Consider the following 57,671-nt stretch of genomic DNA (forward strand, 5'->3'; position numbering starts at 1 on the left):
CTCCAGCGCCCAGGCCCAGCGGGCCCGGGACGCGGCCGCCGATGCCCGGCGGCACGCGGCCGAGGCCACCCGCGCCGCCAACAAGGCCGTCGCCCTGGCGGGCAAGGCCGCCCGGGCCGCTCGCGAGGCCCGGGACGCCGCCAACTCCGCGGCGGTCCACGCCCGCAACGCGGGCGCTGCCGCCGAGAAGGCGGCCGACCACGCCGGTGACGCCGCCCTGGCGGCTACCGAGTCCACCAAGCACGCGGCCGAGGCCAAGAAGGCCGCCGACGCCGCGACCGCGGCCGTAGTCCAGGCAAAGAGCACCTACGACCTGGCTCGCGAGGTCGAGGCCGAGGAACTCGCCGACCGCCGTTACACCGAGGTCGAGCAGGCCAAGGCCCTGAAGGCCGAGTACGACGCGCACACAGCGCGCGAGCGGACGGCCGCCGCGGAGGCCCGTGCGGCGGACGAGGAGGCGCTGCGCCTGGAAGCCGAGGTGAACGAGCCGGACGCGGACCTGCAGGAAATCGCCGCCAAGGCCCGCAAGATCGCGCTGCATGTCGCCAAGACCCGCGGTCCGTGGAGCGTCACCACGGCCGAGGCCGCCCTGGCGGGTTCGGACGCGCTGGTCGTCGAATACATCCGGACCGGCCTGAAGGAGGCCGCCCGGCGCGACGAGTACGCACGCACGGTCAACCTGGCGTGGGACTCCGAGTACGAGAACGTCCGTACGGCCGCCAAGGCAGCGCTGACCGGCGACGCGGCGCGGATCAGCTCCTTCATCGCGACCGGCCAGCACGAGGCTGCCGCCAACGACTACCGCGTCCGCGTCACCCAGTTGATGAACAACGGCGGACGGGCGGTGACGACGGCGGGTCGCGAGGCACTGGAATCCGGCTCGACCGAGGCGATGCGCCAGTTCGTCCATTCCGGGTACTACACGGCCCGTACGAGTGACGAGCGCGTCCGCGCCGTCCAACTGCGCAGCTTCGGAGGGCCGGAGCTCAAGGCCGCGGCCGACGTGGCGCTGGCCGGACCGCCTCAGGTGCTGCACAGGTTCATCGAGGTGGAGCAGTACAGCGCGGCGCGGCAGGACAAACTCACCGCGACGCACGTGTCCCGGATGCAGGGGCTGATCGCCGGGGCAGCCCGGGTGGCCGCGACGGCGCAGCAGAACGCCGCACTCGCCGCCAAGGTGGCGGCCGAGGCGCGCAAGGCGGCCGCCGAGGCGGCCGAGTACGCCAAGCAGGCGCAGGCGTCCGCGGTTCAGGCGGGGGAGCATGCCGAGGAGGCCGACGCCCACGCCGACGCCGCGGAGACGTCCGCCGCCGAAGCCGCCGCCTCGGCCCGGACGGCCCGCGCCGCCGAAGCCGACGCCAAGAACGCCGTGCGCAGGGCCGACCTGTCGGCGAACCAGGCCCAGGCGTCCGCCGCGGCGGCGCAGGCTTCCGCGAGTGACGCCTGGGCGGCGGCCGACGCCGCGTACGCCTCTTCGGTCGCCGCCGGCAAGGACGCCGACGCGGCGAGCCGGGCGTCGACCGCCGCCGGCCTGGTGGCGTTCCAGAAGCTGCAGGAGGAGATCCGGCAGCACTTCGCGGATCTCGCCGCCGAGGCCGAGGAGCGCAGCCTGCGGGCGGAGGACGAGGAGTTCGCGGAGTACATGGCCAAGCTGGAGGAGATCGACTGGGGGAAGGTGCTCTCAGAGGGCGGCCACTTCACCCTCGATGTCCTCGGCCTGATCCCGGGCTTCGGCGAGGCCGCAGACGGCATCAACTGCGCCTGGTACTTCGGCGAGGGCGAAGTGGTCGACGCGGGACTGTCGTGCGCCGGCATGGTGCCGTTCGCCGGATGGGGCGCCGCGGGCGCCAAGTTCGGCAAGTGGGGCACCAAGGCGGACGACTTCTTCCGCAAGTTGTTCGGCAAGAACCCGGCGTTCGCGCTGTGCGCACGGTCGCTGGCGCGGTCGATGTCGCTTGCGGCGGCGAGCTCGGTCAGCTGCCCGGTGGGCTTCCAGAACCTGGGCAACGACATCTTCCAGTCACCGGGCGGCCTGGTCTACATGAGGGAAAACGCCAACAGGCACCGCATCGACCACATCATGGACCACACGAGGCCCAACCCGGACAAGCCGCTGCACGGCGTCTTCAACGAGAAGGACCAGGGCGAGCTCCTGTCACTGATCGACGACGCCTGGAGCAGGCGCGGCAGCGACCCGATCGTCAACCGGGGCAACAAGGTCTTCCCCGTCGAGTACGAGAACCCCATCGGCGAGGGCGGCGAAAGGTTCATGTGCATCGTCACCCGGTACAAGAGCAAGAAGTACCGGGTCATCACCGCGTACCCGTCCGCGTCGAGGGACTGCCCGACGGCGTGACGGGACGAGGACGACCCCGAGGGCCGGCGGACCGGGCTTCCCGGCCGCCGGCCCTCACCCACAGCCACAGCCACAGCCACAGCCACAGCCACAGCCACAGCCACGAACGACGGACTCCGCAGAAGGACACCGCCATGCTCTCCCCCGACCGCGCCCGGGAGCTCCTGCACGAGCTGGACGACCCCGGACACCTGGAGCTCCCCGAGCACCACGACCTACCCGCCGCCCGGCAGCGCTTCGCACGGCTCGCCGACGCCCTGGAACGGCGGTTCGGGCCGTCCGTGACGGCCGGCACGGTGCAGGACGCGAGCTTCCACGGCTACGTCTCGGTCCCGGCTCCGGCCGCAGGAACGGAGAGGCCCCTGTGGGTGCTGCTGAGCAACTTCGGCCCCTTCGTCACCGTCGGAACGGGCCGGGACTGGGGCCTGCCCGGCTGTGAAGAGGGCCTGAGCGACACCTTCGTGACCTGGCTCGACGAGCTCTGTACGGAGCTGGGATGCGTCTACGTACCCGTCGATCTGCTCCTGGAGCCGTACGACGGACCGAGCCCCATCGGGGAGGAGGACTTCCCCGAGGAGGTGCTGGCGACACTGGCGGCCCAGGACGGCGATGAGCCCGAGGAAGAGGCCGAGGATCCGCCGCCGGCCTGGTGGGACCGGTACTTCCAGTACATGTGAGCCTGCCCGCCCACCGCCCGCCCCGCCCCACCGCACCGCACTCGGTGCCCAAGCCAACCGGCTCGACCGGCACCGCAAGACGGGACGTCGCCGACCCCTACGGCACTGTCGCGTGCCTTGTCCGGCACCACGACCGACGGCCGCGAAGTCGACGGGGCGGGGTCGACGGGAGCAGGGTCGACGGGGCGGGGTCGACGGGGGCGGGATCGACGGCCGTGAAGTCGACGGCCCGTACGCGTGGCTGAGCAACGGCGCCGACGCCGGCGCGCCGAGCGGCCGCTGGAGCGGCCCGATCCGGTGATCGATCGGCTCACCCGCGCGGCTGAGCCGATCGGCGCTGAAACGCCCCGGCGTAGGCACGGCGTAGCGTGAACCCTGCCACCCGATACGCCCACCGTGCACCCGAATAGGGGGCATTCACTCCCACTTGTCCGGCCTCATGAAGGTTGCGAGGTGTGTGCCGGTAGGCGAACATCGAGAGCAGAGTGTGCGCACGTCCGGGCGCACGCCGGGCGCGTGACGAGGCGTCACCCGGATGGACCACCTGGATGCGATCACATCTCATATGTGAGATAGCCTCCTGGGCATGGCAGACGACTACCTCGTACGTATCGGCAAGCTCATCCGTGACGCCCGTCAGCATCGCGGCTGGACACAGACACAGCTCGCCGAAGCGCTGGGCACGAGCCAGAGCGCGGTCAACCGCATCGAGCGCGGCAATCAGAACATCAGTCTTGAGATGATCGCTCGGATCGGTGAGGCGCTCGACAGCGAAATCGTCTCTCTCGGCTACTCCGGCCCCATGCATCTGCGGGTCGTCGGCGGCCGCCGGCTCTCCGGCTCCATCGACGTCAAGACGAGCAAGAACGCGTGCGTGGCGCTGCTCTGCGGCTCGCTCCTCAACAAGGGGCGTACGGTACTGCGCCGCGTCGCCCGTATCGAAGAGGTCTACCGACTGCTGGAGGTCCTCGGCTCCATCGGCGTCCGTACCCGCTGGATCAACGACGGCCGCGACCTCGAGATCGTGCCGCCGGCCGGGCTGGACATGGATTCGATGGACGTCGAGGCCGCCCGCCGGACCCGTTCCATCATCATGTTCCTCGGCCCGCTGCTGCACCGGATGGACAACTTCCGGCTGCCGTACGCCGGAGGATGCGACCTCGGGACGCGCACCATCGAACCGCACATGATCGCGCTGCGCCGCTTCGGCCTGGACATCACGGCGACGGAGGGCATCTACCACGCCGTGGTGGACCGTTCGGTGTCCCCCGGGCGCCCGATCGTGCTGACCGAGCGCGGTGACACCGTGACGGAGAACGCGCTGCTGGCCGCCGCCCGGTACGACGGCGTCACCGTCATCCGCAACGCGTCCTCCAACTACATGGTCCAGGACCTGTGCTTCTTCCTGGAGGCGCTCGGCGTCAAGGTGGAAGGCGTCGGGACGACGACGCTGACCGTGCACGGCGTCCCTGACATCGACGTCGACGTCGACTACTCCCCCTCGGAGGACCCGGTCGAGGCGATGAGCCTGCTGGCCGCCGCCGTCGTCACCGAGTCGGAACTGACGATCCGCCGGGTGCCGATCGAGTTCCTCGAGATCGAGCTCTCGGTGCTCGAGGAGATGGGCCTGGACCACGACCGCACCTCCGAGTACGCGGCGGACAACGGTCGGACCCGGCTGGTGGACCTGACGGTGCGCCCCTCCAAGCTGGAGGCGCCCATCGACAAGGTCCACCCGATGCCGTTCCCCGGCCTGAACATCGACAACGTGCCGTTCTTCGCGGCGATCGCCGCCGTCGCCCAGGGCCAGACCCTGATCCACGACTGGGTCTACGACAACCGCGCGATCTACCTGACCGACCTCAATCGCCTCGGCGGCCGTCTCCAGCTCCTCGACCCGCACCGCGTCCTCGTCGAGGGCCCGACCCGCTGGCGCGCCGCCGAGATGATGTGCCCGCCGGCCCTGCGCCCGGCGGTGGTCGTCCTGCTGGCGATGATGGCGGCGGAAGGCACGTCGGTGCTGCGCAACGTGTACGTGATCAACCGCGGCTACGAGGAACTCGCGGAGCGGCTGAACTCGGTGGGGGCGCAGATCGAGATCTTCCGGGACATCTGAGGGTCTTCGGAAAATGCGCCATCATACCCCTTCTGCCCTGCGTGAACGCGAGGCAGGAAGGGGCACGGCGGCGCTTCTGGGACTTTTGGCCGGAGCCGAAGGCGTCGTCTTGTGGGCCCGGAGTGAGTTCGGGAGAAGGGCCAGGTCAGGACCTTTTCCCGGCTCACTGCCCCGCGTGCGGGCGCCCAGAGCGTCAGAGGAGCGTCATGACCGACAGCCCATGCCTCTGCTCGGGGCAGAACACTCTGCCACAGCCATGCTCACCCGGCACGGCCCACGCTGCTTGCGCCAGCCACCGGCTCGCCCATCATGGCCCGCACCACATCCCGACCGTCAAACAGCTCGCGTCCCACACCGGGGCGGCCGCGTGACGGACATGCCGAGCTGCACGCGCGGCTCCTGGCAGATGTGATCGCCCTCGGCTCCGGGTTCCACGTCCGGCTCACCCACGCCACCGACACCGTGCGCGTCGCGGTCACCGACACCCGGACGGAACGCGTCCCCGTCCTCTCCGACGCGGACCTGCCCGGCGACGCGGAGTCCGGCATGCCCACGGGGTCTGGCCGAGGCGGTTGACGACGGCTGTGTCGGCGCCGCGCTCCAGCAGGAGCCGTACCAGGCCCGGCCGCTGGGAGCGTACGGTCGCGTGCAGCGGGGCGTCGCCGCGGGCGTCGACCGCGTCGATCGGGGCGCCGTGGTCGAGCAGGAACGTGTACAGCGGCACGGCCACGGTGCTGTGGTGGGCCGGAGAACTCTTGGTGGTGTTGCCACTCGGGCCGTCCAGTCGGGCACCGTGCTCCACGAGCAGCGCGAGCACCTGCAACGAGCGTTCCACCCACGCCGCCGGATCGGAGTCGTTCAAGGCCACGGCCCACACGGCAGGGGTGACGCCGTTGTTGTCGACGGCGTGCACATCCGCGTCGCACTCCAGCAGCGCCCGTATCACCTCAAGGGACGGCAGCGGGTCGTCCGCGCTGTACGGGGCCTTCACCGCCCGGTGCAGCGCGGTGGCCCCACTCTCGTCGCGCGCCGAGACGTCCGCGCCATCGGCGATCAGGCGGCGAACCAGTTCGGCACGCGCGGCGGGGTCACCGCCGCGCACAGGGTCGGCAGCGCTGAAAAGGGATTCGCTCATGACTTCGCTCACCGTGAGAACTCTGGGGCGGCCCGCTGACAACGGACCCTGGCAGGCTGGACGCCGAACCAGAAACGCAACGTAGAACAGACAATCCGGGCCGCAGGCCGTCAGCAGGCGGGTGCCGGCGGTTTCCGTGGCCGCTTCCGTAGTTCTACTGACCACCCGCGCCGGTCGACACGCACAGTCCAGGGGCGGCGGCATACTCAGCAGGGTCGCCTCGTCCAGGCAGCACGGCCCCGCTCGAGCCCCTCGGTCAGATGGGCCGGATTGACCCGCGCCCGCGTGGAATACACCCTTCCGCGCTGCTCCTCGATCCACACCACGTCACCGGCCATGCGTGTTTCCCCCCGTCGATACAGAGTTCATGCGCACGGGACGCGCAGCCCCGTGCGCCGGGTGTATGCCGGGCACAGGAACCAGTTCAGGGTTGTGACGTCGCCCCACGGCGCGTGTCGACGTCCCAGTTCGCCCATGCTTCCCCGGGCCTTGGGTGTGGCGGGCCCGCGACGTTCTGTGCGGCACGCGCTGCGCTGGGCGCGGTACGCGTCGCGGGCCTCGCCGCACACCGCACCCCGCACACCGCACACCGCACCCCGCACACCGCACGACAACCGGTCACGGAGGCGTCTCGCGCCCCGTACCGCCGTGGCGGGCCATCAACGTGGCCAGCGCCGCACGGGAGGGCACACCCGTCTTGCGGTACACGCGGGCGACGTGGCTCTCGACCGTGCGCGGGCTGAGGCAGAGCCGGGAGGCCACAGCCTGGTTGGTGAGGCCCTCGGCGACCAGTTCGGCGATCTCCCGCTCGCGCGAGGTCAGCAGGGACAGTTTGCCGGCCGGCCGGTCCGGTGCTGCTGTCGCGTCCCCGTGCCCGTGCACCGCCTGGCCCGTCCGATCGGCCAGGGCGACCAGCAGCAGCGCCCCGCCCTCCTCGGCCAGGCGGCGCCCGCGACGCCACATCTCGGCGGCACGGGCCCCGTCACCGGCGGCCTTCGCCGAGGGTGCGCCGAGCAGCAGGCTCTGCGCCTCCCTCAGGGTGGCGCCGGCTCGCGCGCTCTCCCGGGCGGCTTCGGCGAAGGCCCGTGCCGCCTCGGCCGGGTTTCCGCGATGGGCCTCGACCTGGCCGAGGGCACGGAGCGCGGCGGCCCGCCGGGTCGCCAGGTCGAGCCGTTCGGCCTCCTTGAGGGCACGCTCGGCCCAGTGTTCGGCTTCCTCCACCTCGCCCACGGCCAATGAGGAAGCGACGAGCAGTTCCAGGTATTCGGGGAGCAGGGAGGGCTGCAGCAGGGACAGATCCTTGCCGCCGCCGGCGGCCAGCAGCACGTCCCGGGCGCGGTGCGGGTCACCGGCGCCCATCGCGGCGAAGGCGAGCAGGGACCGTGACAACGTGGACCACCAGCTCCGCCCGGTGCCGTCCACCGCCGCCGTGGCCTCCTCGGCGGCGGTCAGCACGGTCGGATCGCCCGGCGGGCGGGCCTGTTGGAGGAAGAGGGCTCTGACCGCGAGGGTGAAGCCGAGCAGTTCGCCGCTGCCCAGGGCCCGGGCGATGGTCGCGGCTTCGTCGGCGAGTTCCAGGGCCGTGGTGACCCTGCATGTCAGGAAGTGGGCGTACCCCTTGCTCAGCAGGAGCTGGGACAGTATGTAGAGGCGGCCGGTGCGACGGGCTATGCCGGCGCCGCGGTCGCTGTGCCGTTCGGCGTCGGCGAAGGCGTCGAGCATCGCCTCCGTCCAGCCCAGTCGGACCAGGGGTTCGCACAGCCCGGCGAGGTCGGTGTCGGTGAGTGCGTCCGCCAGGTGGGCCGCGGTCCGGGCGAGCCTCGTGGCCTCGGCGGACTCCCCCTCGTGCGCCTCGCCCATGGCGGCCAGCGTGAGGGCGCCCATCTGACCGAGGCCGTCACCCAGAGCACGGGCGCTCTCCAGAGCGCGGGCGAGATCTTCGCGCACCTCCGGAAAGCGGGCGACGAACTGCGCGCGACAGCTCCATTCGATGACGAGCGCCGTCCGCTGGGCCGGCGACGGCCCCGGGCATCGGTCCAGTTCGCGGCGCAACAACGCGTCGGCTTCGGCGTAGCGCCCGAGCTGGCGTTCCATGACGGCGCACTGCACGACTGCGGATATCCGCAGGGCGTCGTCGTCCGCGTTCCTGCACGGAATGTCGATCACCTGGTGGAAGAGGTCCCGGCTTTCCCGCAGGGCTCCGGTGGCACCGAGGGCGCCGGCCCGCGCCAGCATCAACTCGCGGCGCTTGTTCACGTGTTCGGGAGTGCCGGGCAGTATCCGGAGGACCGCCTGGAGCCAGTGGGCGGAGGTGGCCGGCGCGGTCACGGCGGTCTGTTCGGCGGCCTCGGTCAGTACGACGGCGGCATCCGGGTCCCATCCGGTGAGTGAGCGCTCCACGTGGTGCGCCTGCTCGGCGAGGGGAGCGCCGGCCCGTGCGAGTGCGTCCGCCGCGCGGCGGTGGAACTCCTGCCGCCGCCAGGGGTCGGTGTTCTCGTGGACGAGGGCCCGGATCAGCGGGTGCCGCAGGGCCAGGCGGTGTCCGTCCCGGTCCGGTCGGACGAGATCTCGGCGCGTCACCTCGCGCAGGGCCTCGACGACGTCGGGCAGGGGCGATTCGGTGAGGGCGGCGATCAGGCCGGCCGTGGCGTGGTCGCCGAGGACCGCGGCGGCCTCCACGGTGCCGCGCTCCAGCGGGTTCAGCGGTGCCAGCTCGTCCAGCAGCAGCGCCCCCAGCCCGGCGGGAAAGCCGTCGGGGAACGCGTGGGTGGCCGATCGGCGCGGCACCTCGGGGAGCGAGGTCCCGGGCCGCCGCGAGCCTCGCTGCGATTGCAGGAGGGCGAGGAAGTACAGGGGATTGCCCTCGCTCGCCGCGTACAGCTCGGCCGCCCGCCGCCGTGGCAGGTCGTGGGCCAGTTCCTCGACGCAGTCCTGCTCGTCCAGCGGACCGAGGACGATGCGTTGCACCGCACCGGTGTCGGCTCCACGAGCAAGCGCCGCGGTGAGCGCGGCCGGGGCCTGGCGGGCCCGGCGCGCGACGACGAGCAGGAGGGGCGCCGGTACGGGATGTCTCACGAGATGGTCGACGAGCTCCAAGGAGGCGGGGTCGGCCCAGTGCAGGTCGTCGAGCACTACGACGAGCCGTTCGCCTCTGAGTCGGCGCAGCACGTCAGCAGTCGTCCGGTAGAGACCGAAACGGTCCCGGGTCCACTGCTCACCGGCGGGCTCGCTCCGCCCCCGCAGCACCGGCGGAAGCTCCCGCAGCGACGGGAACGCCCTGAGCGCCCGCGGGCCAAGGTCGGCGAAGGCGTCGGCGAACGGCTGGAAGGGGCCGTGCCGCTCGTACTCGGTGGCCCGGCCTCGCAGCACGATCACGCCCCGGCGGCGGGCGAGCGCGGTGAACTCCGCCAGCAGACGGCTCTTGCCGATGCCTGCCTCGCCGGCGATGTCAACGACGGCCGGACCGTCGGCGCCGATGCGCTTCAGGACCGCTTCGAGCCGGCCGAGCTCCATGGATCTGCTGACGAACGGCACCTTCGCCAGGCGCCCGTCCGGCTCCCCACACGACTCGGCCACCACGATCTCCCTAGGCACGGACCCGCCACGGTGCGGCGCGGCACCGCTGGCCTCGGCGAGGCCGGGCACCGGTTCGATGTCCAGGAGCCGTTCTACAGCACGGCTGTGACAGTGCCGTCCCCGTCACGACTCCGGCCTCCGCCCACCCGGGCACATGGTGTCCGACAGGGGCGCAGCGCCTGACACTACTGACCGGCTCTCTGGCGGGCCGCTGCTGGCTCGACGGCGGCCCGCCGACGGGCGCGAACGCTCAGGCGGCGTGGGCCTTCTCGCCCCTGGCCCCGTGCCGGGTGACGGAGGGTACTGCCCTCCTCGCCGACGCCGCGGCGGTCGGCGAGGGGCTGATCGTCTTCTGCGAGTGATCGGCTGCTATGAGGGCCGGTCGACGGGCGCACCCTCGGTGTCGATCCGCGTCCACGGTCCGCCGTAGGACCCGTCCTCGGCGGGCAGTCTCACCTCGGCCACTCCGTCGCGGAACGGCCGGACCTCGACGTACCGCCTGCCCATCGGGATGCGCCACTGCCCCTCCGCGTCGATCAGGCCGTAGGAGTAGGGATCGTCGGACTGGTCCTCGACCCAGCTCAGTTCCAGGTCCGCCGGGCTGTACGCGGGGCGGGGGAGGACGGCTTCGAGTGAGTAGCCGAGCAGCCGATGCGGGTCGGCCGCCTCGCCGGGGTCCGCGTCCGCTCCGAAGCCGGGCTCGGCGATGCGGTACTCGGCATCGATCAGTGTACCCGACAGCCATTCCGTGAAGCTGCCCACGTACTCGATCGCGGCCGAGTCCTCGACCACCCACACCCCGTCCTCCGCCAGCGCGTAGCCATTGATGTCCGACAGGTCGTAGCCGGCGAAGAAGGCATGACGGCACGGGGTGGGCGCGCCCTCGACCGCCTCCGGGAAACCGTGCTCCTCGTCGTGGATCTCGACCGACAGCACGGACATCGCCGCAGGCGGCAGGAAGGTCGTCCCCTGGCGGTCGTAGTACGAGAAACCGAGGACCGGATAGCCGACCTCCTTGACGAAAGCCCGGTAGTCGGCGGGCAGCAGGTGGTCCAGCCGGGCTCCGCGTGGATGGGTCGCCGACCGTGGCCAGCGCAGGTCGGCGGGTGCGTGGTCCAGCGCCCAGCCGAACCCCTTCGCCTGGAGCGTATGCTCGAACTCCCGCCAGCGGGAGACGATGTCGGTCATTTCACAGCTCCGATTCCAAGAGGTGGTTACGGTGCCCGGTAGGGCAGTTGACCGGGTGGAGGGCATCGCGGACCGGTCCGACCGGTACGAAGCGGCATTGCAGGTCCTCGCCTCGCTGAGGGACCACGAGGGCGGCCCCCACGCGTTCTGGGCTCTGCTGGAGCGCGGTGCCGGGGCGCTCGGCGGAGCCGGAGATCCACTGCACTGACCCCGACCGGGGACCAGGAGCTGTCCGAGCCGCTGCTGCACCACGGCGACCTCGTGGTCACCGGCCATCTTGGCACCGCGACCGCGGTGGTGGTCACGGGGGCGCTCACCGTCGGCGGCTGCCTGTACGACCACGGGCCGGACGGGCTGATCGTCGTCGGCGGCCGTCTGGAAGCGGGAGCGGTCTTCAGCGCCGGCGACCTGCTGGTCCGGGGCGACATCCGAGCGGACGTCGTCTCGTGCGCCGGCCTCGACTCCCGTACGACCGCCTCCGGCACCGTACGAGCGCGGCTGGTCCTCGAAGAGGATCTCCAGGGCGGCACGGTGGAGGCGGGCATCCGGCTCGACTACGACAGCTACCTCCTGGGGCGGTGCGACGACCGGGGGAAGCTGCGGGAGCGGCTGCGCGCACTGCTGGTGGACGAGGTCTTCACCGAGGACGTCGGCTGCGGGGACGGCGAGGCACGCCTGGACCGGTACGAGCTCTTCGACCGGCTGCTTGCGCGGGAACGGGTGTTCCGCGACGACACCCGCCGAGCGGGATACGGGTTCCCGCGGTCGTGAACGACCCCACCCGGGCCCCGGGCGACCGGCACGTCGGCGACGAGGGGTCCCACGAGGCGCCCAGCGCTCCAACCGGTCCGCAGCCGATGTGGGGGCACACGCATCGAGGCGTGCAGCCGTAGCGCGTTCCGCCACGGCGTGGAGGGTTTCCCGCAACGCCTCGTGACGGATGGACGGGCCGCTGCCGACGGGCTCGGTGCCGCTCTCGGTTCTGCTGCCCGCACAGGTCCGGGCACCGCGCCGGCCCACCGAGTTCACCCACCACGGGTCCGGCTCCACCTGAACCAGCCGCGCGGCGCGGAGACGGAAGCACGAGGTGGCGCGATCCCGGTACCGGAGCCGGGTCTCCCGGCCCGGCTCGGGTCGGCGGCGCGAGGTCGCCCGCACGAAACCCGGGCCCCAGGGGCCGATGTGGTTGCGGACATGCGCGACGCATCCTGTCGCCGTCGGCCTTCGGGGCGGCGGCATCGGCGATTCGACGGTCGGCATGTGCGGCACTCCGCGGTGGGGTGGGGCAGGGAACCCCGCGCCGGCTCGGAGTGTCGACCTGCCCGCGCGCTGGTCGAGCAGGGCGCGCACGGCGAAGGGGCCCTTCCAGCCACCGGCCGACAGGTGATCGTTCACCAGATCGCCGCCGTACGGTGTGGTCAGCCGCTTCTCGGACGCCGCAGCCATCCGCGGGACGACCGGCCGCCCGTGGAAGGGGCTGATCCGGTCGTGACCGGGCATGATCGCTCCTCGTCGTGGTGGGGCTGTCAAGCCTCGCACCGGCCACCTGTCGCGGGGATCCGTGGAAGTACGCCATTTGCTACGGAACTTGCCCCCCGCGCAGGCGGCTGTCGAGGACCTGGCAAGCGGACACTCGGCACCGGTGCCTCCATCGGCCGCAGCGCCGCGAAGAAGGACGTCGTCGGCGCGACGGAAGTGGAGCGCTCGCCCGCCGGCACCTGCGGAAGAGCGCCGGACCAAGGGCTCAGGAAACGGGCGAGTGGATCACCAGCGCACTGCCCTGCCCGCCGCCACCGCACATGGAGGCGACCGCGGTGCCGCCGCCCCGGCGCCGCAGCGCATGGGCGAGATGGAGCACCAGCCGGGCTCCGGAGGCGCCCAGCGGGTGTCCGAGCGCGATCGCCCCGCCGTCGGCGTTGACGATGTCCTCGGGGATTTCGAGCTTGGCCGTGGAGACCACGCCGACCGAGGCGAACGCCTCGTTGATCTCCACCAGGTCGAGGTCACCGACGCCGATGCCCTCCTTGGCCAGGGCCGCGCCGATGGCGTTGGCCGGCTGCTCGTGCAGGCTCGGGTCGGGGCCGGCGACCGTGCCGTGCGCGCCGACTTCCGCGATCCACTCCAGGCCGAGCTCTTCGGCCTTGTCCCTGCTGCACACCACGACCGCCGCCGCACCGTCGGACAGGGGCGACGAGGTGCCGGCGGTGATGGTGCCGGAGGGACCGAAGGAGGGGCGCAGCTTGCCGAGGACCTCCACCGTGGTGTCGGCACGCAGCGACTCGTCCTGCTCGAAGAGCACCGGATCGCCCTTCCGACGCGGCACGGAGACCGGAACGATCTCCTCGGCCAGGGCGCCCGTGCTCACCGCCGCGGCGGCCTTGCGGTGGGAGGCGGCGGCGAAGGCGTCCTGCTCCTCGCGGGTGACGCCGTAGCGGGTGTTGTACCGGTCGGTCGCGCTGCCCATGACGACATCGTCGAAGGAGCAGTACAGCCCGTCCAGTTCCATGCTGTCGGCCAGCGGCGTCTCGCCGAACTTGAAGCCGGCGCGTGCCTTGGGCAGGACGTGCGGGGCCTGCGTCATCGACTCCTGCCCGCCGGCCACGACCAGGTCGAACTCACCGGCGCGGATGAGCTGGTCGGCGAGGGCCACGGCCTCCAGCCCGGAGAGGCAGACCTTGTTGACGGTCAGGGCCGGAACTCCCATGGGGATGCCCGCTGCCACCGCCGCCTGCCGGGCCGGGTTCTGGCCGGCGCCCGCGGTGATCACCTGGCCCATGATCGTGTACTGGACCTGCTCCGGCCGCACTCCGGACCGCTCCAGGGCCGCGCGGATCGCCACGGCGCCCAGCTCGGCCGCCGAGAAGTCCTTCAGAGAACCGAGCAGCTTTCCCATGGGGGTCCGCGCTCCTCCCAGAATCACCGAACGTGCCATGTGTTCCTCCGAGTTGAGGGTTGTGGAGGCTGATTCATCGACTCCTCCGAAGGTACCCGTCAGTTACTTCACAGCCACGATGTGTGACCAACGGCACGTCGGAAAAGCACTGAACCGGAGCGGGGGAACAGGCCGGCAGCGGGCGCGGGGGCGCTCCCGGTCACAGCTCTTCCATGACGAAGTCGGCCTTGGCCGCGCCGCAGTCGGGGCATTCCCAGTCATCCGGGATGTCCTCCCACCGGGTGCCCGGCGGGAACCCGTACGCCGCCGTCCGCCACTCCCGGTCACCACCGCCGCGACGCCGGCCGGCATCCCGTCCCGGGCGGGGGCCGACGAGGGGTCACGGAGTCCGAAAAGGCAACTCACTGGCCTAAAGTGGGAGTCCTTCGGCGTCGTCCGGCGCGAGCAGTACAGCGATCGTCCACCGAGGTACGAGTACCACCTGACCTCGGCAGGCAAGGAGTTGAGGGACGTCCTGGTCACACTCATGCGGTGGGGCGACCGGCATCTGAACGCCGGCGATCCGCCCGTCCGCTGGCGGCACACGTGCGGCGAGATCCTCCAGCCGGTGGTGGTCTGCCACCACTGCGGCGAGACCGTCCGCAACAACGTCCACTCCCCCACCGGCCGCGGGGCGCCGGCCGCCGACGACGCGGCAGAGCAGCGGGAGTAGCACTGCCCGGCGCGGCGCACCCCGCGCGTACTGCCGCGCCCGCGGCACCCGTGGGAAGTGCTCGGCCGATGCCCGCCCCCTCTGGCGCTCGGATCCGCACCGCACCCGCCGGCCACCATCGCGGCGCTCGGCCGCAGCGCGCCGGAGCACCGCGCACCTCGCTCGCCGACCGCCCGGACGGCCGCAGCGGTACCGGGTGGGCGGGCCGTACCGGGTTGAGCGGGTACCGGGTGGGCACCCGTACCCGGTTGAGCGGGTACCGGGTGGGCACCCGTACCCGGTTGAGCCGGTACCGGGTGGAGACGGCCGGTGCCCCGCAGTGCCTGCCCGGCAACCGGCACCCGGCCCCCGGACGGCCCGAAACCCGCCCGTGCGGTACCCGCTTCGCGGTCAGCCGGCACGTACCGCCGTGACCGTGAAGCGCTCGACCTCGGCGACGTGGCCACCGGTGGATGCGACGATCGTCAGCACCGGGTCGGTGGCGCCGGAGAACGAGACGGACGACTGCCAGGGCTGGTCCTTGCCGCCCGCCGAGACACAGCAGTTCTCGCCCAACGGCCGCGCCGCCGAAGGCTGCCGCACCTCCACGCGGACGCTCTCGTCCACCCCGGTGATCCGCCCGCCCACGGTGGCCGGGGAGCGTACGACCGACCCATAGGCGGGCTCGGTCAGGGAGAACGTGGTGTCGTCGGTGCCCACCACCTCCCACGGGGCGTCGGGTCCGGTGCCGTAGCGCACGAGGTGGATGACCGCCGCGGTGCCGGTGGACTCGGTCCCGCTCAGCCCGACGCCGATACGCGCCTCCCTGCCGTCGACGGCCCGTGAGGTGACCCGGTCGATGTCCTGGAAGCCCAGGTACTGCTCGGTGAACGACAGGGCGGTCTGTTCCGCGTCGAGGTGCCACGGCTGGTGGCCGCCGGAGCGGTACCGGCTCTCCCAGCTCTCGGCCTGGGCGAGCGTGATGAAGGGCCACAGCGGCCGGAGGCCGGGGAAGCCCGGCAGCGACTCGCCGCGGTCGGACGCGGACGGGGTCGGCGACACGCCGGTGGTCGGGGCGGTGGGTGCGTCGGACGTGGGAACGCCCGACGACGGAGAGGAGGCCCCCGGTCCGCCGGAGGGCGACGCCGACGCGTCCGTGGAGCCGCCGGAGCCGGTGCAGCCGGTCAGCACGAGGGCGGTCGTGGCGGTCACGGCGACGAGCCGGGATACAAGCCAGATGTTCATCGATCCCCCAGAGAGCAGGTGACGGCCATCGCACTGGCCGTACAGGCCATCGTGCCACCCCGCCCCCGGACGCCGCCGCACGCCCCTGGAGCGCCGAGGGCCCAGAAGGCGGGCCACGCCCCGGCACGGGGCCGCCGGCACCACGAGCACCGGAAGAAAACTGCCCATTGACCTGACGGCACAAAGGGGCGTTCCATGTACATAAAGGACACATAAGGGTGCAAGTAGGAGGCGGCCCACCATGACCACTCACGCAGACATCGAGCAACACCCGGACCTGGCCGAGATGCGTTCCCGCTTCGAGCGGGCCACCGCTACGCCGCGCGCGCAGGCCGTCGAGACACTGGCCCTTGTCACGGGCCTCTACCTGGCGGCCTCGCCCTGGATCGCCGGCTTCAGCGGGCTGACCAACCTGGCCGTGTGCAACCTGATCACCGGAATCGCCTTCGCCCTGTTCATGGGCGGCTTCAGCTCGGCGTACGAGCGCACCCACGCCATGGCATGGACCGCATGCGCCATCGGCGCATGGACGATCGTGTCTCCATGGGTCGTCGCCGGAGCGATGGACACGACCCGCAGCATCGTCAGCAACATCATCGTCGGTGCGGTCGCGCTGCTCTGCGGCCTGGCCATGGCCGCCACCGCCGGCGCACGGGGCGGCCGAGGCCGCCGTCGTGGCCCCGGACCGAGTTCCGCCGGCTGACGGTCACCACGCTCAACGTTCACGGTCCTCGCAACTCCCACAGATCGCGGGTGTTGCGAGGACCGTTAGAACCCAAGAGGAGGCCGGGGCCTTCGCCCTGCCCGCACCGCGGCCAGAACGGCGAAGATCGCGGCCATGACGAAGGGGGCCGAGGGGCGGTCGGGCCGGGGAGCGGGGCGGCTCAGGGCAGGACCGCCACCCCGTCCACCTCGACCAGGCACTGCTCGTCCCACAGGCGTACGACCCCGACGACCGCCATGGCCGGGTAGTCACGCCCCGCCGACCGGCGCCAGATCCGGCCGAGTTCGGCGACGTGGGTGCGGTAGTCGGCGACGTCTGTGGCGTAGACGGTGACGCGGGCGAGGTCGTGGGGGGTGCCGCCGGCCGCGGCGAGGGCGGTGAGCAGGTTGCTCAGCGCGGTCTCGAACTGCTCGGGAAGCGTCTCGCCGACGACCTTGCCGTCGGTGTCGAGGGCGGTCTGGCCGGCGAGGAAGACCAGCCGGGAGCCGGTGGCGGTGACGGCGTGGGAAAAGCCGGTGGGTGGGGACAGTTCGGCCGGGTTGTGGCGCGACAGCGTCATACGGACTTCTCCTCGGGGCGGTGTTCCTCGGGGCGGTGTTCCTCGGGGCGGTGCTCCTCGGGCCGGTGCTCCTCGGGCCGGTGCTCCTCGGGCCGGTGCTCCTCGGGACGGTGCTCCTCGGGACGGTGCTCCTCGGCGTAGAGTTCCTTGGCGATGATCGTGCGCTGGACCTCGGTGGCGCCCTCGTAAATGCGGGGCGCGCGCACCTCGCGGTAGAGGTGTTCGAGGAGGTGCCCGCGCTGGAGGGCCCGGGCCCCGTGCAGCTGTACGGCGGAGTCGACGACGTACTGGGCGGTCTCCGTGGCCAGCAGTTTGGCCATCGCGGAGCGCTTCGGCACGTCGGCGGCCCCGGCGTCGTACGCGGCGGCCGCCGCGTACACGAGCAGCCGGGCGGCTTCCGTACGGGTGGCCATCTCGGCGACGCGATGGGCGACGGACTGCAGATCTCCGAGCGGGCCGCCGAAGGCCCGGCGGCCCGCCGTGTGGGTGACGGTCGCGTCCAGGGCGGCCTGCGCCATGCCGACGGCGAAGGCGCCGACGCTGGGCCGGAAGCGGTTGAGGGTGTTCATGGCGACGCGGAACCCGCGGTCGGGCTCACCGAGCAGGTCGTCGGCGGTGACCGGCACGCCGTCGAAGGTGAGCGCGCCGATCGGATGCGGCGAGAGCATCTCCAGCGCACTCCCGTCCAGGCCGGGGCGGTCGGCGGGCACGAGGAAGGCGGTGACCCCGCGGGCCCCGGCACCTTCGGTCGTCCGGGCGAAGACGGTGTAGAAGTCGGCCTCGGGGGCATTGGAGATCCACCGCTTCTCGCCGCTCAGCCGCCAGCCCCTGCCGTCCGGTACCGCTTTCAGGGCGAGGGCGGCGGCATCGGAGCCCGCGTCGGGCTCACTGAGGGCGAAGGCGGCGACGGCGCGGCCCGCGACGACGTCCGGGAGCCAGCGTGCGCGCTGCTCCTCGGTACCCGCCTGGACCAGTGGTGACGTGCCGAGTCCCTGGAGCGCGAGCGCGGTCTCCGCCTCGGTGCAGCCGTGGGCCAGGGACTCACGGAGCAGACACAGTTCGAGCGCGCCGGCGGTGAACAGCCGTTCCAGCAGCCCCAGCTCTCCGAGGGCCTCGACCAAGGGGCGGTTGACGCGGCCGGCTTCACCCTTCTCCGCGAGAGGGCGCAGCCGCTGCGCTGCCAGCATGCGCAGTTCGGCACACCGGGCGGCCTGTGCCGGATCGAGCGAGAATACGGGCATTCGTGCCCCCACTGAAGTCGGTCCGGCGGCGGCCGGGTGGCCTCGCCGGGTGGCCCCGAAAGCACGGTATCGCGAGCTGTTGACTGTCGTCACCATCACGATACGCTCATCTGGCGACGCCGACCCGACAGGGGGCGCACCATGGAGCTGACACCCTCGGCCCACATCGACACCTTCGCGCGCGACCATCTGCCGCCCGCGGAACAGTGGCCGGAACTGGTCTTCGACCTGCCTTCGCTGCACTACCCGCCGCGGCTCAACTGCGGCACGGAGCTGCTGGACCGCACGATCGAGCGCTTCGGCGCGGAGCGCCCCGTCTTCCGCTCCGGCGGCGGCGAGGTCTGGTCGTACGGGGAGCTGCGCGGGCAGGTCGACCGGATCGCGCACGTGCTCACCACGGAGCTCGGGATCGTCCCGGGCAACCGGGTGCTGTTGCGCGGGCCCACGACGCCGTATCTCGCGGCCTGCTGGCTGGCGGTGATGAAGACGGGTGCCGTGGCGGTCACCGTACTGGCGCAGCACCGGGCCAAGGAGCTGGCCACGGTGTGCGAGATCGCCGCCGTCTCGCACGCGCTCTGCGATGTGCGGGCGGTCGACGATCTGGCCAAGGCGGAAGTGCCGGGGCTGCGGATCACCGCCTACGGCGGGGACACGCCCGGCGATCTGGTCCGGCTGGCCCACGCCCGGACGGCGGAGCCGTACGAGGCGGTGGCGACCGCGGCCGACGACGTCGCGCTGATCGCGTTCACCTCGGGCACGACCGGCCGCCCCAAAGGGTGCATGCACTTCCACCGGGACGTGCTGGCGATCGCCGACACGTTCTCCGAACATGTGCTGCGGCCCGAGCCGGACGACGTGTTCGCGGGCAGCCCGCCGCTCGGCTTCACCTTCGGGCTCGGCGGTCTGGTCGTCTTCCCCCTGCGCGCCGGCGCCTGCGCCCTGCTGCTCGAGCAGGCGGGCCCCGGGCAGCTGCTGCCGGCGATCGCGGAGCACCGGGTGTCGGTGCTGTTCACCGCGCCGACCGCGTACCGGGTGATGCTGGACCAGTTCGACGGGCACGACACCGGTTCCCTGCGGCGCTGTGTCTCGGCAGGTGAGAACCTGCCCGCCGCGACGTGGCAGGCGTGGCAGGAGCGGACCGGGCTGCGGATCATCAACGGCATCGGCGCGACCGAACTGCTGCACATCTTCATCTCCGCGGCGGACGAGGCGATCAGACCCGGCACCACCGGCGTCGCGGTACCGGGATGGCAGGCTCGCGTGGTGGACGGCGAGGGACTGCCGGTGCCGGACGGGGAGCCCGGGCTGCTCGCCGTACGCGGTCCGGTGGGCTGCCGTTATCTGGCCGACGACCGGCAGACCCAGTACGTGCAGGGCGGCTGGAACCTCACCGGTGACACATACGTACGCGAGAGCGACGGCCGGTTCCGCTACGTCGCCCGCGCCGACGACATGATCATCTCTGCCGGTTACAACATCGCCGGACCAGAGGTCGAGGACGCGCTGCTGCACCACCCCGACGTCGCCGAGGCCGCGGTCGTCGGCAGGCCCGACACGCTGCGGGGACAGATCGCGGTGGCGTACGTCGTGCCGCGCGAGGGCGCCGCCGGCGGTGAGGCGGCCGCCGAGGAACTGCGAGACTTCGTCAAGCAGCGGCTGACGCCGTTCAAGTGCCCGCGGCGGATCGTCTTCCTGGACGCCCTGCCGCGCACGCCGACCGGCAAGCTGCAGCGGTTCCGGCTGCGAGCCCTAGAGTGATCACGTGGCCGAGCAGCACACTCCCAGATCCCTGATCGTCACCCTGTACGGCGCGTACGGACGCGAACGGCCGGGCCCCCTCGCCGTGGCCGAGCTGATCCGGCTGCTGGGCGCCCTCGGTGTCGACGCGCCGTCCGTGCGCTCCTCCGTCTCCCGGCTCAAACGGCGGGGGCTTCTCGTACCGGAGCGCACGTCCGGGGGCGCGGCCGGTTACGCCCTGTCCGAGGACGCCCGCCAGCTGCTCGACGACGGCGACCGGCGCATCTACGCCCCGTCGTCCGCCGACCTCTCCGACGGCTGGGTCATCGCCGTCTTCTCCGTGCCGGAGGCCGAGCGGCACAAGCGGCATCTGCTGCGCTCGCGACTGGTCAGACTCGGCTTCGGGGCGGCCGCCCCGGGGGTGTGGATCGCACCCGCCAGGCTCTGCGAGGAGACCCGGCACACGCTGCGGCGGCTGCAACTGGACGCGTACGTGGATTTGTTCCGCGGGGAGCATCTCGGCTTCGCGGCGACGGCGGAGTCGGTCTCGCGCTGGTGGGACCTGGCGGCCATCGCCAAACAGCACGAGGAGTTCCTCGACCTGCACGCACCGGTGCTGCGCTCGTGGGAGGGCCGACAGGACACCCCCGCGGAGGACGCGTACCGGGACTATCTGCCGGCCCTGGACTCGTGGCGGCGCCTGCCGTACGCCGATCCGGGCCTGCCCGGCGAGCTGCTGCCGCAGGGCTGGCCGGGCGGACGCTCGGCCGAGGTCTTCGGACGGCTGCACGCACGGCTGCGGGACGCGGGGGCGGCGTTCGTGACCGGGGCGGGCGAGCGCTGACGGAGCCGGCGCCGCGGTGGTCGCGCAGGGTGGCGGCCCGGCTGGTCGCCGCCGGGCGAGCCGCACCGGAAGGGCCGCACACCGGTCCCTGCCGCACTCCGGACCCGGGGCGCCGCACCCCGGGTCCGCGCCGCCCCCCGGTCCGTGCCGCCGTCCGCCCGGTGCCGCGCTCCCGTCCGTGCCACTGTCCGTCCGTCCGTGCCACTGTCCGTCCGTGCCGCACCCCGGTCGGTGCTGCTGTCACGAGTGCCTCAGTCGAGGGTGAGCCTCGGCTTGGGGGCGTCGGTACGGCCGGTGGGCGGCTTGCGGCTGCCGGCCCGGTACGGCAGCGGCCAGGGCGCGGCGTCGCCGGTGTAGCCCTGGTCGGCCGCCGCGTGGAGCGTCCAGTGGGGGTCGTAGAGGTGGGGGCGGGCCAGGGCGCAGAGGTCGGCGCGGCCGGCCAGCAGGATCGAGTTGACGTCGTCCCAGGACGAGATGGCACCGACCGCGATGACCGGCACATGTGCCTCATTGCGGATCCGGTCGGCGTACGGGGTCTGGTACGAGCGGCCGTACTCGGGGCGCTCGTCGGCGACGACCTGGCCGGTGGAGACGTCGATGGCGTCGGCGCCCTGTGCGGCGAAGGCGCGGGCGACTGCCACGGCATGCTCGGCCGTGGTGCCACCGTCGGCCCAGTCGGTGGCCGAGATGCGGACCGTCATCGGCCTGTCGTCCGGCCAGACGTCGCGCATCGCGCCGAAGACCTCGAGGGGGAAGCGGAGCCGTCGCTCCAGGGAACCGCCGTAGGCGTCGGAGCGTTGGTTGGTCAGCGGGGAGAGGAAGCCCGACAGCAGGTAGCCGTGGGCGCTGTGGAGTTCCAGGAGGTCGAATCCACAGTGGACCGCACGGCGGGTGGCCGCGGTGAACTGCCGGCGGATCTCGGCGAGTCCGGCGCGGTCGAGCGCGTGCGGGATCTGGTTGACGCCGGGGCGGTAGGGAAGCGGGGAGGCGGCGGACACGGGCCAGTTGCCGGTGTCCAGTGGCTGGTCGATGCCTTCCCACATGAGCCGGGTGGAGCCTTTGCGGCCGGAGTGACCGAGCTGGACGCCGATCGCGGTGCCGGGTGAGCCGTCGTGGACGAAGTCGGTGACGCGGCGCCAGGCGGCGGCCTGTTCCGTGCTGTAGAGGCCGGTGCAGCCGGGGGTGATCCGGCCCTCGGGGCTGACGCACACCATCTCGGTCATGACCAGACCCGCCCCGCCGAGGGCGCGGGCGCCGAGGTGCACGAGGTGGAAGTCGCCGGGCATGCCGTCGTGGGCGGAGTACATGTCCATGGGCGAGACGACGACGCGGTTGCGCAGCGTCAGACCGCGCAGCCGGAAGGGGGTGAACATCGGCGGTGTGTCCGGCGGGCAGCCGAACTCCCGCTCGACGGCGTCGGTGAAGGCCGGATCGCGCAGCCGCAGGTTGTCATGGGTGACACGGCGGCTGCGGGTGAGGAGGTTGAAGGCGAACTGACGGGGCGGCTGGTCCGTGTGGACGGCGAGCTCCTCGAACCAGCGCAGGCTGGCGGCGGCCGCGCGCTGGGTCGACTCGACGACCGGGCGGCGCTCGGTCTCGTAGGCGGCGAGGGCGGTGGGCAGGTCGGGCTGCTCCTCGACGCAGGCGGCGAGCGCGAGGGCGTCCTCGACGGCCAGCTTGGTGCCGGAGCCGATGGAGAAGTGCGCGGTGTGCGCTGCGTCGCCGAGGAGCACGGTGCCGCCGTGCGACCAGCGGTCGTTGACGACGGTGCGGAAAGCGGTCCAGGCGGAGGAGTTGCCCCGCAGGGGGCGGCCTCCGAGGGCCTCGGCGAAGACCTTGGCGCAGCGCTCGGTCGACTGCTGTTCGTCGCAGGCGTCGAGACCGGCGGCACGCCACACCTCCTCGCGCATCTCGACGATGACGGTGGAGGCACCCAATGGGTTCTGCGGCCCGAAGGGCCCCGTTGAGGGGTGGTGGTCGGGTGACGGGCGGGAGAAGGGATAACCGTGGAGCTGCATCACGCCGTGCTCCGTCTCGGCGATCTCGAAACGGAAGGAGTCGAAGGCGAAGTCGGCGGCGAGCCAGATGTACCGGCAGCGGTGCGTGGTGACGCGGGGCCGGAAGACGTCGGCGTGTGCCTCGCGGGTGGCGCTGTGGACGCCGTCCGCGGCGATGACGAGGTCGTGGGCGGCGGCCAGTTCGGCGGCGGGCGGGGCGGGGGTACGGAAGCGGAGACGGACGCCGAGGGACTCGCAGCGCTCGTGAAGGATCTCCAGGAGCCGGCGCCGGCCGAGGGCGGCGAAGCCGTGTCCGCCGGAGGTGAGGGTGTGTCCGCGGTGGGTGATGTCGATGTCGTCCCACCGTACGAACTCTTCCTGCAGCGCCCGGTACACCACGGGGTCGGCATGCTCGATCCCGCCGAGGGTCTCGTCGGAGAGGACGACGCCGAAGCCGAAGGTGTCGTCGGGTGCGTTCCGCTCCCAGACGGTGACCTCGCGGGCAGGGTCGAGCCGCTTGAGCAGTGCGGCGGCGTACAGCCCACCGGGGCCGCCGCCGATGACGGCGACGCGCAGCGGGCGGGCGGAAACGGCGGTGGGCGCGGGCGGGGCCACTGCCGGGTCCGCGGTCGGGGCGGGAGCCGGAGGGGTCGCCGGGCGAGCCTCGGCCGTGGCGGGAGGGGGTACCGCCCGGGCCGGAGAGCGTACCGCCCCAGCCCCGCCCGGGGCCGGAGAGGGTACCGCCCGAGCCCCGCCCGTGCCCGGGGTCGGAGGGGTGGCCGGCCAGTCCTCGGCCCGGGCCGGGACTGGATTGGCATGCGGGCCGGCTTCCGGGCGCATGTCAGCGGCCCTGCCACTTCGGGGGGCGCTTCTCGGTGAAGGCCGCGTGGAACTCCGCGTAGTCCTCGCCGTTCATCAGCAGCGCCTGGGTCGCCGCGTCCAGCTCCACCGACGCGGCGAGCGGCATGTCGAGCTCGGCCGTCAGCAGCGCCTTGGTCTGGGCGTGGGCCAGCGCCGGACCGTCCGCGAGGCGGCGGGCCAGCTCGGCGGCCCGGACATCCGCCCGGCCTTCGTCGGTCAGCTCGCTGATCAGGCCGATCCGCTCCGCCTCCGGCGCGCGGACCGCGTCGCCCAGCATGAGCAGACGCGTCGCATGGCCGAGTCCCACGACCCGGGGCAGCAGATAGGCCGCGCCCATGTCGCCGCCGGAGAGCCCCACCCTGGTGAACAGGAAGGCGAAGCGGGCGGACGGGTCCGCGATCCGGAAGTCGGCCGCCAGCGCCAGCACCGCGCCGGCACCCGCGGCGACGCCGTGCACCGCCGCGATCACCGGGAAGGGGCACTCCCGGATCGCGCGTACGACCTGGCCGGTCATCCGGTTGAAGTCGAGGAGCTGGGCGGTGTCCATGGACAGGGTCGCGCCGATGATCTCGTCGACGTCTCCCCCGGAGCAGAACCCGCGGCCTTCGCCGGCCAGCACCAGAGCCCGCACCGAGCGCTCCCTGGACAGCTCGGCGAGCAGGTCGCGCAGGTCGGCGTAGGCGCCGAAGGTGAGGGCGTTGAGCTTGTCCGGGCGGGCGAGGGTGACGGTCGCGACGCCGTCGTCCCTCGTCAACCGCAGATGGCACCAGTCCTCGGTGCGCGGGGCGGAACCGGTAAAGGGGCTCATCGAGGGGGCCTCCTTCGGAGCGGGCGGTCTGCTGCTGCCTCCATGTCGAAGCTATCACCCGTTTATGACTTCCGTCACGACTGCGCTATACGACTGTCCCGACTCCGCGAAAGTCCCGTCCCGGTTCTGGCACAGGTCCAGGCCCGCGCGGGCGTCCGCCCCCGGTTCCGCGTCCCGCGCTTCGTAGGGTTGAGAACTGGAACTGCCACCGAACGGGAAGTGCGCCTTGCTCCCACCCACCGGTCCCGCCTCGTCGCGCTTCGCGCTGCCGCACACCACGGCAGCCGTCCCCATGGCCCGCGCGCTGGTGCGTGCCGCACTGGAGGACGGCGATCACCCGGTACCGGCGGACTGCGACACCGCGGAGCTCCTCACAGCCGAGCTGGTCGCCAACGCGGTGGAGCACACCGCGGAGGGTTCACCCATAGAGCTCGTGGTGGAGCTGCTGCCGTCGGGCTGCCAGGTCGAGGTGCACGACGCGGACCCGGCGCCGCCCGCCGGGCTCACGGAGGGCGCGCCGATGCCGCGGCCGGATCCATGGCAGGAAGGCGGCCGCGGGCTGCTGCTGATCCGGGCGCTGAGCAAGGACTGCGGCCATCGGCCCACGGAGCGGGGCAAGGCCGTCTGGTTCATCCTCCTGACCGAGCCCTGACCCCGGCCCGCACCCCCGACCGAGCCCTGACCCCGGCCCGCACCCCGACCGCGCTCCGGGGGGCCTGTCCGGCCGCCGTCTCCCGGGCCCACACCCCACAGGCGCTACAGGCCGGCGGTGGCACCGCCGAGCGTCGCGACCATGACGGCCTTGATGGTGTGCATACGGTTCTCGGCCTCGTCGAAGACGACCGAGTGCTCCGACTCGAAGACCTCGTCGCTGACCTCCAGCTCCGCCAGCCCGTACCTCTCGTGGATCTCCCGGGCGACCTTGGTGCCCAGGTCGTGGAAGGCGGGCAGGCAGTGCAGGAACCTGACGTCCGCGTTCCCCGTCGCCCGCAGCACGTCCATGGTCACCGCGTAGGGCGCCAGCGCCTTGATGCGCTCGTCCCAGACCTCCTTCGGCTCCCCCATCGACACCCACACATCCGTGGCGACGAAGTCGGCGCCCCGCACGCCCTCGGCGATGTCCTCGGTGAGCGTGATCCTGGCGCCGCTCGCGGCGGCGACCCGGTGCGCCTCGGCGACGACCCCTTCGGCCGGCCAGTACGCCCTGGGCGCGACGATCCGGACGTCCATGCCGAGCAGGGCGCCGGTGACCAGGTAGGAGTTGCCCATGTTGAAACGGGCGTCACCGAGGTACGCGAAGGCCGTCCGCTCCAGAGGCTTGCCCGCGTACTCGGTCATGGTGAGCACGTCGGCGAGCATCTGGGTGGGGTGCCAGTGGTTGGTGAGCCCGTTGTAGACCGGCACACCCGCGTACGCCGCCAGTTCCTCGACGGTGTCCTGGCCGTCACCGCGGAACTCGATGGCGTCGAAGATCCGGCCGAGCACCCGCGCGGTGTCCTTGGCGGACTCCTTGCTGCCGATGTGGGAGCCGGACGGGTCGATGTAGGTTGTCGAGGCGCCCTGATCGGCGGCTGCCACCTCGAAGGAGCAGCGGGTGCGGGTCGACGACTTCTCGAAGATCAGAGCGATGTTCCGGCCGCGCAGTCGCTGGACCTCGGCGCCCGCGCGCTTGGCCGCCTTGAGCTCGGCGGCCAGGTCGACCAGGCCGCGGAACTCCTCGGCGGTGAAGTCCAGCTCCTTGAGGAAGTGGCGGCCTTCGAGATGTATCGCCATGATGGCTGCTCCTGCGTGGCGGATGCGATGACAGTGGAACTCTATACGATCCACTGCATTGCTATACAGCACCCCGTCCGACGACGCGCGTGATGGTCCGCACGACCGGCCCGGACGACCGGCCCGCACGAACGATCCGGGCCGGCGATCCGGACGGCTAGGACGGTGCCGTTCTAAACGGCATCCCTCTCGACGGGACAGCTCATGCAGCGCGGACCGCCCCGACCTCGTCCCAGTTCGCTCCCCGGGATCTCGATCACCTCGATGCCCTGTTTGCGCAGGTGCGTGTTGGTCGTCACGTTCCGTTCGTAGGCGACGACGACACCCGGTTCGACCGACAGGACATTGCAGCCGTCGTCCCACTGCTCGCGTTCCGCCGCGTGCACGTCCTGCGTGGCCGTCAGCACCCTGATGTCCTTCAGACCGATCGCGGCGGCGATCGCGTCGTGCATCCGCTCCGGCGGATGGTCACTGACCTTGAGCCCGCGCTTTCCCTCGGCCGGCTCGATGGTGTACGAGCGGAGCATGCCGAGCCCGGCGTACTGGGTGAAGGTGTCGCCGTCGACCATCGTCATGACGGTGTCCAGATGCATGAAGGCCCGGCGCTTGGGCATGTCGAGGGCCACGATCGTGCGGGCGGAACCGGCGGCGAAGAGCCCGCGGGCCAGCATCTCCACGGCCTGCGGTGTGGTGCGCTCACTCATCCCGATCAGCACCGCGCCGTTGCCGATCACCAGCAGATCGCCGCCCTCGATGGTGGAGGGATAGTCGTCCTGGCCCTCGGACCAGTGGTGGAACGGACCCGCCTCCGGGCCCACGAACAGCGGGTGGTGCTTGTAGATCGCCTCGAAGTGCACGGTCTCGCGCTGCCGGGCCGGCCAGCGCATCGCGTTGATCGAGACCCCGTCGTAGATCCAGGCCGAAGTGTCGCGGGTGAACAGGTGGTTGGGCAGCGGGTGCAGCAGGAAGTCGTCCAGGTCCATCACGTGGAAGCGCACGGACGTCGGCTCCGAATGACCGGCGAGGAACTCCCGCTTGGTCATCCCGCCGACCAGCGCCTCGACCAGGTCGGCGGTCGGCAGTTCGTCGAACGCGGCGCGCAGATGATCCGTGGCGAGCGGCCCGTACTCCTTTTCGTCGAAGACCCGGTCCAGCACGAGCTTTCTGGCCTCCGGGATCTCCAGCGACTCGCGCAGAAGATCGCCGAAGAGATGCACCTCCACCCCTCGGTCGCGCAGCACGTCTGCGAAGCCGTCGTGTTCCTGGCGGGCGCGGCGCACCCACAGCACGTCGTCGAAGAGCAGAGCGTCCTTGTTGCTCGGGGTGAGCCGCTTCAGCTCCAGATCGGGCCGGTGCAGTATGACCCGGCGCAGCCGCCCGGTCTCGGAGTCGACATGGAATCCCATGCCCCCATCCTGGCCGTGCCGCAGGCCGCTCACCCGTCGAACGGCTGATCGCGTCCGGAGTTCGTGCCCCGGGATCCGTCATGCGATGTATGCGCCCGGGTTCCGGCGGCGTCCGTCGGGTGACATGCCGCGCCTCGCGGGCCCGTCGGGCGAGAAGTCCTCTCGTCGTATTCCGCAGGCCGGCGCCTGCTGCAGCGCCCCGGACGCCGATGCGCCGCGGCGTCCTCGGTGAGGTCCGGCAGCATGCGCACGACTGCTCCCCCGTACTCCGTGCCTGATCACCCGCTCTTCACGAGCGGGTGATCACAGGCTGGGGCGAGCAACTGCCAACGCTGCCCGACCGGGACGCCACGTCCGGTCACAGCCGGGGGTCGACCGGCTCCGACTCCAGTGCCAGCACGGCGAACACGGCTTCGTGGACGCGCCACAGCGGCTCGCCGCCGGCCAGCCGGTCCAGTGCCTCGAGCCCGAGAGCGTATTCGCGCAGCGCGAGGGAGCGCTTGTGGTTCAGAAACCTGTTCCGGAGCCGTTCGAGGTTCTCCGGCCGGGTGTACTCGGGGCCGTAGATGATGCGCAGGTACTCGCGTCCTCGGACCTTGACGCCGGGCTGTACGAGCCGCCCCTTCCCGTCCCGTGCGAGTGCCTGCAGCGGCTTGACCACCATGCCCTCACCGCCCCGCCCGGTCATCTCCAGCCACCAGTCGGTACCGGCCCGTACCGACGCCTCGTCCGACGTGTCGACGACCAGTCGCCTGGTGACCTGGAGCAGGCCGGTGAGGTCGTGCTCCACCAGCTTGTCCAGCCAGGCCAGTTGTTCGTCGTGCGGTACCGCGGCGAGCGAACGGCCTCGGGCGGCGAGGATCTGGAACGGCGCGAGGCGCACCCCGCCGAGCCCGTCGGTGCTCCAGCAGTAGCGCCGGTAGGCGTCGGTGAACGCGGCCGCGTCGGCGGTACGCCCGTACTGCCGGGCGAGCAGGTCGGCGACCCCGGCACCCCGCGCGGCAGCGGCCTCCAAGGCGCCGACCGCCTTCGGCAGCACGGCCCCGGACGCGGCGCCGACCGCGGCGTACTGCGAGCGCAGCAGTCCGGACGCCTTGAGGGACCAGGGCATCAGCTCGGCGTCGAGCAGCAGCCAGTCCGTGTCGAGTTCCTCCCACAAACCGGCGGCGGAGACCGCCGCGCGCAGACGTTCCAGGATCTCCTCGGTGATCGCGGGGTCGTCGAAGAAGGGCCGTCCGGTGCGGGTGTGCAGTGCACCGGTCGGCCCTCCACCGCCCTCGGCCCGGGAGGTGACCGGGTCCACGCCGAACCGCTCACGCGCGGCGTCGGCGTCGCGGCAGACCAGTGCGACGGCCCGCGAGCCCATGTGCTTCTCCTCGCACACGACCCTGGCGACGCCGTCGGCGCGGTACTGGGCGAACGCCTCCGCCGGGTGCTCCAGACAGCCATCCTCGCGGGAGGTGGCGGTGGGCGCCATCGTCGGCGGCAGGTACGTCAGCAGCCGGGGGTCGACGGCGAACCGGCTCATCACCTCCAGCGCGGCGGCCGCGTTCTCCTCGCGGACGCCGATCCGGGCCATGTGCCGGGTCTCGACGACCCGCCGGCCCTGTACGTCGGCGAGGTCGAGGGGCCGGCCCTCCCGCCCGCCGGGCGCTTCGGTGAGCAGCGGCCTCGTGGGTTCGTACCAGACCTTCTCGGCCGGTACGTCGACCAGTTCGCGCTCGGGCCAGCGCAGGGCGGTCATCTTCCCGCCGAAGACGGCGCCGGTGTCGAGGCAGATGGTGTTGTTGATCCACGACGTGTCGGGTACCGGGGTGTGGCCGTAGACCACGGCGGCACGGCCGCGGTAGTCCTCCGCCCACGGGTAGCGGACGGGCAGCCCGAACTCGTCGGTCTCGCCCGTGGTGTCCCCGTACAGGGCGTGCGAGCGGACCCGGCCCGAGGTACGGCCGTGGTACTTCTCGGGCAGACCGGCGTGGCAGACGACCAGTCTGCCCTCGTCGAGGACGTAGTGGCTGACGAGTCCGTCGATGAACTCCCGTACCTGCTCCCGGAAGGCGGGGTCCTTGGCGTCCTCCTTCTCCAGCTGCTCGATCGTCTCCGCGAGTCCGTGGGTGTGCTGGACGTTGCGCCCCTTGAGCCAGCGTCCCAGCTTGTTCTCGTGGTTTCCCGGCACGCACAGGGCACTGCCCGCCGCGACCATGCCCATCACGCGCCGCAGCACTCCGGGGCTGTCCGGGCCCCGGTCGACGAGGTCGCCGACGAAGACGGCGGTACGGCCCTCGGGGTGGACACCGTCGGTGTAGCCGAGCTTGCCGAGCAGGGTTTCGAGTTCGGAGCTGCAGCCGTGGACGTCGCCGATGATGTCGAACGGTCCGGTGAGGTGGCGCAGGTCGTTGTAGCGGCGCTCGAGGACGATCTCCGCGCTGTCGGCCTCCTCGGCACTGCGCAGGACGTGCACCTTGCGGAAGCCCTCGCGTTCGAGGCCGCGCAGCGAGCGGCGCAGCTCCCGGCGGTGGCGTGCGATGACGTGTCGGGGCATACCGGCGCGGTCGGGGCGGGTGGCGTTGCGTTCGGCGCAGACGTCCTCGGGCATGTCGAGGACGATCGCGATCGGCAGGACGTCGTGCTCCCGGGCGAGGCGCACCAGTTGCCGCCGGCTCTCGGGCTGCACATTCGTCGCGTCGACGACCGTGAGCCGCCCGGCCGCGAGCCGCTTGCCCACGATGTAGTGCAGGACGTCGAAGGCGTCGCGGCTGGCACTCTGGTCGTTCTCGTCGTCGGCGACGAGTCCTCGGCAGAAGTCGGAGGAGATCACCTCGGTCGGCCTGAAGTGCCTGCGCGCGAAGGTGGACTTGCCGGAGCCGGTGGCGCCGACGAGGACGACCAGGGACAGGTCGGTCACGGGGAGCCGGCGGCCGGGGGTGGCGACCACGGCTTCTTCGGTACTGGTCATGCGGCTTTCGCCTCCTTCGAGGTCATCTCGAACACTGCCATCTGGGTGGGCGGGCCCACTTCGGGGTCCTCTGGGCCCACGGGTACGAACCGCACCGTGTAGCCGTGGCGCCCGGCGACGCCTTCCGCCCACTGCCGGAACTCCTCGCGGCTCCACTCGAACCGGTGGTCGCCGTGGCGCACACGGCCGGCGGGCAGCGTCTCCCAGCGGACGTTGTACTCGACGTTGGGCGTCGTCACGAGCACCGTGTGCGGCCTGGCCGAGCCGAACACCGCGTACTCCAGGGCCGGCAGCCGGGGCAGGTCCAGGTGCTCGACGACCTCGCTGAGCACAGCGGCGTCGTAGCCGGTGAGCCGCTTGTCGGTGTACGTGAGCGACCCCTGCATCAGCTTCACCCGTGCGGCCTGGCGCTCACCGAGCCGGTCCAGCTTCAGGCGCCGGCCGGCGATCGTCAGGGCGCGTACGGACACGTCGACGCCGACGATCTCGGTGAACCGGACGTCCTTCAGCAGCGCCTGCACCAACTGGCCCTGTCCGCAGCCCAGGTCGAGCACCCGGCTCGCGCCCGCGTCGCGCAGGGCCGCCAGGATGGCGTCCCTGCGCTGCTCCGCGAGCGGTACGGGGCGCTCCTCGGTGTCGGTGGTCTCGTCCACGGCGTTGTCCACGTCCTCGACCTGGAGGTCGTCGGCCTCGGCGAGGCGTACCAGTTCGAGGCGCTCCATGGCCTGGCGGGTCAGGCCCCAGCGGCGCGCGAGATAGCGGCTGGTGATCAGCTTCTGCTCGGGGTGCTCGGCCAGCCAGCCCTCGCCGGCCCGCAGCAGCTTGTCGACCTCGTCCGGTGCGACCCAGTAGTGCTTGGCGTCGTCGAGAACGGGAAGCAGCACATAGAGCTGGCGCAGCGCGTCGGCCAGCCGCAGCTCGCCTTCGAGTACCAGTTGTACGTAGCGGGAGTCGCCCCATTCGGGGAACTTCGGGTCCAGCGGGACGGGTTCGGCCGTGACGGAGCTCCAGCCGAGCGGTTGGAAGAGCTTCCGGACCAGTTCGGCACCACCGCGCGCGGGCAGCGCGGGCACCTCGACACGCAGCGGCAGCGGGGCCTCCGCCCGTTCGGGCAGGGCGGCGCACACACCGCGCAGCGCGCTCTTGAACACCGCGCTCAGGGCGACGGCCAGCAGGGACGACGCCGCGTACGGGCGGTCGTTGACGTACTGGGCGAGCGCCGAGTCGGGGGCGCCGCCGCGTCCTTTGCCCTTGCCGCGCCGCACCAGTGCCACCGGATCCACCTCCAGCAGCAGTGCGGCCGTGCACCGCTCGGCGGACGCCTCGGGGTAGAAGACGTGCGCCGTGCCGTGCGAGGTGGAGAACGCCTGCGCCTTGTCGGGATGCTTGTGCAGCAGAAAGCCCAGGTCGGTCGCGGGGCGCTCAGGGGTGCCGGTGGTACTGATCGTCAGGAACACGCGTTTGAGTATCGTCCCCTTCGGCCACCCCGACCAGGGGTTTTCCTCAGGCCACGGGGCCCTTTACGCCTTTTTGCCCCTCGTCCGGTGCGAGCAGCCGCGTGAGTTCCCCGATCTCCCGCGGACCGACCCGGCAGCACCCGCCGACCAGCCGGGCGCCCGCCGCGCACCATTCGCGCACCCGGGCAGGGTCGTACGCGGAACCGCCCCGCCAGGCCCGGGCGGCGGCGTCCCACCGCTCGCCGCTGTTGGGGTAGACGACGGCCGGCTTGCCGGTGACCCGGGAGGCCAGTGCCACCGCGGCGGCGGCCTCCCGCGGATCGCAGCAGTTGACTCCGACGGCGATCACCTCGTCCCGCCCCGCGCCGATCCCGAACGCCGCGGCAGCGTCCTGACCGGCGCGCGTCCGGCCACCGGCCAGGGTGTACGAGAGCCATACCGGGACGCCGCATCCCTCGGCCGCCCTCAGCAGTGCCTCCGCCTCTTCGGTGTCCGGCACGGTCTCCAGCGCGAGCACGTCCGGGCCGGCCGCGGCGAGCGCCTCGATCCGCGGCCGGTGGAAACGCTCCAGCTCCCGTACGCCCAGCCCGTATCGGCCGCGGTACTCGCTGCCGTCCGCGAGCATCGCGCCGTACGGCCCGACCGATGCGGCGACCCACACCTCGTGGTCGGCCGTCTGTGCGGCGGACCTGGCGAGGTCCACACTGCGCCGGAGCAGCCGGGCCGTCTCCGCCCGGTCGAGGCCCCACCGGGCGAAACCCTCGAACGTGGCCTGGTAGCTCGACGTGATGAGCACCTGCGCTCCCGCCCGTACGTACGCGGTGTGCGCTGCCGTGATCTGGCGCGGGTCGTCGGCGAGCAGCCGGGCGGACCACAGGCCGCCGGTCAGGTCGCAGCCCTGCGCCTGGAGCTGGTTGGACAGACCGCCGTCGAGGACGACGGGCCCGGCGGCGAGGGCGGCGGCAAGCGGGCGGGCGGGTTTCACGGCGGCTCCCTGCGGATCAGCTCAGCTGGGAGCCGACCTGGGACGAGATCAGTTCCAGGTGGTCGAGATCGTCGAGGTCGAGCACCTGCAGATAGATGCGGGAGGCTCCCGTCGCCCCGTACCGTCCGATCTTGTCGACCACCTCGGCGGGCGATCCCGCCAAGCCGTTGGCCTTCAGCTCCTCCACCTCGCGGCCGATCGCGGCGGCGCGGCGTGCCACTTCCGCGTCGTCCTTCCCGACGCACACGACCAGCGCGTTGGAGTAGATCAGATCGTCCGGTGCACGGCCGGCCTTCTCCGCCGCGGCGCGCACCCGGCCGAACTGGCGCTCGGTGTCCTCGATCGAGGCGAAGGGGAGGTTGAACTCGTCCGCGTACTGTGCGGCGAGCCGCGGTGTACGGGTCGCTCCGTGGCCGCCGATCAGCACCGGCACCTTGGTCTGGGCGGGCTTCGGCAGGGCGGGCGAGTCGGTCAGCCGGTAGTGCGTGCCCTCGTAGGTGAACGTCTTGCCCACCTCCGTCGCCCACAGCCCGGTGACGATCGCCAGCTGCTCCTCGAGCCGCGCGAACTTCTCCTTGGGGAAGGGGATGCCGTATGCCCTGTGCTCGTCCTCGAACCAGCCCGCTCCCAGGCCCAGTTCGACGCGGCCGCCCGACATCTGGTCGACCTGGGCGACCTGGATGGCCAGCACGCCCGGCAGCCTGAAGGTGCCCGCGGTCATCAACGTGCCGAGACGGATGCGGCTGGTCTCACGCGCCAGTCCGGCGAGGGTGATCCAGGCGTCGGTCGGCCCGGGCAGTCCGTCGGCGGAGCCCATGCTCAGATAGTGGTCGGAGCGGAAGAACGCGTCGAAGCCGAGGTCCTCGGCGGCCTTGGCGACAGCCAGCAGGGTGTCGTAGCTCGCCCCTTGCTGGGGCTCGGTGAAGATTCGAAGATCCATGGTTCCATCCTGCACCTTCGGCCGCCGCCCCGCCGCAGCCGGACACGGCCTCCGGCCACGCCCGCCCGCCGGCGGCGCGCAACGAGTCGCCGTCAGGTCCCGGCCTGCCGGCAAGTCCCGGCCGCTGTCAAGAAGGAGGCCGCCGTCGAGCCGCCCGCGGGCCGCCGTCAGGGCCCCGCGCGGCCGCGGACCGGTTCCGGCGGCCGGTCCGGCTCGCGCTCCGCGAGCCGGCGCAGCATCCCTCGGACCCGGTCGCTCGACTCGTCGGCCGTGTCTATCGTCTCGATGCACTGCCAGTACAGACCCTCGTCGTCCGTGGCGCAGGCGACACCGACGAGCGCGATTCCGACGTCCGCGAGCAGCACGTTCAGAGCAAGTAACGCCGCCTCCGGGTCGACCACTTGGGTCAGCTGCGCCGCCCGCACGCCGCCGCTGCGCACCATCGGATGGTCGAGCACCCCGCACCCGCGGCCGCCGATCTCGCTCAGCCCCGCGGCCTCACCCTTGATCTCCGTCGGACCACCGAGCGCCAGCCGGGCGCCGATCGCCTGCGCCAGCGCCTGAGCCTGCCATGCCTCCGCAACGATGTCCGGCACCGCGCGACTCTGAGCCAGCGCATGCCGGCACACCTTCACGAGCCGTTCCGCATCCATCTGCACTCCCCCGTTCGTACGGCTTTCTTCCTACTGAGTTCATTACCCAGAGTGAAGCTCATTGAGCCAGAAAGCCAGGGGAATTCGGAAATCTGTGGACAGCAAGGCGGTTGTGGATAACTCGATGACTCCGGAGAGTGACGCATCACCGTTGTGCACCCGGCAGCAGACGTCCGTTGGCCTCCCGTTTCCGCTTCTCGTTCTCACTTCCGGGGGAAACGGATCTCGTTCCGGTCGATCTTCTCCGACAGCGCCTGGAGGGCATCGATCTCGACGACCTCGCAGAACTGGAGCAGATACGCGAGCACGTCCGCGACCTCGTCACGCACCCGGTGCGCGTCCCCGGCGTCGTCCATCACCCGCGCCGACTCCTCCGGCGTCAACCACTGGAAGATCTCCACCAGTTCGGCTGCCTCCACGCTCAGCGCCACGGCCAGGTTCTTCGGTGTGTGGTACGGCTCCCAGCCGCGCGCCGCCGCGAACGACGCCAGCCGGCGCTGCAACCCCTCGACATCCAGCCCGTCATCTCTCGTCACGGCACCAGGTCTACCACCGTCACGCCGCCGACCCCCCGCGCGTACGACGCGTCCGTGACCGTCCCCACCAGTCTGATGTGCCCCCGTGCGCACATCTTCGCCCCGAGCGCGACCAGTTGGCGGGTCTGCTCGGGATCGAGGCAGCGGTCGAAGCCGTCGGCGAGCACCGTGAGCGACTGGTACGCCAACGGCACCTCCGCCACCTGGTCCATTGCCAGCACTCCGGGCCCGGTGAGCAGTACCAGGGCGAGCCCCAGATATCTCAGCTCCCCCTCGCCGAGTCTGCCCACCGGCGTCGCTCCGCCGGCACCGCCCCGTTCGAGCAGGGCACGTACCCGTCCGTCGGCCAACTCCTCGACCGTCAGGTCGTCCACGGCTCCCGCACATCCCGTCCGGGCGGCCGCGGCGAGCCACGCGTGCCGCTTGGCGCATTCGCTCCGGGTGCGGTGCAGCACCTCCGCCAGGTTGTCGCAGCCGCGGCGCAGCCGCCCCGTCCCGGCCGGCACGGGCTCCCGCATCCGCTCCGGCCGGGGGTCGCAGGCGAAGACCGACCGCAGCGCCAGCACGACCTGCTCGGCCGCGGCGAGGACCTGCAACTGCGCGTCGGTGCTGCCCGCGACACGCAGCGGCAGCAGCGCGGTCCCGAGCCTGTCGTCCGGCAGCGGCCCACGGGTGACGGTCGCCGAGCCCCCGGTGTGCCAGGCGGCCTCGAGCACGGGGCGGGAGGGGTCGCGCAGCGCCGTGGTCAGCAGGGTCCGGCCGCCGCCGGTGAGCCGTTCGCCCACCACCCGCAGTCGCGGCTCCGCCTGTACGGCGACGTCGAGGCCCACGGGGCCGGCCGGCCCGTCGACCGTGCAGCCGATGCGGAAGCCCCGTCGCCCCTGCCGGTCGGCCACCGCCCGCTCCGGGACGCACTCGCCCGGTTCGGGGAAGGCGGTGGCCAGGTCGTGTCCGGCGCCCAGCCGCGCCAGGGCCTCGTACGCCCACAGCGCGTTCGACTTGCCGCTGCCGCTCGCTCCGGCGAACAGGGTCATGGGGCCGAGTGGGAAGACGGCGGAACGGTGCGATCTGAAGGCGGACAGCCTCAGTTCGGTGACGGCGGGCCGGGAGGGGGCGCCCCGGGTCCGCGGACCCGCGGCATGCGGGAGCGGGGGATGCGGGAGCGGGGCATGCGGGAGCGGGGCATGCAGGTCCGAGTGATCCTGGTCCAAGTGATGCGGGTCCGAGGGATGCGGGTCCGCGCGATGCGGGACCGAGGGATCCCGGTCCAAGCGATGCGGGACGGGGGGAAGGCTGCCGCTCCCCCGCCCTGGTGGCGTGTCCCGGCCCATGACCAGCGTGTTCGCGTCCATTTTCCGGACGGTACGCAGCCCGGGACACGCCGAACCGTTCCGCCTTCGGGAGCTTCCTACGAATGAGGGACGGCGGCGGCCGCGATCCCTTCGACCTCCGTGCCGACGGGCGCGAGAAGGAAGACGTTGCGGTCGACCCGGTGCATTCCGCAGCCGAGTCCGAACACGACGCCGCTGCTGAAGTCGAGGATCCGCTTGGCGACGTCGGTGTCGGCGCCGGTGAGGTCGAGCAGCACCGGCATCCCGGCGATGAGGTACTCGGCGACCTCGCGCGCGTCGGCGAAGACCTGTACCCGCAGGACGATGAAGCGGCGGTGCTCGGCGGCCTCGTACTCCCTCGGGACCGTGACGTGGTCGACCCGCGACGGCCACTCGTTGCGGCCGCGCAGCGGGACCACCTGGGCCAGGCCCTCCCACTGCTCGTCGGTGACGTCGTACCTCTCGTACCTACTCATGGTTCCATCCTCGCTCCCCTCACCCGTTCGGCCCAACAGCGACACGGGTGAGGGGACGGGGAACCTCAGGTGCCGAGCGCGGTGCTCAGCCGCGCTCGAACACGGCGACCGTACGCGCCGGAACCGTGAAGCTGCCGGAACTCCTCTCGTACTCGGACGTCTTGACGACCTCGTCCGCACCGGCGCGCTGGACGGGGTGCAGGACGTAGCCCTTGCCGGCGAGCGCCCCGACCCGTTGGGTCTGCTCCCCGGGAGTGGCGTTGAACACCACGACCAGGTCGTCCAGGCGCATGGTGATCACTCCGGGCGTCTCGTCCTCGCCCGACAGCGGGAAGGACAGGGCCGACTGGACCTGCTCCGCGGTGGACAGGCCGAAGGCCGGCTCTCCGGTGCGGATCCTCAGCAGGTCCCGGTAGGCGGCGGACGTGCCGTTGATCTCCGCGCAGCCGACGGTCAGCGAAGGAGTGGTGAGCAGCGGCTTCGCGAAGCCCCACTTGGGCTTGTTGTCGGCCTCGGGCGGGAGTCCGCGGCCGAACCCGTTGCCGTCGCGGCAGTCCCAGTGGATCGCGTTGAACCAGTCGCCGCTGTCGTACGAGTTGCGGTCCAGGGACTTGGAACGCAGCAGGTCCGACCCGGCCTGGGAGAGCGCCGGTCCCTGCGACAGGGCGGAGACCGCCATCGAGAGCACCTGCATACGCGCCCGGTCGGCCGGGGAGGTGGTCGCCGGGAGCTTGAACGCGAGGGCGTCGTACAGCGATTCGTTGTCGTGGGCGTCCGAGTAGGCGAGGGCGTCACCGGGTGCGGCGGCGTAGCCGGCCGGGGCGCCGTTGTAGTCGACCTCGGAGCCCTTGACGGTCCGGCCGGCCGTGCCGGTGAAGGAGTAGGAGGCGAGGTTGCCGGACAGCCCGACCTTGATCAGGTCCTGGTAGTGCAGCAGTCGTGCCTTCTGCTCCGCCGCTGTGCCGTTGGCCTGCTCCCCGACGGAGGGGTTGGGGTCGGTGTACAGCCCGGAACCGAAGCCCTGCACGCCCGGGTCCTCGTCGAACGGGCCGCCGCCGCGGACGGCGTCACGTGCCCGGTCGGAGAAGGTGGCGATGCCGGTGCCCGCCATGTGCTTCTGGGTGGCCTGGACGAAGCGGGCGTCGTCGGCGACCTCGCCGAAGTTCCAGCCCTCGCCGTACAGAATGATGTCCTTGCCGTCCACGCCGTCCCGCTCGGGCGTCAGCTCGTCGAGCGCGGCGCGCACCGCGAGGATGTTCTCCTTCGGGTGGTGGCCCATCAGGTCGAAGCGGAACCCGTCCACCTTGTAGTCACGCGCCCAGGTCACGACCGAGTCGACGACGAGCTTGCCCATCATCGCGTTCTCCGGCGCGGTGTTGGCGCAGCAGGTGGAGGTGGCAACGCTGCCGTCGGCCAGCAGCCGCTGGTAGTAGCCGGGCACCACCTTGTCGAGTACGGACTTGTCGGACTGGCCGGCGGCCACGGTGTGGTTGTAGACCACGTCCATGACGGTGCGCAGCCCGTCCCGGTTCAGCGACTTGACCATCTGCCGGAACTCGACGGTACGGCGTGTTCCGTCCGGGTCGGTCGCGTACGAGCCTTCCGGCACGGTGTAGTGCAGCGGATCGTAGCCCCAGTTGAACGCGTCCTTCGCGGCAACCTTCGCGATGCACGCCTGCTGCTCTGCCGAGTCGGGTGCGAGGACCTTGAGGTCGCACTCCGGCTGCTGCTGCTCCGACTTCCTCTCGGGGATGGTGCCGATGTCGAATGCGGGCAGCAGATGCACGTACGAGGTACCGGCGCCGGCCAGCTCGCGCAGGTGGCGTGAGCCCTTGCTGTCCTTGTCCGCGAAGGCCAGGTAGGTGCCCCGGTGGTCGGCCGTGGTGTCCGCGATCGAGAAGTCGCGGATGTGCAGCTCCTGGATCTGCGCGTCCTTCAGCGGCACTGCGGCGGGCTTCTTCAGCGCCGACCAGCCGGCCGGCATGAGCGACCTGTCGGAGAGGTCGGCGACGACGCTCCGCTCGGAGTCGGTGGTCAGCGCGAGCGAGTAGGGGTCGGTGACCTTGTTGGTGACGACCTTCTGGACGCTGGGCGCCCAGACCTTCACGTGGTACCGGTACGCGTCGCCCTTCCAGTTCTTCCTGCCTCTGACGGACCAGACGCCGCTCGTGTCGTCGCGGCGCATGGCGACACGCTTCCCGTCGAGTTCCAGGGAGACGTGCCGGGCGGTCGGCGCCCACAGCCGCAGCGTCGGAACGCCCTTGCGGTCGAAGGTGGCGCCGAGGTCGGCCTTGGTGGCCTTCGCCGCGTACAGGTCGTCGAGGACCCCGGCGATCTGCACTCCGGTGGCGGTCAGCGCGGCCCCGTTGGCCGCGTACTGCGCGGCCACGATCTGCCCGCGCAGCGCCTCGCGCACCCTGTCGCGGTCGCGCGGGTCGACGGAGAAGGCCCCGTAGGACTTCAGATGGGGGAACTTCGCCTTCTGCGCGTCGGTCAGCTCCGTCCTGTTCAGCCGCAGCACCCGGCGCTCTCCGGTGAGGGCGCCGTCCTTGACGGCGATGGAGCCGTCACGCGCGTACAGCAGGACGCTGGAGGCGGCGGCGTCGCTGCCGTTCCAGGCGACGGTGTCCTCGTCGATCCAGACGGCCGCCGCCTTGGTCGGGTCGAGTGCCGCGCCGCCGCCCTTGGGCTGCGGCAGCAGGTGCTTCTCCTGGCCGGCGAGCAGCCACACCTCGTGGCCGGCTGCCTTGAGGTCGAGCGATTGGTCGGACGGCAGGTCCTTCTCGTCGCCCTTGTGCAGGATGTAGCTGAGCGAGGTGGCTCCGGCCGCGAGCGGCACCTCGAAGACCGCGCCGTAGGCGTCGGTGCGCACCGGCTCGAGCGGCTTCGACCAGTCGGTCGGGTTCGCGGCGCCGGTCCAGGTGTGCAGGCCCCAGCCGGTGTAGTCCCCGTCGGGGCGCTGGTAGTGGAGCACGGCCTTGGTGGTGTCCTGGGGCGGGTACGCGCCCTCGGGTGCGGTGTCCAGCACCTCCGGCTTGCCCTGCTCGATCCATACCTCGCCGGTCTTCGACAGATCGACCTCGCGGTCGGCGTCGGTGTCCTTGACGCCGTCCTTGTTCACGGCGATGAAACCCACCGAGGATGCGCCGGGCTTGAGCTTGACGTGGGCGAAGGCGCCGTAGGCGTCGCGCCCGCCGAACGGCTTTCCGGCGGGCCAGGTGGTGCCCTCACCCTCCGCGATGTCGCCCCAGGTGTACAGGCCCCAGTCGGCGTAGTCTCCGTCCGCGCGCTTGTAGTGGACGATCGCGTAGTCGCGCTGAGTGGCGCTCGGCGGCTGCTCCACGGCCGGAGCGCCGCTGGTGGTGGCGGCGGTCGCGCTCGCGGTGCGGCCCGCGCTGTCGACGACGACGGCCTTGTACCGCAGGGCGGTTCCGGCCGGGGCCGTGATGTGCTGGGTGACCTTGTAGGGGGCGTGGTCGGCGGAGCCGAGGACCTGCCACCTGCCGTTGCCGGTCTGGGCGGCGAACACGACGCGGTTCAGCCGCCCCCCTTCGACGTCGGCGGAGATCTCCACGGTGCCGGTGGCACCGGCCTCGGGGGCCCGCAGAGTGAGCGTGGGCTCCGCGGTGGGCGCGCCGAGCGGCTTCGCCGCCTTCAGCACCAGGGCGCCCAGCGCCGGGACGGTCGCCTCGACGGTTTTGTCACCGTCGCTGCGGACGGTGTCGTCCCCACCGTGGATCGCCGCGAAGTCCGTGCCGGCAGAGCCGGTCGGGATCCGCACGGTCTTCGCGTCGGCCGCGTTGTTCACGGCGACGACGTACTCGATCCGCGCCCTCGCGTCCGTACGGGAGAAGGCGTACACCGAGCCCTCGGCGTACCGCTGCTCCTGGATGCCGTCGCGCAGCGCCGGGTTGGCCTTGGTGAGCTTCGCCAGTGCGGCGATCTGCCGGTAGAGCGGGTGGGAGGTGTCGTAAGCGTCGTCCGCGTGGGTGCGGTCGGTGCCGAGCTGGTCGTCGTCGAGGTAGTCCGCGGTCCTCGAGGCGAACAGCGTCTGGCGGGAGTCCTTGTCGCCGCCGGCGCCGGTGTAGCCCTGCTCGTCGCCGTAGTAGACGACGGGGTTGCCGCGGCTGAGGAACATCAGCTCGTTGGCGAGCTTGTACCGCGCCAGCAGTTCGGCGTCGCCGGCCTCCGGGTTGTCCTGGGCGAGGAACGTGCCGAAGCGGCCCATGTCGTGGTTGCCGAGGAAGGGGACCGACTCGTAGGCGTTGGCCTTGTCGGTGGTGTAGCGGTAGTCCTGCGCGAAGAGGTTCGCCAGCTTCTCGGCGGGAGCGCCCTGCGAGGCGTAGGCCCGTGCGGCGTCCTGGAAGGGGAAGTCCAGGGTGGCGTCGAGACGGCCCCGGGTCACGTACTTCGAGGTGATGGCCGGATCTGCCGAGTACACCTCGCCGAACATGAAGAAGTCGTCACGGCCGCGCTTGGCCGCGTACACGTCGAGCGCGGTGGCCCACTGCGTCCAGAACTCGGTGTTGACGTGCTTGACCGTGTCGATACGGAAGCCGTCGATACCGAAGTCGCGGACCCAGCGCTGATAGATCTTCGCCATGCCCTCGACGACCTCGGGACGCTCGGTCCACAGGTCGTCCAGGCCGACGAAATCGCCGTTCTCCGAGGACTCGCCGGCGAAGGTGGAGTCACCGCGGTTGTGGTACATCGTCGGGTCGTTGAGCCAGGACGGGACCTTGAGGTCCTTCTTGTCCCCGGGCACGACGGGCGTCCGGGGGAAGGAGTCCGCGTCGACGCGGGGGAAGCGCTTCGAGCCGTCCGCGTAATCGCCGTCGTCGAACGGCACGCCGTCCTTGGTCAGATACGGGAAAGCGCCCTCTGAGAGATAGTCGTACGACTTCTCCTTGTAGTCGACGACGTCGGCGGTGTGGTTGGTGATGACGTCGAAGAAGACCTTCATGCCCTTGGCGTGGGCTTTGTCGACCAGCCGCTCCAGGTCGGCATTGGTGCCGAAGTGCGGGTCGACCTGGGTGAAGTCGGTGATCCAGTAGCCGTGGTAGCCGGCGCTGGCGTCCTTGCCCTCGCCCTGCACGGGCTGGTTCTTGAAGATCGGCGCCATCCAGATGGCAGTGGTCCCGAGGCCCTTGATGTAGTCGAGCTTCTCGGTGATCCCCTTGAGGTCGCCGCCCTGGTAGAAGCCCTTGTCGGTGGGGTCGTAGCCGGTCGCGAGGCGCGAACCGGTCAGCCCGCCGCGATCGTTCTTCGGGTCGCCGTTGGCGAAGCGGTCGGGCAGGACGAAGTAGAACTGCTCACGCGTCAGGTCGTGACGGGCGGGCTCGGAAGCCAGCGATCCGTCCGACGGCGGTTTCGGCGGCTTGGGCGCCGCTGCCGCCGGAAGGGCGGACACGAGCGCGGCGACCGTCGCCGTCGCCACGGCGGCGGCCACTGCGCTGCGCAGCGGGATACGGGGGCGTATCAAGGCGGGTCTCTCCTGGATGAGGGTGGTTGCGGTGCGAGTGCGCCGCCCCGCGCCCGGGAAGGGGCGCGGGGCGGCACGAGGGGCCGGGGTCAGTCGCGCCAGGTGTCGTTCAGCGTGACCATGCCGGAGGACGGCACGGTGGCGGTGCGGTTGGCGCCGCTCTCCCAGGCGACGTTGCCGCCTTCGTCCTTGCGGATGTACTTGTACTCGAAGGACGTGCCGGCGGGCAGGTTCACGTCGAGCTTCCACACGGGGTAGCTCGCCGGGTCCAGCTTGAGGGCGCTGCCGGGGCTCCAGTTCCCGAGCTCGGGACGGTTGCCGGTGACGTAGATGTTCTGGCCCATGACGGTGGTGGCGTCGACGGCGAAGGACGCGCCCGTGCGCACCGGGTCGGGGTCGGTGCTGCCGCCGCAGTCGCGGGCACCGGCGTGCAGTGCGACGGCGGTGCCGGCATCCAGCGTGGCGGTGAACCGGCCGGACCCGTTCACCGTTACGGCCTTGCCGCTCTGCACGTCGCAGTACGTGCCGGACGGCAGCGAGGTCTGGAAGGTGCGGGTCAGCGCGGAGCCCTCGTGGTTGATGGCCACGTAACCCTTGTCGCCGCGGCCGAAGGCGATCGCGTCCCCGCCGTTGTCCCACCAGTCGGTGACACCGGTGCCCCGTGTGGTGTTGCGGAAGGCGACCATGGAGGAGATCTCCCGCCAGGCGTGCTGGCACTTCCAGCCGTCGCTGTAGCAGGCGTTCACCCGGCCTCCGTTCGGCGGGCCGGCGTCGTGGTCCGAGAACTCGTAGCCGGAGTGGACGTCGGGCGAGCCGTACGGCCAGGCCAGCATGAAGACGTGCGCCAGGGTGTGGGCGGCGCCGTCCTTGTAGGTGAGGGTGTCCCCGACGCGCTCGGTGTCGTGGTTGGTGACGAAGACGGCGGACTTCCCGGACTCCATGAAGCCCCAGCCCTCGCCGAAGTTCTTCAGGTGGGCGAGGTTCTCGTTGTGGAACACCTGCTTGAGGCCGCGTCCGTAGCGGAACTCCTGGACGTCGCCGCTGCCGAGGTACTCGCTCGGCGAGACCGCCTCGCCGGCGCCGTGGATCGCCTCGTGCTTCCAGTGGACGTTCGGGTTGCTCAGCCGGGACTTGATGGCGGCGAGGTCGTCGGCCGGCATGTGCTTGGAGGCGTCGATGCGGAAGCCGTCGACGCCGAGGGACAGCAGGTCGTCCAGGTATCCGGCGATCCTGTCCCGCACGTACTCCTCGCCGGTGTCCAGGTCCGCGAGCCCGAGGAGTTCGCAGTTCTGCACGTTCCCGCGGTCCCGGTAGTTGTTGATCAGCGACGTGCAGTCGTCCATGTCCGGCGCCGAGTACAGACCCGGGTAGTCGTACTTGGTGTACGAGGACCCGCCGGTGCCGGTTCCGGACCCGGCCGACATGTGGTTGATGACGGAGTCCGCGAGCACCTTGACGCCTGCCGCATGGCAGGTGTTCACCATGTTCGAGAAGGCGGCGCGGTCGCCGAGGCGTCCGGCGATCCGGTAGCTGACGGGCTGGTAGGAGGTCCACCACTGGCTGCCCTGGATGTGTTCCTGGGGCGGGGAGACCTGTACGAATCCGTACCCGGCGGGGCCGAGTGTGTCGGTGCATGCCTTGGCGATCGAGTCGAACTTCCACTCGAACATCACGGCGGTGACGTCCTTGCCGCCGGGCGGAGCGGCTTGGGCGGCGGTGGGGGCCGTGACGGCGACAGCGGCTCCTGCCACAAGGGCAAGGGCAGCGGCCACGGTTCTGCTGGCCATGATTCCTCCTGGGCTCACAGGAAGGTGCGGATGCGAGGGGAGCCTCGTGCGGCAACGCGCCGTGCCCGCAAGGCCGTGGGGATTTCTTGCTGCAAGAAGTCTGAAACTCGTTGCGGACGAGACCGTAAGCCCCGCCCGGCCGACGGTCAACCCTCCGGGCAGACTCCGATGACCGCCTTGAAAACAAGCCGTTTCGTGACCGCAAACACTTTCGCAAGTCATTGCAGCGGTGTTACGTTCAACCACGACTCCGGCCCGGCCGGCCGGGGGTCCCGGTCAGTGCCGGGCCCCACGCGCCCGGTCGGCCGGTCCGGTCACCGCACCGGCCGCAGAGCACCGGAGCGCCGCAACAAGCCACTCGGTCACGGGAATCGGGCCACTCGCCCCGGCACACCGGCCGAGACCTCCAGGAGCTGGAGGCCCGGGGCCACCGACAGACCCCGCCGCGCCCCGACCAGGGGCAGGCCCCGGGCTTCCCGAACAGCCGCACGGCGCGGCCGCGTTCACCGGCTGCGTGCACCGGCCGCGTGCACCGGCCGATTCGTCCACCGGCCGCGTCCGCCCGCCGTTCGCCCCATGCGGCGTCTGTCCACCGGCCGCGTGCACCCGCCGCGCGGCGGCCCGGCCGGTGGCGGGGCGGCCCCGGCATCCGGAGCGCCGTCTCGCGGACAGGGGCAGACGCAGGCACCGCGGGGCAGACGCTCAACGCCGCGCCACCGCCCCCGCCACCGCCACCTCGATGCGGACGCTCAACGCCGCGGCACCGCCACCGTCACCGCGGGGCAGACGCTCAGCGCCGCGGCGCACCCGTCGAACCGCGCACCACCAGCTCCGGCTGGAAGACGAACTCCGCCCTTCCCCAGTTGCCGCTGGGAGGCGCCCCCTGCACCGGGTTTCCGTCGATCTCCTCGACCAGGGCGTCCACCGCCGCCGTCGCCATCGCCTGCACCGGCTGCCGCACCGTCGTGAGCGGGGGGTCGGTGAACGCGATCAGGGGCGAGTCGTCGAAGCCGACCACCGACACGTCCCCGGGTACCTCGAGCCCACGGGCCCGCACCGCCCTGATCGCGCCGAGCGCCATCAGGTCGCTGCCGCAGACGATCCCGGTACACCCCTGATCGAGCAGCAGGCCGGCCGCGGCCTGGCCGCCCTCGACGGAGAACAGCGTGCGCTGGATGTAGGCCCCGGCCTCGTCCGCCGACAGACCCAGCATCGACCCGAGCGCCTCGGTGAAGCCCTCCGCCTTGCGCAGCGAGGGCACATAGCGGGTCGGCCCGATGGCCAGACCGATGCGCTCGTGACCGAGGTCGACGAGGTGCCGCACGGCCATGCGCGCCGCGGACCGGTCGTCGGGAGACACGAACGTCGCCTGGACGGCCTCGTTGTAGCCGTTGACGAGGACGAACGGGACGCCCCGGCCAGCCAGTTTGAGATAGCGGGACGGGTCGGCCGTCGTATCGGCGTGCAGCCCGGAGAGGAACACGATGCCCGTGACACCGCGCTCCTCCAACTGCTCGACCAGCTCGTCCTCCGTGGAACCGCCCGGCATCTGGGTGCACAGCACGGGCGTGTAGCCGTGCCCCGCCAGCACCTGCTCGATGACCTGGGCGAACGCCGGGAAGATCGGGTTCGTCAGCTCGGGGATGATCAGGCCGACAAGTCCGGCGCTGCGCTGGCGCAGCCGCACGGGCCGCTCGTAGCCGAGCACGTCGAGGGCGGCCAGCACCTTGTGCCGGGTGCCGGCCGCGACACCGGACTTGCCGTTGAGCACCCGGCTGACCGTGGCTTCGCTGACCTGGGCCTGGAGGGCCAGGTCGGCGAGCCTCGGGGCGGCGGATCCGTCGCCGCCCCGAGGAAGGGGAACCGTCACACCGCCCACCAGACGGTGGTGTCGGCGGGCACCTCTGCCATGTCGTCCACGACCATCACCGTGTCGTTGGCGAGCAGGGTCCGCCCCGGCAGCGGGATGCGGATCGTGCCGCCGGTGGTGTTGGCGGTGCACAGGAAACCGTCGCGGCGGAACGCGAGCACGCCATCGGGGGCGTCGACCCACTCGACCGCGTCACCGGCGCCGAGCCCGGGGTGCTCCCGGCGGACGGCGAGGGCCGTGCGGTACAGCTCCAGCGTCGAACCCGGGTCGCCGGTCTGCGCCTCGACGCTCAGGGCGCCCCAGGTGTCGGGCTGCGGCAGCCAGCTGCCGCCGTCGCCGAAACCGTAGGAGGAGCCCTCGACGGTCCACGGGATCGGCACCCGGCAGCCGTCGCGGAAGCCGTCCTGGCCGCTGGCCCGCCAGAACGAGGGGTCCTGGCGGACTTCGTCGGGCAGGTCCGTGACGTCGGGCAGGCCCAGTTCCTCGCCCTGGTAGACGTAGGCGGAGCCGGGCAGCGCCAGCATCAGCAGGGTGGCGGCACGGGCACGGCGCAGGCCGAGTTCGCGGTCTCCGGCCTCGCGCAGCTGGGTACCGAGACCCGCCGGGTTGGCGAACCGCGTGGCGTGCCGGGTGACGTCGTGGTTGGAGAGCACCCAGGTGGTGGGCGCGCCCACGGGCCGCATGGCGGCGAGCGAGTCGTCGATGACCTTGCGCAGTTCCGCGGCGTCCCAGTGGGTGCCGAGGTACTGGAAGTTGAACGCCTGGTGCATCTCGTCGGGCCGGACGTAGTTGGCGGTGCGCTCCACGGTGGGGGTCCATGCCTCCGCGACGAGGACGCGGTCGTCGCCGTACTCCTCGAGGACCTTGCGCCAGGAGCGGTAGACCTCGTGGACGCCGTCCTGGTCGAAGAAGGGCATGACATCGTTTCCGAGCAGCTTCAGCTGGTCGTGCTCGCCGAGGTCGGGCAGGCCCGGGGCCTTGATGAGGCCGTGGGCGACGTCGACGCGGAAGCCGTCGACGCCCATGTCGAGCCAGAAACGCAGGATCGAGCGGAACTCGTCCCGTACGGCCGGGTGCTCCCAGTTGAAGTCGGGCTGCTCGGGGGCGAACAGGTGGAGGTACCACTCGCCGTCCGCCGCACGCGTCCAGGCGGGCCCGCCGAAGATGGACTCCCAGTCGTTGGGCGGCAGTTCACCGTCCACGCCCTTGCCGGGGCGGAAGTGGTAGCGCTCCCTCAGCGGCGAGCTTGGACCTTCGCGCAGGGCGCGCTGGAACCACTCGTGCTGGTCGGAGGAGTGGTTGGGCACGAGGTCCACGATGATGCGCAGGCCCAGCCCGTGGGCGTCGCGGATCAGCGCGTCGGCGTCGAGCAGCGAGCCGAACACGGGGTCGATGGCACGGTAGTCGGCCACGTCGTAGCCTGCGTCGGCCTGCGGGGACGCGTAGAACGGGCTCAGCCAGACGGCGTCGACGCCGAGGTCCCGCAGGTACGGCAGCCGGCCGCGGATGCCTTCCAGATCTCCCATGCCGTCGCCGTTGCCGTCGGCGAAGCTGCGCGGGTACACCTGGTAGATCACCGCGTCGCGCCACCAGCCCGTGTGCGTGCCGGAGGTGGGGGCGGCGGGGGCAGCGAGGTGCTGGGTCATGTCATCCCTGGAGGTGATGGGGTGGGGTGCGGCGCCGGACCGGGGGTCTGGCACGGACCGGCGCCGCCGCTTCATACGGCTTCTCAGCCCTTGACGGCGCCGGCGGACATGCCGGTCACCAGATGCCGCTGGGCGAAGAGGAAGACGAGCCCCGCGGGAATGGCGATGAGCACGGAGGCCGCGGTCATCGGGCCCCACTGGGCGCCGTACTGGTTGACGAACTTCTGCAGTCCGCCGGCGAGGGTGAGGTTCTCGTCGCCGACCATGAAGGCGGACGCGTAGGCGACCTCGCCCCAGGCGGTGATGAACGAGTAGAACGCGGTGACCGCGATGCCGGGCTTGGCGAGCGGCAGGATCAGCCGCCAGAAGGTGCCGAACGGGGTGAGTCCGTCCACCTGCCCCGACTCGTCGATCTCCATCGGGATGGTGTCGAAGAAGCCCTTCATCATCCACGCGCAGAACGGGACGGCGATGGTCAGGTAGGTGACGACCAGGCCGAACGCGTTGTTCAGCAGCCCGATGGCGGACATGATGTTGTAGATCGGCACGATGAGGACGGCGACCGGGAACATCTGGGTGATCAGCAGCGTCCACATCAGGCCGCGCTTGCCGGGGAAGCGGAAACGGCTGACCGCGTAGCCCGTGGTGGCTGCGATGAAGACACCGAGCAGCGTGGTGAGGCCGGCGATCAGCAGCGAGTTGCCGAACCAGGTGAGGAACTCGGTGTTCTCCAGCAGGTTCGTGTAGTTGTCGAGCGTCGTCTCCTTGACGAAGTCCGTCGTGTTCGCGTACTTGGCGGGCTTCAGGGAGGTCAGGAACACCCACAGCACCGGGAAGACGGCGATCACGGAGGCGACGATCAGGGTGGCGTGCAGCCCGGCGGAGGCGAGCGGCGAACGCACGCCGCGGGGGCGGACCTTGGTCCGGCGGCGGGATGTGGGGGTCACGGCGGTGGTCACCAGACTTCTCCCTGCTTGCGGAGGACTCGCCGGTAGACCGCGGCGAAGACCATCAGGAGGACCAGGATCAGTACGCCCCAGGTGGACGACTGGGCGAAGTCGCGCGGGCTGATCTCGAAGGAGAACTTGTACGCCTGCGTCACCAGGATCTGGGTCGCCTCGCCCGGTCCGCCCCGGGTGAGCAGGAAGATCACCGGGAACATGTTGAAGGTCCAGATCGTGCTCAGCAGAACCACGGTGGTACTGACCGAGCGCAGACCCGGGAGCGTGATGTTGCGGAACCGCTGCCAGGGGCCGGCACCGTCCATCTCGGCGGCCTCGTAGAGCTCGCCCGGGATCGACTGCAACCCGCCGAGCAGGGCGACCATCATGAACGGCACACCGAGCCACACGTTCACGGCGATCACCGCGACCTTGGCCATCTCGGGGTCGTTGAGCCACGGCACCGCGTCGATGCCGCCGCCCGCGAGGATGCTGTTGAGCAGTCCGCGGCGCTCGTCGTAGAGGAAGCGCCAGGCGAAGACCGACACGAAGCCCGGTACCGCCCACGGCAGGATCAGCAGCATCCGGTAGAAGGAACGGCCGGCGATCCGGCGGTTGAGGATGTTGGCCAGCGCCATGCCGAGGACGAAGGTGACCGAGACGCAGGCCACCGTCCACACCAGCGTCCAGCCCAGGGCGTCGAAGAACTGCGCGCTGGACAACGCCTCCTTGTAGTTGTCCAGGCCCACGAACTCGTAGGTCGCGGGGATCTCGTTGACGCCGATGGTCCGCGCGACGTTGCGCTCCGTCGCATCCGTCAGGGACAGGTAGATACCGCGGACCAGCGGATATCCGATGATCACTGAGATCACGACCGTCACCGGAGCGACCATCGCCCACGCGTACCAGTGCGTGGAGAGGGAGCGCCGGAGCCTGCCCTCGCGCTTGCCAGTACCGCGGCTCGGGCCGCGGGCGACATCGCCCGCGGCCTTCGCCACCGACTGGCTGCTGGTGTCCACAGCCATCAGCCGGCCAACCTTCCTGTTACTTCCAGTCCTTGAGGAGCTTGCGGTACTCGTCGGCGGTGGCCTTCGCTCCCTTTTCCGGCGTGGTCTGGCCGGTGAGGACCTTGGTGTACTCGGTCACCAGCGGGGCGAAGAGGCTGCCGGTCTCCGGGATCCACGGGCGCTCGACGGCCTTGTCGACGACCGGGCGGAAGAAGTTCACGATCTCGTTGCTGGCGACGCCCGGCTGCGAGTAGACCGAGTTGCGGGTCGGGAGCAGGCTCAGCTCCTTGGCGACCTTGGCCTGGTTCTCGGCGGAGGTCATGTACTCGGTGAAGGCGTACGAGGCGTCCAGGTTCTTGGAGCCCGCGTAGACGGCGAGGTTGTGGCCGCCCTGCGGGGCGCCCTGGCCGGCCGAGCCGGCCGGGACCGGGGCGATGCCCAGGTTCGCCTTGTCGGCGAACTCCTTGCCGGTGTAGGTGTCGGAGACGGCCCACGGGCCGTTGATGATCATGGCGACCTTGCCGTCCTTGAAGGCGGCCTGCATGTTGTCCCAGCCGTTGGTCGCGTCGGTGATCGCGGCCTTGGAGTCGACCAGGTCCTTGACGGTCTTCATGGCCTTGACGCCGGCCTCGTCACCGACGGTGATCTTCTTGTTCTCGGCGTCGACCAGGTCACCGCCCTCGCCATAGAGGAAGGAGAGGAACCAGTAGGCGTCGTCACCACGGAGGTAGAGGCCGGTCCTGCCGGTCTTGTCCTTGATCGTGGCGGAGACGGCCTTCAGCTCGTCGATGGTCTTGGGGACCTCGACGCCGGCCTCCTTGAAGATCTTCTTGTTGTAGAAGATGCCCATGGAGTCGATGACCTGCGGAACGGCGTAGGTCTTGCCGTTGTACTCGGTGGAGGCCGCGGCCTGCTTGAGGAAGTCGTCCTCGTCCTTCAGTGCGGCGGTGCCGTCCAGCGGCGCGAGGTAGCCGAGGTCGGCGAACTCGGGGGTCCAGGCGACCTCGGAGCGGATGACGTCGGGGGCTCCGGAGCCGGACTGCGCGGCGTTCTTGAACTTGTTCTGCGCCTCACCGAACGGCACGTTGACGTACTTGACGGTGACCTTCGGGTGCAGCTTGGTGAAGTCCTCGGCGATCTTCTTGAAGACCTTGTCCTCACTGCCGACCGTGGAGGTGTCCCACCAGGTGACCGTGCCGCTGAGCTCGCCCGAGCTCTTGTTGCCGGTATCGCCGCCGTCGTCCCCACCGCACGCCGTCGCCGACACGGCCAGTGCCGAGACCAGAGCGATGGCCGCTATGCCACGCCGCATGTGAACTCCTTCAACTGATCCCGGAAGGGCGGAGGCGAAGACCTGCCTCCCGCCGTCCGCTCCCTCGCGGTGCCGGGTTGCCAGGAACGTAACAGGGCTGAAAACCATCGGAAAGACCTTGCGGCAAATTTCTGCAAGGACCGGTGATCGTTACATCCGCGTGTCCGGAGAGTTGCCGAAGGATCGCTTGACACCCGCGCCGGGAGCGGACCGTGCCCAGGGTGCGTCCCGGACGGGCGCCTTCGCAAGCGCTCCGCAAGGCTTTGCAGCGATGTGACACGCTTCATGCTCCACGGCAGGCCCCGGAAGGGCCGGGCGCGGCATGGCGCTGTGAACCTGCCGATTCCCACCCCTGGTGGGCAATCCGGCGCCCGCCCGGTACAGTCCACTTGCATGACCGCGCGGCTCGCCGACATCGCAGCCCAGGCGGGGGTCAGTGAAGCCACAGTCAGCCGTGTGCTCAACGGCAAGCCCGGCGTGGCCGCGGCCACCCGCGAATCCGTCCTTGCCGCGCTCGACGTGCTCGGCTACGAACGGCCGGTCCGGCTGCGGCAGCGCAGCGCCGGCCTCGTGGGACTGATAACCCCCGAGCTGGACAACCCGATCTTCCCCGCCCTCGCCCAGGTCATCGGCCAGGCCCTGACCCGGCAGGGGTACACACCGGTGCTCGCCACCCAGACCCCCGGCGGGTCCACGGAGGACGAACTCACCGAGATGCTGGTGGACCGCGGCGTCTCCGGGATCATCTTCGTCTCCGGCCTGCACGCCGACACCACCGCCGACATGGACCGCTACGACCGACTGCGCGCCAAGGGCGTGCCGTACGTCCTGGTCAACGGCTTCTCGCCCAAGGTCCAGGCCCCGTTCGTCTCCCCCGACGACCGGGCCGCGATGCAGCTGGCGGTGACCCACCTCGCCTCCCTCGGGCACACCCGGATCGGCCTCGCGCTCGGCCCCCGGCGGTTCGTACCGGTCCTGCGCAAGATCGAGGGCTTCCAGCTCGCCATGGAGGAACGGCTCGGGCTGTCGCCCGAGGAGTCGCAGGAACTGATCCAGCACTCCCTCTACACCCTGGAGGGCGGCCAGGCCGCCGCGGCCGCGCTGATCGCCAAGGAGTGCACCGCGATCGCCTGCGCCAGCGACATGATGGCGCTCGGCGCCATCCGGGCGGCGCGGCAGCAAGGGCTCCATGTGCCCCGGGACATCTCCGTGGTCGGCTTCGACGACTCCCCGCTCATAGCGTTCACCGATCCGCCGCTCACCACCATCCGCCAGCCCGTCCAGGCGATGGGACAGGCGTCGGTGCGTGCGCTGCTGGAGGAGATAGGGGGCACGCCGGCCCCGCACAGCGAGTTCGTCTTCATGCCGGAGCTGGTGGTACGGGGTTCGACCGCGTCCGCCACGAAGCGGGCCGCGGCCCGGGACTGAGACCCAGGTGAACGAACGGCCCTACGACGTACTGGTCGTCGGCGGCACCGGCGTGGACACCATCGTCCGCGTCGACGCCCTGGAGGTACCGCCGGGCGACTCGCTGTTCGTGCCCCCGGTGCACGACTACGTGGGGCACACCGGCAACGGGGTGGCGCTGGGCTGGCACACACTGGGCCTCGCCACCAAGTTCATCGACTTCCTCGGCGACGACGTCCAGGGCCGGACGGTACTCGCCGCGTACGCGGAGCGGGGCCTCGACTTCAGCCATGTGCTCTCCCCGCACGGCACACCGCGCGGCATCAACCTGGTCGACCGCGAAGGCCGCCGCTTCTCCTTCTACGACGGGCGTCATCCGGCGGACCTGCGGCTGCCCCGCTCGTTCTACCTGCCGTTCCTGGAGCGCTCCCGGCACGTCCATCTCTCGATCGTCGGCCACAACCGCGACATGTACGAGGACGTCCACCGGCTCGGCGTCACCAGCTCCACCGATCTCCACGACTGGGACGGCCGCGATCCGCACCACCGGCACTACGCCCTCGCGTCCGACTACGTCTTCCTGAGCGCCGCGGCCCTCGGCGACCGGATCGACGAGGTCATGCACCGCGTCCTCGACGAGGGGCGGGCACGGCTCGTCGTGGCGACGGCCGGCGCCGCGGGCTGCCATCTGCTGGTGCGCGGCGACGCGAAGGCGCGGCACTTCCCGGCCGTACGCCCCGAGCGCCCCGTCGTCGACACCAACGGCGCCGGGGACGCGTTCGTCACCGCGTTCCTGCACGCGCTGTTCGAGGGCCGGGAGGTGGAGGAGTGCGTGCTCGCGGGCTCGGTGGCGGGCGCCTTCGTCTGCGGCGCCCCCGGCACCCACACCGAGTTCATCGGCCTGCCGGCACTGCGCGCCGCCTGCGCGCGGGCGGCGTGCGAGGAGTGAATGCGCCGGGGCCCGCAGGGCGCCCCACGCGCCCCGCGAGCCCCGGCTCCCCTGCGTGTCAGCTCTTGACCGCGCCCGAGGTGATGCCGCCGACGATGTGCTTGCCGAGGACGGCGAAGACCACGAGCAGCGGGACGGTCGCGAGGAACGCGCCGGTCAGCACGATCGCGTGGTTGACGGTGTGGTTCCCCGACCCGAGACCGGCGAGCGCCACCTGGAGGGTGGGCGAGCCGTCCGGGGTGAGCGCGATGAACGGCCAGAAGAAGTCGTTCCACGCCTGGACGAAGATCAGCATGCCGAGGACCGCCATCGCCGGCCGGGCCACGGGGAAGACCACGTGCCAGATGATGCGCAGACTGTGGGCACCGTCCATCCGGGCCGCCTCGATGAGCTCGACCGGCAGCGCCTCCAGGAGGTACTGCCGCATGAAGAACACACCGAAGGCGGCGACCAGGCCGGGCAGGATCACCGACTGCAGCTGGTTGACCCAGCCGAGCTCGGTGATCAGCTGATACAGCGGGATGACGCTGAGCTGCGGAGGCACCGTCATCGTCGCCACCACGATCGCCAGGAGCACATTGCGCCCCTTGAACCGCAGCTTGGCGAAGGCGAAACCGGCAAGCGTCGCGAACAGCACGGTGCTCGTGGCCACCGCGCCCGCGACGATGGTCGTGTTGATCAGCGCCTCCCCCATGTCCACCTGGTTCCAGGCGATGGAGAGGTTCTCGAACAGCCGATTGCCCGGCAGCAGCGGGCTGGGGGCCTGGACGACGCGTTCACCGGTGTGGGAGGCCGCGACCAGGTTCCAGTACAGCGGGAAGAGCGAGATCACCGCGGCGAACACCAGCAGCACGTAGGTGAGCGGGCCGCCGTGGTGCTGCCGCCCGGCCTTCTGGCCCAGCCGCCGGCGGCGCTCCTTCGCCGGTCCGGCCTGGGTGGGCGCCGCGGTCTTGTCCAGCACATGACTCATGAGCGTGCCGCTCCGTTCTTCTTCTGGGCGCTCGACCGGCTGAGCAGGCGCTGTACGAGGCCGATGGCCAGCAGCAGGAGCAGCATCACCCAGGCGATCGCGGACGCCTGGCCGAGCGCACCGGTGATCCAGCCCTTCTCGTACATCAGCAGGCTCAGCGTCTGGTACTGGTTGCCGCTGCCGCCGCCGATGCCCAGGCTGCCGCCGAAGATCAGCGGCTCGCCGAAGAGCTGGGTGGCGCCGATGGTGGAGACGACGATGGTGAACAGGATCGTCGGCTTGATCGACGGGATGGTGATGCTGATGAACTGCCGGAAGCGGGACGCCCCGTCGAGGGCCGCCGCCTCGTAGAGATCGTTCGGCACCGCCTGCATCGCGGCCAGGTAGATCAGCGCGTTGTAGCCGGTCCACCGCCAGGTGATGATCGTGGAGATGGCGATCTGGGCGGGCCACTTCTCGGTCTCCCAGTTGACCGCGTCGATGCCGACGTAGCCGAGCAACTGGTTGATCAGCCCGTAGTCGGTGTTGAACAGCTGGGCGAAGACCAGCGCGGCCGCGGCGATGGAGGTCGCGTAGGGGGCGAGGACGGCGACCCGGTAGAAGCCGCGGCCGCGGATGCGGTAGTTGAGCAGATGGGCCAGACCGAGCGCCATCAGCAGCTGCGGCACGGTGGAGATGACGCCGATGGTGAACGTGTTCGCCAGGGCGTTCCAGAAGAAGTCGCTGTCCCAGAGCTTGGTGTAGTTCTCCAGGCCGCGCCACTCTGCCGTGCCGCCGAGCTCGACCTTCTGCAGGGACAGCCAGCCGGTGTACAGCAGCGGAAAGAGACCGAAGGCGGCGAACACGAGGAAGAACGGCGCCACATAGACGTACGGGGTCGCCTTGAGGTCGAGGCGGTAGAGGCGGCTGCGCCAGCCGGACGGATCCCGGTGCCGCGGGGCCTTCGGTGGGCGGCCGGAGGCGCCGGCGAGCATGTCGGCGCCCTGGTCGGGCCGGAGGGAGGTGGCCATCAGGCGCCCTTTCCCTGGTGAGTGGTGACGGACGTACGGGCGGGTGCCCGCAGGGCACCCGCGAAGGAGCCCGCCGGCTGCCGCACAGGCAGCCGGCGGAGGGCGGCGGCTACTGGTCGATCTTGTCCTCGACCAGCTTCTTCACGTTGTTCCAGGCATCCTCCGGCGAGGTGCCGCGGGTCTCGATGTCGAGGATCCCGTTGTCGGTCAGGAAGGTCTTCACCTGGCCGTCCCAGCGGCCGATCGGGGCCGGCTCGATCTGCTGCGCGGCCTCGGAGTAGATCTTGCCGACCGGTACTCCGGGGAAGTACTCCGGCTGGGCGTTCTGGACGGTCTCGGACTTCAGTCCCTCGGTGGTCGAGGGGATGTTGCCGTTGACGGCGAACACCTTGGCCTGCTGCTCGGGCGCGGTCAGCCAGGCGGCGAGCTTGGCGGCCTCGGCGGTGTGCTTGCCCGCCTTGGGCACGGAGAGGAACGAGCCGCCCCAGTTCGCCGGGACCGGCGCCTGGGCGATGTCCCACTTGCCCTTGTTGGCCGGTCCCGCCTGGTCCTTGATGATGCCGGTCATCCACGACGGGCAGGCGACGGTGGCGAACTTCGAGTTCTTGAACGCCGCGTTCCAGCTGCCCTTCTCGTCGAACTGCCGCAGCTTGGCGGTCAGTCCGCCCCGGGCGGCCTCGACGGCGGTGTCCCATGCCGTCTTCACGCCGGGACTGCTCTCCCAGCGCAGCTGCCCGTCCGCACCGGAGTACTGGTCGGGCTGACTGGAGACGACCGCGTTGAACAGACCGCTCGCCGAGTCGTGGAACGCGGTCCCGGCCGGCGCCGCGTCCTTGTACTTCTCGCCCGCCGCCAGGAACTCGGCCCAGTCGCCGGCCCACAGCTCGCCGACCTCCTCGCGGTCGGTGGGCAGTCCGGCCTTCTCGAACAGGTCCTTGCGGTAGCAGATGCCCATGGGGCCGATGTCCGTGCCCAGCGCGACGACCTCGCCGCCCTGGGTGGTGGCCTGCTTGACCTTCCAGTCGAGGAACGCCGAGGTGTCGACGCCCTCGGCCTTGCCCAGGTCGACAAACTTCTCCGACATCGCCTCGCCGGTGGCCTCCGCGATGTAGCCGACCTCGATGGCCTGGATGTCGGCGAGTCCGCTGCCCTGCGAGAGCCTCAGCTTCAGAGCGTCCCAGTACTTCTGGCCGTCGGCGACGTTGGTCTCTTCGATCTTGATGCCCGGGTTCAGCTTCTCGTACTCGGCGTAGAGCTTGGCGCCGGTCTTGTCGTCGAAGCCGAACGATCCGAAGGTGCCGATGCGGAGTGTGATCTCTCCGCCCGAGCCGTCGCTGCCCCCCTCGTCCCCGGAGCCGCCGCATCCGGTCACAAGCAGACCGAGGGACAGCAGACTCGCGGTGGTGAGGGTGACCGCGCGGCGTCTGCGCGGGACGTCACCAAAAGATATGCGCATTCGAGGCTCCTACGACTGTTTCGGCTGGTGGCGGGCCCAGAGCGACAGAGTGGGGCTGACGGCGAGCAGGACCGGTCACAGAGGGGAAGTGAGGAAGCGGTGCACAGCAGTCCCGTACGGGAATAGTGGGAGCGCTCCCACTACTGCTTGGCTCGAAAGCTTCCCGGCGGCGACACCCTCTGTCAAGGTCGAACAACAGAGCTTTATTGCTCCGAGATGTCACCGGCGTGAGAATCTCCCACTTTCAGCGTGGCCAAACGGTATGAACCGCCATATCAGACCCAGCCGGGCGCGCCCGCACCCCTGTATCACCGCCACCCGGAGGCGCTTCTCGACAAGCCTCTCCGAATCGATCAGTATTGGGAGCGCTCCCGAACTCTCCGCCACCGAGGTGTCCAGGGAGAATCGACGCACACCGCAACACCCTCACCGGAGGCACGCATGACAGCACGGGGCCGCTACGGCCAGCCCACACTCGAGCAGGTCGCAGCCCTGGCCGGCGTCGGGCGGGGCACCGTGTCACGGGTGATCAACAAGTCCCCGGGGGTCCGCGACTCCACCCGGCACGCCGTCGAACAGGCCATCGCCGAGCTCGGGTACATCCCCAACCACGCCGCCCGCGCCCTCGCCGGCAGCCGCACCGACGCCGTGGCGCTGGTCATTCCGGAGACCG

42 protein-coding genes and 1 pseudogene (1 of these 43 running past the window's edge) are annotated in these 57,671 nt (G+C 71.2%); 13 read left to right on the forward strand and 30 right to left on the reverse strand.

Going from position 1 to position 57,671, the window contains the following annotated elements:
* The 3 genes from AB0903_RS23250 to AB0903_RS23260 all read left to right on the forward strand — a co-directional run.
* The coding region (locus AB0903_RS23250) for an ALF repeat-containing protein (RefSeq protein WP_366705696.1) at positions 1 to 2,356 on the forward strand (2,356 nt) is incomplete at its 5' end.
* Between the two features lie 134 nt (positions 2,357 to 2,490).
* The gene (locus AB0903_RS23255; RefSeq protein WP_366705698.1) at positions 2,491 to 3,033 is read left to right on the forward strand and encodes a hypothetical protein; all 543 of its coding nucleotides are present in this window, start codon (positions 2,491 to 2,493) and stop codon (positions 3,031 to 3,033) included.
* A gap of 586 nt (positions 3,034 to 3,619) precedes the next feature.
* On the forward strand, positions 3,620 to 5,149 hold the full coding sequence (locus AB0903_RS23260; RefSeq protein ID WP_366705700.1) for a UDP-N-acetylglucosamine 1-carboxyvinyltransferase: 1,530 nt from the start codon (positions 3,620 to 3,622) through the stop codon (positions 5,147 to 5,149).
* Between the two features lie 475 nt (positions 5,150 to 5,624).
* Here the strand turns inward: AB0903_RS23260 and AB0903_RS23265 are convergent, their stop codons facing one another.
* The 3 genes from AB0903_RS23265 to AB0903_RS23275 all read right to left on the reverse strand — a co-directional run bounded on the left by AB0903_RS23265 (position 5,625) and on the right by AB0903_RS23275 (position 11,048).
* Positions 5,625 to 6,284 carry an ankyrin repeat domain-containing protein gene (locus AB0903_RS23265; RefSeq protein WP_366705702.1) on the reverse strand — a complete coding sequence of 220 codons (660 nt, stop codon included), beginning with the start codon at positions 6,282 to 6,284 and terminating at the stop codon, positions 5,625 to 5,627.
* Positions 6,285 to 6,902: 618 nt separating this feature from the next.
* Positions 6,903 to 9,860 (reverse strand): AAA family ATPase, encoded by a 2,958-nt coding sequence (locus tag AB0903_RS23270; RefSeq protein ID WP_366705704.1) that lies wholly within the window; start codon positions 9,858 to 9,860, stop codon positions 6,903 to 6,905.
* Positions 9,861 to 10,229: 369 nt separating this feature from the next.
* Positions 10,230 to 11,048 (reverse strand): hypothetical protein, encoded by an 819-nt coding sequence (locus AB0903_RS23275; protein ID WP_366705706.1) that lies wholly within the window; start codon positions 11,046 to 11,048, stop codon positions 10,230 to 10,232.
* Positions 11,049 to 11,079: 31 nt separating this feature from the next.
* Here AB0903_RS23275 and AB0903_RS23280 point away from each other — a divergent pair, with 31 nt between their 5' ends.
* Together AB0903_RS23280 and AB0903_RS23285 are read left to right on the forward strand one after the other, a co-directional pair.
* Positions 11,080 to 11,256 (forward strand): hypothetical protein, encoded by a 177-nt coding sequence (locus AB0903_RS23280; protein ID WP_366705708.1) that lies wholly within the window; start codon positions 11,080 to 11,082, stop codon positions 11,254 to 11,256.
* A gap of 53 nt (positions 11,257 to 11,309) precedes the next feature.
* The gene (locus tag AB0903_RS23285; protein ID WP_366705710.1) at positions 11,310 to 11,819 is read left to right on the forward strand and encodes a hypothetical protein; all 510 of its coding nucleotides are present in this window, start codon (positions 11,310 to 11,312) and stop codon (positions 11,817 to 11,819) included.
* Between the two features lie 973 nt (positions 11,820 to 12,792).
* On the opposite strand, the gene AB0903_RS23290 is transcribed toward AB0903_RS23285, so the two are convergent.
* Complete coding sequence (locus AB0903_RS23290; protein WP_366705712.1) at positions 12,793 to 13,980, reverse strand: acetyl-CoA C-acetyltransferase; 1,188 nt, start codon at positions 13,978 to 13,980, stop codon at positions 12,793 to 12,795.
* Between the two features lie 160 nt (positions 13,981 to 14,140).
* A pseudogene (locus tag AB0903_RS23295) lies at positions 14,141 to 14,230 on the reverse strand (rubredoxin); the annotation flags it as partial.
* Positions 14,231 to 14,290: 60 nt separating this feature from the next.
* On the opposite strand from AB0903_RS23295, the gene AB0903_RS23300 reads away from it, so the two are divergent.
* Complete coding sequence (locus AB0903_RS23300; RefSeq protein WP_366705784.1) at positions 14,291 to 14,653, forward strand: winged helix-turn-helix transcriptional regulator; 363 nt, start codon at positions 14,291 to 14,293, stop codon at positions 14,651 to 14,653.
* Between the two features lie 390 nt (positions 14,654 to 15,043).
* On the opposite strand, the gene AB0903_RS23305 is transcribed toward AB0903_RS23300, so the two are convergent.
* The gene (locus tag AB0903_RS23305) at positions 15,044 to 15,877 is read right to left on the reverse strand and encodes a hypothetical protein (protein WP_366705714.1); all 834 of its coding nucleotides are present in this window, start codon (positions 15,875 to 15,877) and stop codon (positions 15,044 to 15,046) included.
* Between the two features lie 241 nt (positions 15,878 to 16,118).
* On the opposite strand from AB0903_RS23305, the gene AB0903_RS23310 reads away from it, so the two are divergent.
* Positions 16,119 to 16,580, forward strand: coding sequence for an SPW repeat protein (locus AB0903_RS23310; RefSeq protein WP_366705716.1), 462 nt, complete (start codon positions 16,119 to 16,121; stop codon positions 16,578 to 16,580).
* A 181-nt stretch (positions 16,581 to 16,761) separates the two neighbouring features.
* Here the strand turns inward: AB0903_RS23310 and AB0903_RS23315 are convergent, their stop codons facing one another.
* Positions 16,762 to 17,160, reverse strand: a complete 399-nt coding sequence (locus AB0903_RS23315) for a RidA family protein (RefSeq protein WP_366705718.1) — start codon at positions 17,158 to 17,160, stop codon at positions 16,762 to 16,764.
* Positions 17,157 to 18,401, reverse strand: a complete 1,245-nt coding sequence (locus AB0903_RS23320) for an acyl-CoA dehydrogenase family protein (protein ID WP_366705720.1) — start codon at positions 18,399 to 18,401, stop codon at positions 17,157 to 17,159. The genes AB0903_RS23315 and AB0903_RS23320 overlap by 4 nt, the downstream gene beginning before the upstream one ends.
* A gap of 141 nt (positions 18,402 to 18,542) precedes the next feature.
* On the opposite strand from AB0903_RS23320, the gene AB0903_RS23325 reads away from it, so the two are divergent.
* Entirely contained in the window at positions 18,543 to 20,159 is a 1,617-nt protein-coding gene (locus tag AB0903_RS23325; protein WP_366705722.1) for an AMP-binding protein, read from the forward strand.
* 4 nt (positions 20,160 to 20,163) lie between these two features.
* Positions 20,164 to 20,982, forward strand: a complete 819-nt coding sequence (locus AB0903_RS23330) for a PaaX family transcriptional regulator C-terminal domain-containing protein (protein WP_366705724.1) — start codon at positions 20,164 to 20,166, stop codon at positions 20,980 to 20,982.
* 251 nt (positions 20,983 to 21,233) lie between these two features.
* Here AB0903_RS23330 and AB0903_RS23335 read toward each other — a convergent pair whose 3' ends face one another.
* Both AB0903_RS23335 and AB0903_RS23340 read right to left on the reverse strand, forming a co-directional pair.
* Positions 21,234 to 23,594: a bifunctional salicylyl-CoA 5-hydroxylase/oxidoreductase gene (locus AB0903_RS23335; RefSeq protein WP_366705726.1), complete on the reverse strand. Its 2,361-nt coding sequence runs from the start codon at positions 23,592 to 23,594 to the stop codon at positions 21,234 to 21,236.
* Between the two features lie 226 nt (positions 23,595 to 23,820).
* Positions 23,821 to 24,648, reverse strand: coding sequence for an enoyl-CoA hydratase family protein (locus tag AB0903_RS23340; RefSeq protein ID WP_366705728.1), 828 nt, complete (start codon positions 24,646 to 24,648; stop codon positions 23,821 to 23,823).
* A 226-nt stretch (positions 24,649 to 24,874) separates the two neighbouring features.
* On the opposite strand from AB0903_RS23340, the gene AB0903_RS23345 reads away from it, so the two are divergent.
* Entirely contained in the window at positions 24,875 to 25,300 is a 426-nt protein-coding gene (locus AB0903_RS23345) for an ATP-binding protein (RefSeq protein ID WP_366705730.1), read from the forward strand.
* A gap of 104 nt (positions 25,301 to 25,404) precedes the next feature.
* On the opposite strand, the gene argF is transcribed toward AB0903_RS23345, so the two are convergent.
* The 17 genes from argF to AB0903_RS23430 form a co-directional block, all read right to left on the reverse strand.
* Positions 25,405 to 26,421 (reverse strand): ornithine carbamoyltransferase, encoded by a 1,017-nt coding sequence (gene argF / locus AB0903_RS23350; RefSeq protein ID WP_366705732.1) that lies wholly within the window; start codon positions 26,419 to 26,421, stop codon positions 25,405 to 25,407.
* Between the two features lie 173 nt (positions 26,422 to 26,594).
* Positions 26,595 to 27,827, reverse strand: a complete 1,233-nt coding sequence (locus AB0903_RS23355) for an arginine deiminase (protein WP_366705734.1) — start codon at positions 27,825 to 27,827, stop codon at positions 26,595 to 26,597.
* A gap of 358 nt (positions 27,828 to 28,185) precedes the next feature.
* The gene (locus AB0903_RS23360) at positions 28,186 to 30,783 is read right to left on the reverse strand and encodes a polynucleotide kinase-phosphatase (RefSeq protein WP_366705736.1); all 2,598 of its coding nucleotides are present in this window, start codon (positions 30,781 to 30,783) and stop codon (positions 28,186 to 28,188) included.
* Positions 30,780 to 32,240 carry a 3' terminal RNA ribose 2'-O-methyltransferase Hen1 gene (locus AB0903_RS23365; RefSeq protein ID WP_366705738.1) on the reverse strand — a complete coding sequence of 487 codons (1,461 nt, stop codon included), beginning with the start codon at positions 32,238 to 32,240 and terminating at the stop codon, positions 30,780 to 30,782. The genes AB0903_RS23360 and AB0903_RS23365 overlap by 4 nt, the downstream gene beginning before the upstream one ends.
* Positions 32,241 to 32,286: 46 nt before the next feature.
* A complete protein-coding gene (gene mmuM, locus AB0903_RS23370) occupies positions 32,287 to 33,225 on the reverse strand; it encodes a homocysteine S-methyltransferase (RefSeq protein ID WP_366705740.1) in 939 nt (312 codons plus the stop codon).
* 16 nt (positions 33,226 to 33,241) lie between these two features.
* Positions 33,242 to 34,165 (reverse strand): LLM class F420-dependent oxidoreductase, encoded by a 924-nt coding sequence (locus AB0903_RS23375; RefSeq protein ID WP_366705742.1) that lies wholly within the window; start codon positions 34,163 to 34,165, stop codon positions 33,242 to 33,244.
* A gap of 167 nt (positions 34,166 to 34,332) precedes the next feature.
* Positions 34,333 to 34,818, reverse strand: a complete 486-nt coding sequence (locus tag AB0903_RS23380; RefSeq protein ID WP_366705744.1) for a DUF6099 family protein — start codon at positions 34,816 to 34,818, stop codon at positions 34,333 to 34,335.
* A 203-nt stretch (positions 34,819 to 35,021) separates the two neighbouring features.
* A complete protein-coding gene (locus AB0903_RS23385) occupies positions 35,022 to 35,354 on the reverse strand; it encodes a nucleotide pyrophosphohydrolase (RefSeq protein WP_366705746.1) in 333 nt (110 codons plus the stop codon).
* On the reverse strand, positions 35,351 to 36,442 hold the full coding sequence (locus tag AB0903_RS23390; protein WP_366705786.1) for an ATP-binding protein: 1,092 nt from the start codon (positions 36,440 to 36,442) through the stop codon (positions 35,351 to 35,353). Before AB0903_RS23390 ends, AB0903_RS23385 begins: the two co-directional genes overlap by 4 nt.
* A 320-nt stretch (positions 36,443 to 36,762) precedes the next feature.
* Positions 36,763 to 37,161: a cell division protein SepF gene (locus AB0903_RS23395; RefSeq protein WP_356894886.1), complete on the reverse strand. Its 399-nt coding sequence runs from the start codon at positions 37,159 to 37,161 to the stop codon at positions 36,763 to 36,765.
* Positions 37,162 to 37,246: 85 nt separating this feature from the next.
* Positions 37,247 to 42,643: a pullulanase-type alpha-1,6-glucosidase gene (pulA, locus tag AB0903_RS23400; RefSeq protein WP_366705748.1), complete on the reverse strand. Its 5,397-nt coding sequence runs from the start codon at positions 42,641 to 42,643 to the stop codon at positions 37,247 to 37,249.
* Between the two features lie 89 nt (positions 42,644 to 42,732).
* The gene (locus AB0903_RS23405) at positions 42,733 to 44,430 is read right to left on the reverse strand and encodes a carbohydrate-binding module family 20 domain-containing protein (RefSeq protein ID WP_366705750.1); all 1,698 of its coding nucleotides are present in this window, start codon (positions 44,428 to 44,430) and stop codon (positions 42,733 to 42,735) included.
* A 790-nt stretch (positions 44,431 to 45,220) separates the two neighbouring features.
* A complete protein-coding gene (locus AB0903_RS23410; RefSeq protein ID WP_366705752.1) occupies positions 45,221 to 46,309 on the reverse strand; it encodes a LacI family DNA-binding transcriptional regulator in 1,089 nt (362 codons plus the stop codon).
* The gene (locus AB0903_RS23415) at positions 46,297 to 47,946 is read right to left on the reverse strand and encodes an alpha-amylase family glycosyl hydrolase (protein WP_366705754.1); all 1,650 of its coding nucleotides are present in this window, start codon (positions 47,944 to 47,946) and stop codon (positions 46,297 to 46,299) included. Before AB0903_RS23415 ends, AB0903_RS23410 begins: the two co-directional genes overlap by 13 nt.
* A gap of 83 nt (positions 47,947 to 48,029) precedes the next feature.
* Positions 48,030 to 48,905: a carbohydrate ABC transporter permease gene (locus tag AB0903_RS23420; protein WP_366705756.1), complete on the reverse strand. Its 876-nt coding sequence runs from the start codon at positions 48,903 to 48,905 to the stop codon at positions 48,030 to 48,032.
* Positions 48,902 to 49,912 (reverse strand): sugar ABC transporter permease, encoded by a 1,011-nt coding sequence (locus AB0903_RS23425; RefSeq protein ID WP_366705758.1) that lies wholly within the window; start codon positions 49,910 to 49,912, stop codon positions 48,902 to 48,904. The genes AB0903_RS23420 and AB0903_RS23425 overlap by 4 nt, the downstream gene beginning before the upstream one ends.
* 19 nt (positions 49,913 to 49,931) lie before the next feature.
* A complete protein-coding gene (locus AB0903_RS23430) occupies positions 49,932 to 51,206 on the reverse strand; it encodes an extracellular solute-binding protein (protein ID WP_366705760.1) in 1,275 nt (424 codons plus the stop codon).
* Between the two features lie 393 nt (positions 51,207 to 51,599).
* On the opposite strand from AB0903_RS23430, the gene AB0903_RS23435 reads away from it, so the two are divergent.
* Both AB0903_RS23435 and AB0903_RS23440 read left to right on the forward strand, forming a co-directional pair.
* Positions 51,600 to 52,634 (forward strand): LacI family DNA-binding transcriptional regulator, encoded by a 1,035-nt coding sequence (locus tag AB0903_RS23435; RefSeq protein ID WP_366705762.1) that lies wholly within the window; start codon positions 51,600 to 51,602, stop codon positions 52,632 to 52,634.
* Positions 52,635 to 52,641: 7 nt separating this feature from the next.
* Entirely contained in the window at positions 52,642 to 53,562 is a 921-nt protein-coding gene (locus AB0903_RS23440) for a carbohydrate kinase family protein (protein ID WP_366705764.1), read from the forward strand.
* A gap of 58 nt (positions 53,563 to 53,620) precedes the next feature.
* Here AB0903_RS23440 and AB0903_RS23445 read toward each other — a convergent pair whose 3' ends face one another.
* From AB0903_RS23445 to AB0903_RS23455, 3 genes are all read right to left on the reverse strand, one after another.
* Positions 53,621 to 54,532 (reverse strand): carbohydrate ABC transporter permease, encoded by a 912-nt coding sequence (locus AB0903_RS23445; RefSeq protein WP_366705766.1) that lies wholly within the window; start codon positions 54,530 to 54,532, stop codon positions 53,621 to 53,623.
* Positions 54,529 to 55,506: a sugar ABC transporter permease gene (locus AB0903_RS23450; protein WP_366705788.1), complete on the reverse strand. Its 978-nt coding sequence runs from the start codon at positions 55,504 to 55,506 to the stop codon at positions 54,529 to 54,531. Before AB0903_RS23450 ends, AB0903_RS23445 begins: the two co-directional genes overlap by 4 nt.
* 145 nt (positions 55,507 to 55,651) lie before the next feature.
* Entirely contained in the window at positions 55,652 to 56,998 is a 1,347-nt protein-coding gene (locus AB0903_RS23455) for an ABC transporter substrate-binding protein (RefSeq protein ID WP_366705768.1), read from the reverse strand.
* Between the two features lie 441 nt (positions 56,999 to 57,439).
* Here AB0903_RS23455 and AB0903_RS23460 point away from each other — a divergent pair, with 441 nt between their 5' ends.
* Positions 57,440 to 57,671, forward strand: partial view of a LacI family DNA-binding transcriptional regulator gene (locus AB0903_RS23460; protein ID WP_366705770.1) — the start only. The gene runs 794 nt beyond the window's last position; the window shows 232 of its 1,026 coding nt (coding positions 1-232); its start codon is at positions 57,440 to 57,442; the stop codon falls past the right edge of the window.

Source organism: Streptomyces sp. NPDC048389, assembly GCF_040706335.1.
In the GTDB taxonomy this organism is placed as follows: domain Bacteria; phylum Actinomycetota; class Actinomycetes; order Streptomycetales; family Streptomycetaceae; genus Streptomyces.

Bases quoted from the DNA above. Each gene is read 5' to 3' on its own strand.
- AB0903_RS23255 (WP_366705698.1), top strand. From the start codon at position 2,491: ATGCTCTCCCCCGACCGCGCCCGGGAGCTCCTGCACGAGCTGGACGAC.
- AB0903_RS23260 (WP_366705700.1), top strand. From the start codon at position 3,620: ATGGCAGACGACTACCTCGTACGTATCGGCAAGCTCATCCGTGACGCC.
- AB0903_RS23265 (WP_366705702.1), bottom strand. From the start codon at position 6,284: ATGAGCGAATCCCTTTTCAGCGCTGCCGACCCTGTGCGCGGCGGTGAC.
- AB0903_RS23275 (WP_366705706.1), bottom strand. From the start codon at position 11,048: ATGACCGACATCGTCTCCCGCTGGCGGGAGTTCGAGCATACGCTCCAG.
- AB0903_RS23290 (WP_366705712.1), bottom strand. From the start codon at position 13,980: ATGGCACGTTCGGTGATTCTGGGAGGAGCGCGGACCCCCATGGGAAAG.
- AB0903_RS23305 (WP_366705714.1), bottom strand. From the start codon at position 15,877: ATGAACATCTGGCTTGTATCCCGGCTCGTCGCCGTGACCGCCACGACC.
- AB0903_RS23310 (WP_366705716.1), top strand. From the start codon at position 16,119: ATGACCACTCACGCAGACATCGAGCAACACCCGGACCTGGCCGAGATG.
- AB0903_RS23315 (WP_366705718.1), bottom strand. From the start codon at position 17,160: ATGACGCTGTCGCGCCACAACCCGGCCGAACTGTCCCCACCCACCGGC.
- AB0903_RS23320 (WP_366705720.1), bottom strand. From the start codon at position 18,401: ATGCCCGTATTCTCGCTCGATCCGGCACAGGCCGCCCGGTGTGCCGAA.
- AB0903_RS23325 (WP_366705722.1), top strand. From the start codon at position 18,543: ATGGAGCTGACACCCTCGGCCCACATCGACACCTTCGCGCGCGACCAT.
- AB0903_RS23340 (WP_366705728.1), bottom strand. From the start codon at position 24,648: ATGAGCCCCTTTACCGGTTCCGCCCCGCGCACCGAGGACTGGTGCCAT.
- argF (WP_366705732.1), bottom strand. From the start codon at position 26,421: ATGGCGATACATCTCGAAGGCCGCCACTTCCTCAAGGAGCTGGACTTC.
- AB0903_RS23355 (WP_366705734.1), bottom strand. From the start codon at position 27,827: ATGGGATTCCATGTCGACTCCGAGACCGGGCGGCTGCGCCGGGTCATA.
- AB0903_RS23360 (WP_366705736.1), bottom strand. From the start codon at position 30,783: ATGACCAGTACCGAAGAAGCCGTGGTCGCCACCCCCGGCCGCCGGCTC.
- AB0903_RS23375 (WP_366705742.1), bottom strand. From the start codon at position 34,165: ATGGATCTTCGAATCTTCACCGAGCCCCAGCAAGGGGCGAGCTACGAC.
- AB0903_RS23380 (WP_366705744.1), bottom strand. From the start codon at position 34,818: ATGGATGCGGAACGGCTCGTGAAGGTGTGCCGGCATGCGCTGGCTCAG.
- AB0903_RS23395 (WP_356894886.1), bottom strand. From the start codon at position 37,161: ATGAGTAGGTACGAGAGGTACGACGTCACCGACGAGCAGTGGGAGGGC.
- AB0903_RS23405 (WP_366705750.1), bottom strand. From the start codon at position 44,430: ATGGCCAGCAGAACCGTGGCCGCTGCCCTTGCCCTTGTGGCAGGAGCC.
- AB0903_RS23415 (WP_366705754.1), bottom strand. From the start codon at position 47,946: ATGACCCAGCACCTCGCTGCCCCCGCCGCCCCCACCTCCGGCACGCAC.
- AB0903_RS23425 (WP_366705758.1), bottom strand. From the start codon at position 49,912: ATGGCTGTGGACACCAGCAGCCAGTCGGTGGCGAAGGCCGCGGGCGAT.
- AB0903_RS23430 (WP_366705760.1), bottom strand. From the start codon at position 51,206: ATGCGGCGTGGCATAGCGGCCATCGCTCTGGTCTCGGCACTGGCCGTG.
- AB0903_RS23435 (WP_366705762.1), top strand. From the start codon at position 51,600: ATGACCGCGCGGCTCGCCGACATCGCAGCCCAGGCGGGGGTCAGTGAA.
- AB0903_RS23445 (WP_366705766.1), bottom strand. From the start codon at position 54,532: ATGAGTCATGTGCTGGACAAGACCGCGGCGCCCACCCAGGCCGGACCG.
- AB0903_RS23450 (WP_366705788.1), bottom strand. From the start codon at position 55,506: ATGCTCGCCGGCGCCTCCGGCCGCCCACCGAAGGCCCCGCGGCACCGG.
- AB0903_RS23455 (WP_366705768.1), bottom strand. From the start codon at position 56,998: ATGCGCATATCTTTTGGTGACGTCCCGCGCAGACGCCGCGCGGTCACC.